The sequence below is a fragment of the Paraburkholderia sp. LEh10 genome, assembly GCF_017814945.1.
GTDB lineage: Bacteria > Pseudomonadota > Gammaproteobacteria > Burkholderiales > Burkholderiaceae > Paraburkholderia.
Genome location: NZ_JAGIPX010000067.1, coordinates 1 through 41,804, shown reverse-complemented (window position 1 = coordinate 41,804; position 41,804 = coordinate 1). Strand labels below are relative to the sequence as shown.

Here is a 41,804-nt window from a genome sequence, read left to right as displayed (position 1 = left end):
GTTTCGTCTCATTGATTTCACTTGGCGATACATACGTCATCAGGTCGGCGTCGCCGACTGTGTTTTGAACATCTTCCTTAAGGGAGCCGAGGATTGTTCCAATATCGGTGAACATCTGCATGATTTCGTCGCGACCCGCAGCGATACCCCATTTGGGAAAGCAGACTTCAGCATGTTCTGCGAAGAGATGACTGATGTCCAATCCTTGATCGACACCCCTCATGTATTGCATAACGATTTCTTTTTTCTCTTCTTTGGTCATCTTGTAATGAGAATTTTCAGCTGCCATTTCCGTCTCCAGAAGATTGATGTCTATGATATTCAGTTTAGACTTATAGAAGCACTTGGTCAGGGACTTCATAAAATCCAAGAGAGCGCCGAGCGGTTCAGAGGAAGGTTGTTTAGCATGCTCATGGTACCGGAACAGTGATGACACGTGCGGGAAGTTTATTGGGACGATGCGTCCAAAAGATTGAACACACTTTTTCTTTCAGACGACTTTTGCTGATGCGATACTTTGGAAACCGGTTCTGTTTTATACATGGAAGCGACATTCTCCTGCCTATATGGCCGTAAGCTCTACTGCGATATACCCCGCAAGGTGAGTTCTCAGCGAAATGGATTATTGCCTGCTGAGTGATATCGATGGGTAGGAGGCGATGGATGTATGTCCTCAAGTGAAGTGGACGATTTAAACCTGATCAAAGAGATAGGCATATGGAAGAGCGACTTGTAAGGCCGTCGGGCAGCTTTGTTCTCGAACAACGGAGTCATCGGGTGGTGTTCGGGCGGCCGATTTCGGACGTACTGACAACCGAGCTGGCTGCACTCGGATTTGAACGGATTTTGTTGGTGACTACTCCAGGGAATGAGACTCTGCTTCAGGGGCTCATCGTACGTAGCATGCCGGGAATTTCCCTGTACACATTTACCGAAGTTGTTCCACATGTTCCGGAGCATGTCGTTGAAAAGGGTATCCGGTTCGCCGAGGAAATCCGGGCTGATGGAATCATAGCGTTCGGGGGAGGTTCTTCTCTTGATACAGCCAAAGCTATCAGCCATAAAATTGGTGTATCGATTCTTGCGATTCCAACCAATTTCTCTGGTTCCGAGGTAACTCCAAACTTCGGTATCAGTTCCGATGGGTTCAAGCGAGGGGTGTTCGACAACGCTGTTCTTCCGCGGACAGTGATCTACGATCCATCTTTGCTTAACACTTTGCCTGATTCAGTCGCCGTATGTAGTGGGATTAACGCAGTCGCGCATGCTGTTGAAGCTATGTATGCGCCGGAGGCAAATCCGCTAACGGTTTCCCTGGCTGAAACGGGCATCCGGAAGATGATTGCTGGTCTGCGAAAGAGAGATAACAAAGAAGCTTGGACAATCGACGCATTCACGGGTTCATGGCTCTGTGGAGAAGTGCTCTCTCAGGTCGGTATGGGATTGCATCACCGGATATGCCATGTGTTAGGGGGATCGTTTGGATTGCCTCATGCAGAGGTACATACCATTGTGCTTCCGTACTCTATAGCGTTCAACTTCGATCACACACCGGTGTTGAAATCGCTGACGGATCTGTTCCCTAATCAAACGCTGTGGGCCGGCATGGCGGCATTTTCGACTAGCCTCGGGGCACCGGCTTCGTTGAAAGATGTCGGCTTCTCGAAGGACGGCATCGAGGAGGCGGTTCAACTTGCGATGCGCGGAGCGATCGCCAATCCCCGTGAAGTTGGGGAGGCGGATATTCGATCAATCATCCAGCAGGCTTTCGCGGGTGAATTGGTGCGGTAAGCGTTCCCGCAAGTACGACGTAGGAGTCGACACCGGGGGGGGGGGGTTACAGCGAGCGGCTTACCGGATGTCGTATTGGGGAGCAATGTTGCTCCCTTTTTTTATGAATTGAAGAGCACTGAAACGGAGCCCACTTCCGCGGCTATCCGGAGGCGGTGCGACAGACCAGGGGCCCCGAGTTCACGAGCCTCGCGCTCGACCAATGGGCGTATGCGAGCGGCGTCACCCTGAAGTTGATTCAAGCCGGCAAGCCGACGCAGAATGCGTACATCGAATCGTTCAACGGCAAGTTCCGCGACGAATGCCTGGCGCGACGTTCATGCACCGTCCAGAGGTGTGGTGCGTGAGCATTTGCTCGCCACACAGTGCCACTTGTCACTCCGGGGCGCGAAGGCACCACTAGAAGTGGGCTCGCCGTCGCTGCCTCCAGCAGGGGCGACCGTTTGCCCTGCGGCTGCGACAGCGAGCGCGACCATTCGCGGTCGCCATCGCGACCGTTGACCGGAACGTAGTTCGGGTCAGACGGCAAGATCAGAAGTAGTGCGTGATACCAGCGAAGAAACCTGACTGACTGTGCCCAGGCAGTGGAGCATCGGGATTTCCGACAGGAAGTGCCTCAAGTCCAAACGTCCCACTGCTGCTATTCCTCGCCGTAGCAAATTCCGTGTAGAAGGAGGTGCGTTTGGACAGGTTGTAGGTACCTCCAAGTGCATACAATGTGGCATTTCCGCTACCTGCATTCGCATTCACGTGATACACCGCTGCTTGGAGTTGGGCTGCAGATGTTGCCTGCCATGTAAGTCCGGCCCAACCCAGGCGGGTAACAGTCGGCGCAGCCGGAACGACCTGACTCGCGTGCGAGGTCTGATAGGCCGCGGACAGTTTCACACTTCCGAGGAAGACATTCGCTCCAATAAAATATTCACGGGAAAACTGATAGACATCGTCGAGTGCGCCGTTCTGCGGGTTGCGAATCTCATCGTAGATACCACGAACCTGAAACAGAGCCGAAGTATAAGTCAGCTGAATTCCGTCACCTCGCCCTTGCGAGGTGGTTCCGTTTCCGTTCCAACTGGTCGCATTCGATAGAGAGTATTGACCGTAGACGTCAAACCCCGCAATGTTTGGGGATTGGTAAGAGATGCTGTTGTTCGTGAAGGGCCAGTTTCGCCCATGTACCAGTGAAGCGGACGACCATACGGTTTGCTTAAACGGGTCAAAGTCCCAAACGTTGTTTGGAATCGCGAACTGACGCCCCGCAAGCAACGTGCCCCACTGCGGGTTGGATGCGCCTATCGTCGCCCAGCGACTAAAGATCTGTGTTGGAAACGTCAATCCGCCATTCTGTGTATTGAAGTCTGATTCCAATCGGAAGGCGATCTTGATACCGCTGCCGATATCTTCGCTACCTCGTATGCCCCAGTAGCTGTTTGCCGCATTGGCGCTGCCCATTTTCCAGCGTGACGTACCTCCTGCGCTGCTTGGAAGTCCTTGAATGTATTCGATATCGGCATTGATTCGACCATACATTGTTACGCTTGTCTGTGCGTGGGAAGTGATCGCCGTGGCCGACAAAAATGCGATCGTGCAAACCTTTTTCATTAACGGTATCTCCTTAACCTATTGGTAAATGCTGCTTTTATGACTGATGCTTTAAGATAAGTTTGTTGGCCAGCTAGCCAATTAGGGATGCGAAGTAGCAGGTCTGGACCGACATCGCCGAATTCGATCGAAGTTATTTAAGAACGCGACGTGGCTGAATAGGTTTTTCGACTTTGACGGATAGTGACAGGACTTAAACGCACTGTCGACGTTGCAGTGTCGGAGTTTCTTGCACGCACATTCCAGAAATTTGGACGGTTGGTGCGATCAGATCCCATCTTGGCCTAGCCACCGTGCCGAGGCGCTGAGAGAACTTTGTGTCACAAGGGGTAGGGTGACGGGTTAATTTGTATCTGTAATGACGAGCATCGGAGATCTTGCCCACCATCTTTGCGCACTGGATAGAAAACCAACGATGCCAAGTATTGGGCGAGATGGCTGGCTCTGATCCATCAAATGCATGGTTTTCACCTACGACAGGACAGTGTGTTCAGAAGCTGCTCTGAATCACTGATGCGATACTCAGTCCAGAATCTTCTAGATATCGATACGTTGACAGGCGGCTTTCGCGGCGAGAGTTGCGTCCGAGCAGGTCATGCGGCGGGCCAAGATCATTGACCAGTATCTTTCGCTCTTTGGTACGGGTCGGCCATACTCTTTAAACCTTAACCGGGCGCCGCGTGCGCCCCGACGGAGCCTTGCGTCGTGCTCAACAACCAATCCTTAACGCAACGCGAATTCGAGATTCCCGACGACGCAACGTTGATGTCGACAACCGACGCGAACGGTTATGTCAAATACGCGAATGCAGCATTCATTCAGGTTAGCGGATTTTCAAGCGAGGAAATCGAGGGGCAGCCGCTCAGTATCGTCAGCCATCCGGACATGCCGAAGGAGGTGTTCGCCGATATGTGGGCGACACTCAAGACAGGGGAACCGTGGACCGCGCTTGTGAAGACTCGGCACAAGAATGGCGACCACTACTGGGTACACGCGAACGCTGTGTCCGTGGTGCGCGATGGTGAGGCGCGGGGCTTTCTCTCGGTGCGTACGAAGCCGTCGCGCGACGAGATTGCTGCGGCCGAGAAATTGTACCGTGTGTTTCGCGAAGGCAGCGCAGGCAAGAGGCATTTTCACAAGGGGATGGTGGTTCGCAAGGGGCTGTTTGGCTTTACGTCGTTGTTGCAGACGATGTCGGTGCGGTGGCGGCTTCACGCAGCACTACTCGTGCTGACGCCGCTCGTGATCGGTGCTGGGTGGACTTGTGGCCTCACAGGCGGCGGGCTCGGAGTGTTCACCGGCATGACCTGTGCGCTCACGGCGGCGGCTGTAGTCTGGCTCGATACACAAATCGCCGGCCCAATGAAGCAGCTACGCAACCAGGCACTGGCCGTCGCGACGGGTGAGAACCGCAGCCGAATGCGGATGAACCGGGTCGACGAGATCGGCATGACGCTGCGTGCGATCAACCAGCTTGGCATGATGTTCAGATGGCTCGTCGACGATGTCAGCGAGCAGGTACTTAACGTGCAACGTGCGAGCAGCGACATTGCGCAAGGCAACAGCGACCTGAGCGTGCGCACCGAGCAGGCAGCCACGAGCGTGCAGGAGACTGCAGCGTCGATGGCGCAGATGACCGCTACCGTGTCGAGTAACGCTGAGGCGGCGGTGTTGGCGAGCCAGCTTTCGATGTTGGCAAGCGACGCGGCCGAGCGTGGCGGGCAGGCAGTGAGCGAGGTCGTCAACACAATGAACGACATCACCGAAAGCTCGCGCAAAATCTCGGACATCATCAGCATGATCGACGGGATCGCATTCCAGACCAACATCCTGGCGCTTAATGCGGCCGTCGAGGCGGCGCGTGCGGGCGATGAGGGGCGCGGCTTCGCCGTCGTCGCGGGCGAGGTGCGGGCGTTGGCGCAGCGTAGTGGGAACGCGGCGAACGAAATCAAGACGCTTATTGGCGCGAGCGTTGAACGAGTGGAATCGGGTGCGCGACTCGTCGCCGATGCAGGTAAGACGATGGAGGACATCGTTGCCCAGGTGAAGCGGGTGTCGGATCTGATCGCCAAAATCAGCTCTTCGACGGCGGAGCAGAGCATGGGTGTCGCGCAAGTGGATCGGGCAGTGGCACATCTCGACAACGTTACACAGCAGAACGCGGCGCTCGTCGAGCAAAACACGGCGGCGTCTGCAAGCCTGAAGCAGCAGGCGACGCGTCTAGTCGATGCGGTGAACGTGTTTCGGTAAGTGTGCTTGTTAGTAAGCGGCAGCTTTAGCAAACCGAATGGAGAATCGTGCAACTGCGGGGCGAGCGTCGGCATTCTGCGCGAGAAAGGACGTACCCATCCCGCGCCGGTTCAGCGCGGTGTCCGCGCCGAGCTGGCGTGCGAGGTCGCCGGTGTCCGGTGTCTCGACCTTGATGACGTCAGCGCCGAGCAATGCGAGCTGATAGCCGGCGAACGGGCCGGCCAGCACGTTGGTCAGATCGAGCACGCTGACGCCGTCAGTAGATTGCTGCTGATGAGGGTCCTAACTAGATCCCGACGGTATTAGCGTTGTACGAATAGAGCCAGTCGTAGCGCTCGGCTATCGGCGCGGCACTCCATTCCCGTTCCAGGTATTGGGCCGCCGAAGCTTCAGTCGCGAGTTCTGGACTGTGGAAGCGCTCGGTGTTGTCCGTCGCGCCACGCACCATCCGGCTTGTGCGTTCGATTCGTGCATGTTCGTAACGCAACAGCGCCGCCGGAATGTCTAACGGCTCCGCACCCGCGAGGCAACGCGCCAGTACCATGCCATCCTCGATGGCGTGGACTGCACCCTGGGCGAGGAACGGCAACGTCACGTGTGCGGCATCGCCGAGCAGCGAAATGCGCGACTGTGTCCATTGCGGGATCGGCTCGCGTTTCATCAGCCCCCACTTCAGCAGATTCGGCGCCAGCTTGATCATGGTTTGCACGTCCTCGTGCCAACCTTTGAAATCGTCGAGGCATTCTTCGACGGTGCCTTGTTCGAAGCTCGCTTGAGCGGTCCAGCGTTTGCCTTCGATCGTGGCAGCGAAATTCATGATTTCGGCACGATGCAGCGGGTAATTGACTGCATGGCCGCCCGGTCCGATCCACGTCGACCCGACGGATTCGCGCATATGCTCGGGCAAACTCGTCATCGGGATCAACGCCCGCCACGTCACCATGCCGGAGAACGCCGCGTCGGTATCGGGCCACAATGCGTTGCGGACGACCGAACGCACACCGTCGGCGCCGATCAACGCGTCCCCCGGGACGCGCTGGCCGTTTTGCAGGATCAAGGTCGCGCTGCTGTCGTTTTGCTCGCAACCGGTCACCACGCTGTCGAGATGAATCGCATCGGCCTTCAGCGCGCGTACGCGATCGGCCAGCGTCTGATGCAGATCCGGCCGGTAAACGGTCAGGTAAGGATAACCATAGCGCTCGATCACGGACTTGCCGAGGCTGAACATGGGCCAGGGCTTGCCCGTGTTCCAGAGTCGAAACTCCTTGCGCGCCGGATCGCAGGAGAGGGACCTCAACTGCTCGAACACGCCGAGCGAGTCGAGCACTGCATTTCCGTTCGGACTGATCTGGATACCCGCGCCGACTTCCCGCAACTCGGGTGCCCGTTCGTAGACGTCGACGTCGATCCCTCGCTGCAGCAACGCGACTGCTGCGGCAAGGCCCCCGATTCCACCACCTGCTATCAAGATACGCATGAATTTTCCCTCGTATTACGTGGCTAGACGGCGGGTTCGACTTCGTCGCGCAAAACGCCCAGGGCGCGCATGATCGGCTCGTCACTGACACGTACGAGATGCGTGTCGCCGTCTACCTTGTGCTGATAAGTGCGCCATGCCGGCATGGCGAACATGTCGCCTTTTTCCCACTGCATTTCCTTGTCGCCGCAGCGCGTCGTACCACGGCCTTCGACAACGGTGAAGATCGCATTGGCAGTGGTGCGGTATCGTTGCGACACGAATCCCGCTCCGATGCGTTGGACGTGGATCGCCGTGCTCTTCATCGCCGGCGCACCCAGTTCGATCTCGCGCTGCGCCATGCCGTTCGCGGGCGCCGCGGCCTTGTCGAGCGCTGCGAGCGACGCCTCCCACCTGAACGCGATCGGCGACTCCGCGACGGTCACGACGTCCTGCTCCAATTTATGGGGATGGCGCTCGAAGAACATCGGCTCGAGCAGGTGGACGAGCGGCACGTCCAGTACGTCCACCCAGAAGCAGTCGTCCGGACCGGCATTCGCATGCGAATGCCAGCACCAGCCTGGCGTCAGGAGAACGTCCCCGGGCCGCATTTCGACCCGCACGCCATCGACCACCGTATAGCTGCCGTGCCCTTCGAGAATGATCCGCAGCGCATTGGGCGTATGCCGGTGAGCGTCCGCGACTTCGCCCGGCCTGATCGACTGATAAGCGCCGACGAGCGTGCGCACTGTCGCATACAGGTTCCCTTCCACGGGGTTCCTTAGCGTCAGGTTGCGACGATCCGCCATTCGGTGATCGACCAGATCGCCGGCACGTTCGAGAATCGGCTTTACTTCGGCATAACGCCAGAGCGTAGGCAAGAAGTTCTCGCGCGGTTCGCTCCACAGTGCAGGCGCCTTGCGATGCCATCCGCCCTCCATGTGGAGGCCGTCTATTGCGGCGTAAAGTTCGTCGAGGTCAGTGAGTTCGTTCATTTTTGTTTGATGATGTCGGGAGTGTAGGGCTGCGCGAACACTTCGGTTGCGCCACCGGTGCCCGTCACGATGTCGACGGTCATTTCGCCGACTCGCTCGATCCGGATTCGCACCTTGTCGCCATCGCTGACTTTCCCGACGCCCGCTGGCGTCCCCGTGGCCACGATGTCTCCGGGATACAACGTCATTACCGCAGACGCCATCTCGATCATGCCGGGAATGTCGAGCACCAGGTCGCGTGTGTTGGCGTGTTGCTTGAGCTCGTCGTTGACCCACAGCTTCATTTCCAGATTGGCCGGGTCGCCGACTTCATCGGCCGTGACGATCCATGGGCCAACGGGGCAGAAGGTGTCGTAAGCCTTGCGAAATACGCGTTCCTCTCGTCCGCGCACGACCATGTCGAGCAAACAGGCGTAGCCGAACACGTACTGCTGCCAGTCGTCGCGCGCAATGTCACGACCCTGCTTGCCGATGACAATCGCAAGCTCAGACTCGTGATGGACCTCGCGAGTGGGTACGTTCGGCAGGACGACGGGTTCGTCGGCGCCGGATAGCGACGAGTTCGGTTTCAGGAAAAATCCCTGATGCGTGGCCCGATAACTGGCCTGCATTTCCCGACCATGGTCGTGATAGTTCACCGGAAAGGCGATGACCTTGTTCGGCCATGGCACCGGCGTGAGTAGCTTCACATCCTTGATCGGCACACGTGGAAGCTGTTTCAGCGCGGCCTCGATGACCGGCTTCAGTCGCCCAAAGTCCGCAATAAGACGCGTAGCGCCAATGGGCGGCCACATGGCCATATCTTCACCGACGGTAGTCGTAACATCGACGATGTAGCGATCGTCGACGACGATACCGAGTTGTCCTTCATTAAAGCGCGCAATTTTCATGGCTGTCGAAAGTAATAAGAAGAAGCGCTAGTGCTTGCCTGGTGCCGCCTGACATGAGTGTGGCTGCCGGTGGTCATGTCGGGCGGCTGGAAATCATGCGCTCTGGCTGGACCGCAGACTGTATTGCCGTTCAGCGGCCTTGAGCCTGGCGTATTTGCTGCCCGCCAACCAGTAGTGAACGGCGGCCCAGAGCAGGATCGGAACGACGCTCAGCAGCGCATACTTGAGGCCCGTGGCACTCGCGGAAGCACACAGCGCGGTGATGTTCGCGGGCACGTCGCCCTGCGTATGGGCACCTGCCGATGCGCCGTGCTTCGCGATCACGCAGAGCTGCGAGAAATCAGGCCGATCGAAGATGCGTTTCGCGAAGAAATCGCTGAGAAAGCCGAGATAGCCGGGGCCGAGACCTTGTCCGACCAGTGCCATGGCGGAGAGCGTCAACGCGGACGCCGTGGCGCGCATACGCGGCTCCAGCAGCGAGAGGATCACCGAAAAGGCCGGTCCGTTCCAGAAGTTCATGCCAACGGCGAAGCCGACCAGAAGCGCCACGCCTGCGGCAGCAACGGGCTGCATGAATGCGATGCCCGACAGCAGTGCCGCTGCGATACATCCAAGCGCGGGAACATAACCATGCCAGGCGGCGTTGCGTTTTCCGAGCCTGTCTGAGAGATAGCCGCTCAGGATGTTGCCCGTGAGACCGCCCACTCCGCCGATGATTCCGAAGGCAAGACCGGCCTGACCGAAATTCATGCCGTAGACGCGTACGAAATAGACGGGCAGAAAGAGGAAGATCGCGGACATGGCGAACATGCCCAGCATGACGGCAAAAAGCATGTTGCGTGATGTGCCGTTGCTCACCATTCTCCGGATTACCTCGGTGAGTCGCGGGACGCTGTCGCCGCTCGCGGTCGAGCCGGCAGCGCCACGTGCCGGTTCCTTGATCGTCAGGAACGCGAGCAGGCCGAGCAGTACCCCCGGGATTCCGACGTAGAAAAACGCGTGCTGCCAACCGTAGTTCTTGATGAGCGGTGCGCCGATGAACGATGCCATCAATACACCGATCGGCACGCCGCCGGCATAGAGTGCGAATATCAATGAGCGCCGCTTGTTTGAAAAATAGTCGGCAAGAAGAGAATAGGCTGCCGGTGCAGAGCCGGCCTCGCCGATGCCCACGCCGGCGCGGAAGGCGAACAGCTGCGCATAGTTCGTCGCGGTTCCGCATCCGATTGTCATCAACGACCAGAGGACGATGGTGACGGATATGATCATCACCCGACTGAAACGCTCGGCGAGCCGCGCGATCGGAATGCCGAGGATGGTATAGAACAGCGCGAACGCCAGGCCGATCAACAAGCCAAGCTGGCCGTCGGTCAGGTGCATTTCCGCTTTCAACGCAGGTGCGGCGATCGACATCAACACGCGATCCATGAAGCTGAACGCGTAGATCAATGTCGTGAGCGACAGCACCCAGATTGCGTAGGGTCTGGAAACGGCCGCACATGAGTTCACGTGCGGGTCGGCAGTGGTTTCGGCGAGATTACGGGGCAACATGGTGTGCTCCAGAGCATCGGCAATTCATTGGGGGAGGGCTGTGCTTCGCGACTTCGACGCCTCCGTTCGGCGGTTCATCGGCGGAGTACGGGCCGTCGTCCTTCAGTTGGTGAAGTCAGGCGCGATACGACAAAGGGCTCTAAAAGAGGTGACGAATTCCCGCCACGACCACCGTCTGATTCGCACCGCTTGAGGGCGCGAGCAGATAGGTGACGGCCGTCGCGTTGGTGGCACGCTGATAATTGGCAAAAACGTAGACGTTCGTACGCTTCGAGAACAGATAGTTCAAGCTGAGCTGCCCCATGTTCCAGTGCGGAGCAGTATTGATTCCGCCGCCATATTGGCCCTTCGTGTAGACATAAGCCGCGCCCAGAGCGATATCAGGCCTGACAGAGTACGAAGCGTTGACATCGAAGTTGTCCAGATGCAGCGACGTGTTGTCGAGATAATCGTACCGGACGTCCGTGATCATTCCGTTCACGCGCACGGCGCCGAAGTTGTACTGCGCGGCGCCGCCGAATTCACGCTGACGGCGCACGCCCGCATTCTTGTTAATCGGGCTGGTATGGAACAACAGGAACGGCGGCCCGACGTAATCGTCAGTGACCGCGCCGTTCGGGTTCGACGTTGGGCCTGGGTAACTGGTGTTCAATCCGGCTATCGCCAGCTTGAACGGCCCGTTTTCGTAGGCAGCGCCGGCGCTAACCGAGCGATTCAAACCCCACTGGCCGGGCGCATTGCTCATCGCGTACATCACCGAGCCGCGCAGGCCGTTCACCGTTGGCGACTGGTACTTGATCGAATTGTTATAGCGGTAGCTGCCGAACACATTGTCGTTATCGCCGATATGTGTTGCAAAGCCCAGCGCTGCAACCGACGCTTCGAAACGGTCGAGATAATCGAAGGGGATGTCGTACTGGCGCCCGAGCGTCACCGTACCCCACGAGTTGCCGCTAAGACCGACGTAGGCTTGGCGTCCGAACATACGCCCACCCTGCTGGAATTTGCCGTTGGTACTGTCGAAGCCGTTTTCGAGCACGAAGATAGCGTTGAGACCGCCTCCCAGATCCTCAGCGCCGCGCAAGCCCCAACGGTTATTCTGCATGGTGCCTGGAATCATCTGGACGGCCGAGTGCCCACCCACGTTGCTTACCCAGGCGACGCCCGTGGAAAGAATGCCATAGAGTGAAACTGAATTCTGCGCGTGCGCAGTCGAGGCGCCCGCGAGCAGGACGGCGAAGGATGCCAATGCTGCGCTCCGGCGCAACCTGGTATTGAGTAGCGTGGTTTTCAAACGTGTCTCCGATGTAGATCTATTTTATAGGGCTATGCAAAGCAAAAGACGGCTTGCCTGGAAGCGGGGGCTGCCATGAAAGGCCAGTTCAAAAACCGCGGAGAGGATGTCACTGGCCTTTGGGCGGGCGCGGTGTTGCTGGGCGCCCTGACTTCGGCGGTTCATCAGCACGCGAGGCCGAATACCTTGCGTGCGTTGTCCTCGAAGATCAGTTGCTTGTCGTTCTCGCTGAGCCAGTCGAACCCTGCAATGGTGGGACGGATGTCATCGAGTGCGCGCCCGGTGGTTTTATCGACCGTGGAGCCGACGCCAGGGCACTCCGAGCCGAAGAGGCAGCGATCGGCGCCTACGGTTTTAATGAGGAGGCGCAGCGCCTCTTCGGAATAAAGCACCGTGTCGTAGTAGAGATTGCGCATCCCATCGAGGAAATTGATGCCGCGACGGCCTGCGCTCGACTGGAAGCGCCCGATCTGATATGGAATCGAGCCGCCGCCGTGCGAGCAGATCACTTTCAGTGACGGGAAGTCGTTGAAGACGTTCGAATGCACGAGTCCGTAGACGGCGATCGATTCTTCATTGACGAAGTGCAGCGTATAGGGAGAGCGTTCCGAATGCGAGCCCGTGGCGTGAATATGCATTGGAATGTCGAGATCGCAGAGCTTTTCGTAAAGCGGATACCAATAGCGATCACCGAGCGGCGGCGCTTCGGTGCCTGTGTTCTCGTACGGGTCCGGGTTGAAGAGCACGCCGCGAAACCCCATCTTTACGCAGCGCTCCAGCTCCGGCAGCGCGTGAACAATCGGCTCGCCCGCCACCTGCGGCAACCCGGCCACGGGCACGAATCTGCCGGGGATCAGTGCAATGGTCCGCGCGATGATGTTGTTGGTCTCTTCCGTGAACCAGTGCACAAGCTTGCCCGGCTTGGCACTGTGCATCATCTGGAAAGGGCGGGGCGAGAGCATCTGCATGTCTGTGCCGACACGGTCGAGCGCTTCCACATGGCCGCATGGGCCCATTTCCCGGCGATTCATCGCCTGGACGATCTGCTCGTCGCTTACTTCGGGCATACGGCGTCCGTGTGCGCCCAAGTGCGAAAGCAGATTGGCTTTGTAGACCCAGAGTTCGGCGGGAGCGCTGACGTGGCCGTGGCAATCGATGATCATGACTGTGTCGTATGGAGAATAGTGTTGTCAGGTGGATTGCGGTTCATTTGTCGCGGCAGTCACTGCCAGACCGCGAACCCGAGGCCGATCCCGGTGCCTGCCGGAGTGCGATAGACCGGGATGTATTGGTCGTACACGCAATCGAGTTCTCCGAGGGCGCCGGCCATTGCGATCCAGTTGCGAATTTCGGACGATCCCGAGCAGAGCGATTCCTGCGGAATACTCGTTAACGTGTCTTTGTCGCGGTTCTTAATGGCGTCGATGATCTTTTGGTCGAACGCCGCTTCGCAGAGGAAGTGGCTCAATCCGCCCGAGGCGACGATCGCCACTTTTGCATCGATAGGGGACGCGGCCAACGCCTCGGCGATACAACCGCCGATGTAATGGCAACGGGCCGAGGTCGGGTTGTTCGGCGGAAAGTATGTGTTGAGGAGCACGGGCAACATCGGAACCTGAAGGTTCTTCATGAGCCGTTGATAGACGAAACCATAGGCATGACCAAACGCACGGCGTTGCGGGTCAGGCACATCGTTGCTGGTCGCGACGTCGACACCGCGAGCGATGAGCCCGCGAATCAGATCGTCGGCGAGCTTCGGCGCGCCGGGGAAGCGGCGAGGCAGATCCATCGCGTAGCCTGCCCAGAACGTCTTGTCGCTCCACGTCAGCTTTGGGTGAGGCAACTCCGTTTCTTTCATGACAATCTCCTCGCCGCGATAGACGGAGATGGCGGGCAGGTTGTCATAGCCGAAGAGTTCATCCTGATCGTCACCGATGACGAGGACGACGTCGGGGCGTGCAGCGTGCAAATAGGCTTCGATGCGGTCCAGGGCGGCTTCGGCTTCGCCAGCGAGCCGGGGAAAGTCGAATGGATCGCTCTCTTCTGCGTACGGCGTACCGCGCTCCATGACGAGTTCGTCATAAGTGAGCTTGCGGCCGTCCAGCATGTAGAGCGCCCGGCTGCGCAGATCGTCTTCAGCGCGCCGCTGCCAGTTGTCGCCGGGCAAATTCAGGATCGGACTGTGCGAAGTGCCGATGCCAAGGGTGATGCAGGCCATATCAGATTTCCCACGTAGAGCCGACCGCGCGGTCCGGCTTCAGAAGTTGTAGAGCTCCAGCGTGCGCTCGCCCGAGCGCAGGCGCTGCATCACTGTGATCTCTTTGGCTTCGCGCGCGGCGGAACTGGACACCGCTTCCTGAACTCGTTCGCGCGGGACGGCCACGACGCCATCGCGGTCGCCGACGATCAGATCGCCCGGCTTGACCACGACGTCGCCAAGTCGCACCGGATGGTTGATCCAGCCGCGCGCCCCCTGGTCCTTGCCGGTGCCGCGAATGCTGAGTCCGGTCGAAAACACCGGGAAACCGAGCGCTTCGAGCTGATCCGCGTCGCGCACGCAGCCGTCGATGACGAGTCCGCCGAGCTCACGTTCGCAGGCGGCGGTGGACATGATCTCTCCCCAGTACCCGAAGTCAGGCTTGCCGCTCACGTGAACGACGAGGACGTCGCCCGGCTCGGCAATGTAGAGCGCGCGATGCAGCCACAGATTGTCGCCACCCGGCGCGTGCACGACGACGGCGGGTCCGCAGATCCGCATGGCGGGCGCGACCGGTTTGATCGAAGAAGGGAGCGCGCCGATGCGCCCGAGCGCCTCGTGCAGCGTCGACGACGGCATTCCCGATGCCTGTGCGACGAGGTGTGCTTCCGGACGCTCGATCGATGTGCGGACGGTCGGGAATTGTCCCGGCGCGCAGATGAAGGATGCGCTCATGATTCCTCGCGCGTTTGCAGTTGATGGTAGCGATGCGCGTCTCTTGCGTCGCGCAGGCTCATGCCCGCGCGTACAGCCGCACGAATGGCGTTTTCCGCGGCTTCGATGCTCTCGGCCACGTCGAGCACGCGCGCCTCGTGTTCTCGCGGAATCACGACGACGCCATCCGCGTCGCCGCGCACGAGATCGCCAGGCGCGACACGCGCGCCGCCGATATTGACGGGAACCTGAGTCGCTTCGACTTGCACGCGGTCCTTGCCGGTACGCATGTAGTTGCCGCGGCTATACACGGGATAGCCGAGCTCGCGGCAGAGCGCGACGTCACGATTGACGCCGTCGATGAGCGTGCCCGCGAGTCCGCGCCGATGGGCGACTTCCGTCAGAATGTCACCCCACACTGTCGCATCATCGCGGCCGCCGTTATCGAGGACGATGACGGCGTCGTCCGGCACCGTATCGATATAGTCGCCAACGGTGCCCGCCGGTTTGCCTGCCGGGCCGTAGCGAAGCGTCCACGCGCGGCCGGCCATGCGAAAATCGGGGGAACTGGGTTTGATGCGATGGCACTGGCCGTTGATCCCGCATCGATCGAGTGCATCGCTCAGCGTCGCCGTATCCAGCTTGCTGGCGCGCTGTACATTAGTGTCACTCATGATTCATCCTTGTATTGCGTCGCCGACGAGCATGTGCTCGTAGTCTTTGCCCATTACCTCGGTGACGGCGCGCCCCGCCAGCAGGTCCTTTGTCATGGCCGCTTCCCGCGCGGCGATCTGCTCCGCCACTGCAATGATCTCGGCCGCCCTGGCCGCAGGCAGGAACACAACCGCGCTGCTGTCGGCGATGACTAGATCGCCGGCCTGCACGACCACACCGCCCACGCAGACTGGCGCGTTGACCGAGTCTTCCTCGACCCGTCCGCGAGCGGTTCGTGCCGTGAGGGCACTGCAGAACACCGGCAGGTTGTATTCGCGTGCTTCCTCAATGTCACGCACGGGGCCATCCGCCACGACACCCGCGATACCCTTGAGAGACGCCGCGAGCGAAAGGATGCCGCCCCAGCAGCCTGCGTCGATGCCGGTGCGCTGTTCGACAACGATGATGTCGCCGGAGTTGGCGAGTTCGATTGCCGTGGTGCCGAGGTGGCGGACAGGCGTGTCGCGGCGCACCGCTTCGCCTGCGCGCACGAGCCGGCAGGTCACGGCCGTGCCGGCAATCTTCAGATTCGAGGCTCGCCGCGGCAAATTGGTCGTGACTTGTCCGGCAATGCCCAGACGATCGAGCGCATCTGAGACAGCGCATGTATCAAGCCGCTTCAGGCGTTGTATGAGATCGTTTTTCATAGCAGTGCGCGCCACTCAGCTTCGTTGTTGAATACGCCCGAAATCGGGCCAGTGCTGAGATAGTCGATCTCTTCATGGCGTGCGAGCGTCGGCACGGATTTGTTCATGAATTCGCGCACAGCCTTCAAAAGACAGCGCCTCACTGCCAGAATCGCACCGTCCCCGGCACCGAGATATTCCTTCGATCGATCCACGATCGGACCCATGCTGACCATGACGGCGAAGTCCTCCGTGCCCAGCATCTGCGTAAAGCCGGTAAAGTGTCCTTGCTTCATGGCCTCGCGATCCTGCCCCCAGTTGTCCTCGGGCGGACCTGGCGGCAAAGGCGGCCACGAATCGGGGTCCTCATACGCGTGCGTCTTGTTGGGCACCAGCTTCTCGTTGACCCGATAGGTGATCTGCCAGTAGTAGATGTTCTCGTCGTCGATTGGCACCGAGAAGAAGATGCTGCCGCCCTGGATGTCGGACTGATTGGGCGAAACAATGCCGAACCACGGCATGACGAACGAGTTCGTGCGAACGTACGCTCGCCCGTCCTTGAGCCCACGTACGGCCGCATAGCGGAAGCCGAATGGCTTTTGCGCAATGTGATACACGGGCGCCATGTTTTCCGACGAGAATTCGATGTCGCCGAAGCCCACGAGCCAGCTCTGGTGAAGCACGCCGAGATGGGCGGAGTCCATCGTGGTCTCCACGCCCTGCAGCCAGTTGGAGTTGACCTTCTGCCGGAATACGACGAAGTTTTCGCGCGGCAGACCGACGAGCGGCAGCTCAGGGAATTTCGGTGGCGTGTCGCCTTCGCCCAGCCACACCCAGACAATGCCGCCCTCCTCACGCACCGGATAGTGCTTGAGCGGTACGTGCTTGCAGTACTCCGCTTCATTGTTCGGCTGTGTCGGCACAGCCACCGTCACGCCGTCGACGTTGAACTTCCAGCCGTGAAAAATGCAGCGCAGTGCGTTGTCTTCGTTGCGCCCCAACGCGAGCGAAGCGCGCCGATGCGGGCAGGCTTCATCGAAGAATCCGACCTTGCCATTGGTTGCACGAAAGGCGACGTATTGCTCTCCGAACAGTTGCACTCGCATTGGTTTGCCGTCGGCTTCCAGCTTGTCCGACAAGGCCGCCGGAATCCACCAGTTTTGCTTGAGCATCTGCCCCATCGGCGCGCCATTGCTGACGCGTGTCAGTAGCTCGTTGTCTTCTTTAGATAGCATTTCGGTGTCCTTATAACGTGGCTCGCTTAACCAGATATCCAGAAGAGTAAAGTTCGTCAGGTTGCCGAGGGGGCAGACTGGTTGCGGCGGCCGTCGAAGAATTCGGCAATCCGTTTTGCCGCATCCGTGTTGGCGGACCGGGTCATCGCCGTGATCATGGTTTCGGCGAACAGTCCCTCGCCGACTGGCATCTCCGAGATCCGGTTGATGCCGTTGATGATTGCGTAGTTGGTGGCCGCCGCGTTGCCGGCGATGCGCTGCGCCAGCTCGCGCGCCTTTGCAAGGCCGGCACCATCGTCGACGACATAGTGCGCAAGCCCGATCTGGTGCGCGTCGTTCACATTGAGCACGCTGCCCGTGAGCATCATTTCGGTTACTCGTGAGGCGCCGATGAGCCGCGGAATCCGCACGGAGCCGCTGCCGCCGAGGAAAATGCCGCGCTGGCCTTCGGGCAACTGAAAGAACGCCGATCGTTCGACGACGCGAACGTGCGTCGCCGCGGCAAGCTCGAAGCCGCCGCCGATCACGCCGCCCTTCAGAACGCTGATGACGGGAAGCTCACCATACTGGATCAGGTCGAAGGTACGGTGCCATGCCCGCGAGCGACGCATGCCTGCGAGCACATCGGGGCTGCGCTTGCTCATGAGCTCGAAAAGGTCGAGGCCTGCGCAGAAGTGCTCGCCCTCGCCATGGAGAATGACGGCACGCGCGCCCTCCAGTCCATCGGAGAACACGGAGGCGAGTTCTGCAAGTAGCGCGTCGTTAATGGCGTTGCGCTTGTCAGCACGATTCAGTTTGACGAGCGCGATCTCATCTTCGCGTTGGATCTCGATCAGCCGCTCGACTGCGTTGGAAATATCGGTGGTCATGGATCTTTGTTTTAAAAAATCTCTTCAGGACACTACGCTTCGATTGTCACGACGTTAGCGTCGGGTTTGTCCGCGTATAGCGCCGCGACTGCGCTCGCCCGCCGCGCGAGCACGGCCCGCTGGTTGATATAACCCTTGTCGGTGATCTCACCGCCATCGCTCGACGGCGGTTCGCTCAACAGCATCACACGGCGTATGCGCATGCTGCTACCGGTGTGACGTCCGTTGTGGCGCAGCAGCGCTTCGCGCAGCGCGTCGTGAAATGGCGCGTGGCAGCAAAGCGCCTGCGCGTCGCCCAAGCCGAAACGTTCCTGACATGCGTCCGGGTTCGGCCATGCGAGAAGCGCCACATAAGGCAGATCGGCGCCCGCGACGACCACGTCGCGCAGCAGCGGGGCGGTGCTGCTGATCACCTCGACGCGCAGTGTGCCGACACGCACGAAGATGCCCGACTGAAGTTTGAATTCTTCAGCGACGCGACCGGCAAAGGCGAGCCCTTCCTCGGGCTTTGTCCGATCCACGAAGGTCACGGCATCGCCCAGACGGTAATAACCTTCGTCGTCGAAGGCGAGGCGCGTCAGCTCCGGTTGTTGCAAATAGCCCGTCATGACAGAGGCGGCACGCGCGCGGATTTCATAGCGTTCTTCGTCGAGCGGCACCAGCTTCAGTTCGACGCCAGGCTGCGGAAGGCCAACCAACCCGGCTTGTTCCGTGGGCCAATGCACCACTGTGGTGGCGGCGCACGTCTCGGTCGAGCCATAGCTGGCCACGAACGGAATGCGGTGCCCAAGGTGGCGAACGGCCTGGATTTGCAGACGTTCGTAGAGACTGTCGGGTAGCTTGGCGCCGGACGACGTAAGGCGGCGCAGGCGCCGGAAAAACTGCTGACCGAGCGTCTCGTCCGCTTCCAGCGCATCCGCAAGCATCGCGTAGCCTGCGGGCACGCTGCTGAAGCGGGTCGGCGAAACCTCCTTGAGGTTGCGCAGCGTCTTCGCGAACTCGCCGGGCACGGGGCGTCCGTCGTCGATGTACATCGTCCCGCCATCGTGCAGGATGCTGTTGAAGATCGCTGTGCCGCCGGCCACGTGACTCCACGGCAGCCATTCGAGCAGCACGGATTCCGGAGCGACGGGATCATGGCCCACAGTCTGCGCGTGCATGGCCATCGATACGCAAAGCATGCGCTGCGTGACGGGCACGGCCTTGGGCTCGCCCGTCGAGCCCGATGTGAAGAGGTACTTGGCGACCGTATCGTGCGTAATGGTGTCGATCGACGCCTGCACCTGCGGGCCCACTGGCGTGGCGAGAACCGCGTGCCACGCCGTGGCGTCGATGTCATCCGCCGGATCGTCGACGTAAATGACGCGCGCGTCACGCGAATCGACGGCCTGCAGCGCCGCGCGGAACTGGCTCGCGCTCTGCACGAAGATCACTGCGGGCTTGATCAAGGCGACCATCGCCTTGAGCTTGGCGAAATCGGTGCTCAGCAGCGAATAGGCGGGGGTCACGGGCACATAGGGAATGTGCGCCTGCATGGCGGCGAGTTCGATGACCGCGTGTTCCAGCGTGTTGCCGCTCAGCACCATCACGCTGCGTCCGTCGAGACGTTGTGAGAGCAACCATTGGGTCGCTGCGTCGACCTGGCGGGCGGCCTCGCCGTAGCTGAGCGTGCGCCAGTCGCCGGTTTGCGGGCAGCGCTGTTTCAGCCATGGCCGCTCGGGACGTTCCAGCGCACGACGCCTCAGCACGGCCGGCAGATGCGGCTCGACTGGACCGAGCGGCACCTTGCTGCGCATAAGGACTGCGCCGTCGTCTCGCTCGACGACCTCGAGGTTGCGCTCGAAGAAGGGGAGATTGATGAATGGGAACTGGGCAATCATGTTCAAGAAAGCATCTCAGAGATCGAGCAACAGCACGACCAGGTCATGTAGTAAGGGTACCTTATATAGATTTCGGAGCTTAATCCACATAGTACAAACCCTATTGCCGCATTTTTTGGAATTCCTTCGCGACGCGTGATATAAGGTAGCCTTACTATAGCAGATGTATCGCACCTCAAAGCGCGAATACGCCGGTTCCCGCACTGGCTCGATGTCGCGCGCCAACCACGGAGGGACCCTTCACCATGAGTATTCAAGGCGCCGCATATATAGCGGGGATCTACGAACATCCTGTTCGCCGGGCCGAGGGCCTGTCGACCGCCCAGATGCATGCGGACGTCGCACTCGGCGCACTCGAAGACGCTGGATTGTCGCCTGACGACGTCGACGGCTATTTTTGCGGCGCCGACGCGCCCGGGCTCGGAGCGCTCACGATGGCCGAATACATCGGCCTGCGCAATCTGCGTCATGTCGACACCACGGAATCGGGCGGCTCGGCCTACCTGTTGCACGTCGCGCACGCCGTGGAGGCAATCGCGGCCGGGCATTGCAATGTGGCGCTGATCACGATGGCAGATCGTCCGCTCGCGGCGGGAGCGGGCACGAAACTCGCGGGAGTCGATCGCGAAACGATGCCGAACCTGCCGTTCCAGGCCGCAGTGCCGCCGCATCCGATGTATGGGTACGCGATGGTGGCGCGGCGTCATATGCATGAGTTCGGCACGACGCCTGAGCAACTCGCCTGGGTCCGCGTCGCGGCCTCGCATCATGCTCAGCACAACCCGAACGCCGTCCACCGTGAAGTCGTGTCGGTGCGGGATGTGCTCGACTCGCCGCTCGTCGCCGATCCGCTGCACCGTCTCGATTGTTGTGTCGTGACGGACGGCGGTGGCGCGGTGGTCGTCACGCGCCCGGAAATCGCGAAGCGACTGGCGCGCCCCAAGGTCAAGGTCATCGGGACAGGCACGGCGGTGAAACACCCCGATGGCGGACGTATCGATCTGCTGACCTCGGCCGGCGCACGTTCCGGAGCGGGCGCGTTTGCCGAGGCTGGCATCAGCCCGGCGGACATCGGCTATGCGTCGTTGTACGACAGCTTCACGATTACGGTGATCGTGCAGCTCGAAGATCTCGGGTTCTGCGCCAAGGGGAAGGGCGGGTGGTTCGTCGCCGACGGCAACCTGATCGCAGGCGAGGGCCGCCTGCCGTTCAACACGGATGGCGGCGGCTTGTGCAACAACCACCCGGGCAACAAAGGCGGAATGACGAAGATCCTCGAAGCCGTGCGGCAATGCCGAGGCGAAGCGCATCCGGCCGTTCAGGTGGCGCGCCGCGAGTTCGTGCTGGCGCACGGCACGGGCGGCAATCTGGCTGGCACGCACGCGGCGGGCACCTTAATTCTGCAAGCGGAGTAAAGCACATGAAACCGAATCGGGGATTTCCTCCGGCACCCGTAGTGTTTCCCGGCGACGAACCTTTCTGGGAGGCGGCTCGCTCAGGAGTCCTTCAAGCGAAGCATTGCAGTGCCTGCGATACGCTGCACTACTACCCGAGAATGCATTGCCCGTTTTGCGGCAGCCGGGAATTGTCGTGGCGGCGTTTGTCGGGGCGCGGCACGATCTATTCGTATTCGATCGTCGATCGTAGCCCCCGGCCGACGGCGCCGGCCATTATCGAAACGGAAGAAGGGCTGCGTCTGAATTCCGTGATCCTCGACGCGGACGTCAACTCGCTGAACATAGGCGACCCGGTGACGCTGCATTTCGTGCCGACGCACGACGGGCAGCACGTGCCCGCCTTCACCACACCTCGCGCCGAGGCTGCGAGGGCGTATTCGCAAGCGGCACGCGCGGAGCTGAAAGCGCAGGCGCTACGCAGCGAGCGTGTGTTCCGTCGCGCCGTGGTGATCGGCGCCGGCAACATGGGCGTCGGCATTGCAATGGCCGTGTTGGCCGGTGGCCTTTCGGTGCACCTGATCGACCAGTCGGAAGCGTCGCTTGCCGTCGCGATGGAGCGGGTCCGCGACTCGTACGGGCGCGATGTAGAGCGCGAGCGTCTTGCCTCACACGAGCGTGACGCCCGGCTCGCGCGCTTGACGTGCGGTCAGGACATGGCGGAGATCGCAAGCGCCGACGTGGTAATCGAAGCCGTATGGGAAGACCTGGCGCTCAAGCAGCAACTCTTCGCGCAGATCGATCGACACGCGGCGCCCGAAGCGTTGCTTGCGACCAATACGTCCACTCTCGACATCAACCTGATTGCGGCCGCGACGCAACGTCCGCATTCCGTCGTCGGGCTTCATTTCTTCAATCCCGCGAATGTGATGCGACTCATCGAGGTGGTCCGCACATCGTCGACATCGATTGAGACACTGGATGCCGCGCGGAATCTCGCCTCGTCGATCGGCAAGGTCGCGATCGTGGTTGGTGTGTGTGACGGTTTCGCGGGTAATCGCATGATGATCGCCCGCGAGCGCCAGGCCGCCCGTCTGCTCCTCGAAGGTGCGCTGCCTGACCAGATCGACCGTGTGCTGCGCAAGCTCGGCCTGCCAATGGGAACGTTCGAGCTGCAGGACATGGCGGGCGGTATCGAACTGACTTTCCGCGCGCGCCAGCGGGCAGGGCAGAAAGACTGGCTCATCGAGCAGTTGCATGCGCGCGGCCGTACCGGGCAGCGCGCCGGGCGCGGCTATTACCGCTATGAGCCTGGAAAGCGGCGGCCGCTCGTTGACCCGGAGGTGACGGCGTTGATCGAGGAAGCTTCGCGCGTCGAGGGCATGGAGCGACGTGCGCTTTCGGACGAAGAAGTTCACGACCGCCTGATCCTGCTGATGATCAACGAGGGCGCAAAACTGCTCGCCGAAGGCATCGTCGAGCGTGCCAGCGACATCGATCTCATCTGGCAGCTCGGCTATGGGTGGCCGGACTGGAAAGGCGGCCCCATGTACTACGCCGACATGCTCGAACTGCAATCCGTCGTTACGAAACTCGCCGCGCTTCGCGCTCGCCATGGCGACCTGTTCCGGCCGGCGGAGCTGCTTGTGCAGCTCGCCGAGGCTTCGGAACGCATCTCCAACGTCAGAACATCACGCTAACCATGCCGACTTATCGCGCGCCGGTCAAAGACTGGCTCTTCATCCTTCACGACTTCCTGCGGGTGGAGGAACACAAACAGTTGCCCGGCTTCGCCGAGCTCACTCCCGATCTGACTTCGGCCATCCTCGAAGCCGCCGCTCAATTTCACGAGGAGGTGCTGCATCCGCTTAATCAACCCGGCGACACCCAGGGCGCCCAGTTTCACGATGGACAGGTTCGCACGCCCACCGGCTTCAAGGCCGCATGGGATGCGTATCGCGAAGCGGGCTGGCACCGACTGAGCCTTGCCGAAGCGCTGGGCGGGGCCGGACTGCCGCCCGTCATGTCGGTGCCAATGTCGGAGATGCGGGCATCGACTGGCCAATCGTTCTCGATGTACAGCAGTTTTTGTGCGCCGGCGGCCAGCATGCTGGCCGCGCTTGCGCCGGAATGGATCAGGCGTCATGTCGTGCCGCGCCTCTCGGACGGCGACTGGACGGCGACGATGTGCATGACGGAACCGCAGGCGGGCACAGATCTGCGCCAGATCTCCACACGCGCAACATGCCAGCCCGACGGGACGTGGCGAATCACCGGGCGCAAGATTTTCATATCCGGTGGCGATCACGACCTGGCTGACAACATTGTTCACATCGTGCTGGCCAAGGTGCCCGACGCGGAAGGACGCGTACCTTCCGACCTTTCGTCGGTGCATGTCTTTATGGTGCCCAAGCGGATCATCGATCCGCACACCGGCGAGCTGGGCAAGCGCAACAGCGTCTATGCACGCTCCATCGAGCACAAGATGGGTATCGAGGGCAGCGCGACCTGTGCACTCGATTTCGAAGGTGCGGTGGCGTGGCGCATTGGCGAGACGGGCGGCCGCGGCACGGCGGCCAACATGGCGCCGATGTTCCACCTGATGAACTACGCCCGCGTGGGTACAGCCGTGTCCGGGGTCGGTTACGCAGAAATTGCACGGCAGAACGCGGCGGATTATGCGCGCGAACGGCGCTCGGGGCGTGCCGGCCCGAAGCTGCGCGACCCGGTCAAAGTGGCGGACCCGATCATCGCGCATGCCGACGTGCGGCGGCTGTTGCTCGAAGCGCGCTCTTTCGCCGAGGGCGCGCGCGCTGGCGCCATGCGAGCGGCGATGTGGCAGTCGATTGCCCAGTCGGCACCCGACGCGGAGGAGCGACAGGCAGCCGCCGACATGCTCGACGTCCTGACTCCCGTGATGAAAGCATTCTTTACCGACCGCGGCTTCGATGCCGCAGTCGCGTGCCAGCAGGTGCTCGGCGGACACGGTTACATCAAGGATTACGGCATCGAACAGTTCGTGCGTAATGCCAGAGTCGGTCAGCTTTACGAAGGCGCAAACGGAATTCAGGCCACTGACCTTGTACACCGCAAGCTGTTCTCGCACGAAGGTCGCCCATGGAAACACTTTGCGCGAGCGGTCTCCCATTTCATCGAACGTCACTGCGATCAAGTGGAACTCAAGCCATATACGGTGCCGCTGGACGATGGGCTGCAACGCCTGAGCAAGTCCATCGCATGGCTAAATTCAGACGGCTTCGCGAACTACGGTCATGCCGACGCTGCTTCATACGACGTTCTCACCGCTATGGGTATCTTGTACGTCGGCTGGACCTGGAGTGAAATCGCCGCGGTAGTACTCGACGGCACGAGATGTCGATACGTCGACGAGACCACACGCTTGACCAAGCTCGCATTGGCAAAGGTGTGGATGCAGAGACAATTGCCGCTGCTCGAAGCTATTTGTCGTCGCATCGAATGCGGCAACGACAGCCTTCTTTCCATGCCCGACGACTGGATCTGATAACGCGGTCCATATGCGTTCGCGAACCCCGCATGTTGCGTGCCGAACATGCGGGGTTCGCGTCCCGCGCACCGCGCGAGCCTGGCGATAGCAGAGCGGTCCGACCAAACGCGCAACGGGCTGCAATCAGCGAAGCTGGTTGCACACTAGTCGCCGGGCCGATGATTTTGTCTACCCTATGAATGGATCAGATATTTTATGAGCGAACTACCGCTGACCAATGTCCGCGTCAAATCGATGACCTTGCTGGCGGACAGCGTCGTTGGCGTCGTGCTGGAAGCGCTGGACGGACGCGACTTGCCCGCCGCGGACGCTGGGTCGCATATCGATGTCACCCTGAACGGGAAGCTCTCGCGCAGCTACTCCGTCGTACGCTGGGACGGCACGCCGAAACGCTATGAAATAGCAGTCGCAAAGGACGCCAGCAGCCGTGGCGGGTCGCGGCACATTCACGAAACGCTGCGTGTCGGGGACATTTTGCAGATTGGCGTGCCTCGCAATTTGTTTCCGCTGGTAGAGGACGCGAACCTGAGTGTACTGATCGCTGGCGGCATTGGTATTACGCCGCTCTGGTCTATGGTGCAACGTCTCGAAACATTGGGACGCTCGTGGGTGCTGCACTACGCTGCGCGTGACCACGGCCGCGCGGCCTATCTATCGGATATCGAACGATTTTCTAAGGCTTCGCCTAATGGCGAACTCCACGCTTATTTCGACAACGAACCTGGCGGGCAACGATTGGATATGGCAGCCGTGCTTCGCGAAACGCCGAGCAACGCACACGTGTACTGCTGCGGCCCCCGGTCGATGCTTGACGCATTCGAGGCGGCAACTGAGGGCCGGCCCGCGCAAACGGTACATCTGGAGCGGTTCGCGCCTGCGCAACAAGAGGGTGTCAGTCGGGAGTTCACGGTTGTGTTGGCGAAATCAGGTCAGTCATTTGAAGTTCCGCCTGACCACTCGGTTCTCGACGTACTGCTCGAAAATGGCATCGATGTGCCGTTTGGCTGCATGCAAGGGGCCTGCGGTCTCTGCGAAACGCGCGTCCTCGGCGGGACGCCGGATCATCGAGACAGCCTGTTGTCCACCGAATCTCGAAGTGCCGGAAAAAGCATGCTCATCTGCTGCTCGCGCAGCACGACACCTGTTTTGACGTTGGATGCGTAAAAATAGGCGCCGTTTAGAAAGGCAGAAGACGGACCGACGGAGTGCTGCGCGTGGACACCGTCAATCTGGCGCATCGTTAGATGGAAGGCGTTGTTGAGTCAATCTCCTTGGCCAGCTTTCCGAGTTGTGCGCTGCGTACCCGGCTCATCAGGATGCGCAGGCTCGCCAAGTCTTCACCGCTGAGGCAACTGAAGAAGTCACGTTCGGCTTCGTCGATTTTCGATTCGCACCGGATGAGAACCTTACGTCCAGCAGCGGTCGACGAAATCAGCATGGTGCGCTTGTTGAGCTGGGTCGATTGCCGTTCGACGAGTTTTTTAGCCTCAAGCGCCCGAATGAACTCGCCCATCGACTGCGCTGTCATCATCGTTTTGCGCGCCAGATCGGCCGACGATATCGGCTCGTGGTGCGCAATCAGGTTGAGGACCATGTATTGACCGGCTGTAATGTCGATAGCCAGCAGACATTCGTCGAGTCTACGACGAATCAATTGCTCGACTTGCTGGATATAGAAGAAGGTGCGAGCGCTAACGGACATCGGATTCCCACGTGTTGTCTTGCCGCTCGGGCTCAGTCCGAGCGTTGGATGTGGTGAGTATACCGTCGTTTCGGTCCACGATACCGAGCATGGAAAACTATTGAACTCTGGGATAGCCAGTCGCCTTTCAATGATGGAGGAATTGTTGGATTTAGCAAAACATATCCGGCAAAGCGCTGCGAACGCGGCCAATGCCGAGGATGCGGACATCTGGAGATGGTTTGGTTGCCTGGTGGAGGAACGACGCATTCGGTGGTGTTTTGCCGATGGTAGCTGGTTGGTCAGTGTCGACCACCGTCACGTCGCGACAGATGAAACCTTCGATCACGCAATTCGGACCGCCAGACGGCGCAGTCGAGGCGCCGACGAAAAGTCGAACGTGAGTTGACACACGTCTGCGCGGGGACGGACTCGCGAGAGGAACGCCCTGGAGAGCGCGTCCTTGCTAGAGGCTTCAATGACCGGGCGTTGGCGCGTCCAATGCGTCAAGAGCGTATCAACGGTGATAAATGGAGATGTACGATGAGTTTTCGCGACGCTTCCTTGAGATCCCTGGTGGAAAAATGGCTAGGCGCCGAGTTAGCTGCATGCGCGCGGGTGACGCGGTTTAGCCACACACGGCGCAAGCAGTGGCGATATGTGTGCGTCCAGGCAAGAGGTTCATCAAGGAACTTCGACTTGGTTTTCTTTAAGCACGACGACGGCTCGTGGTGTGTATTTCCGCCCGATAGCAGACGCCTGACAATGGACTTCTCGAAGATCGACGAGGGTCTGGCCGAAGCTCTGGCAGGCCGTTGAAATACCTCCCGCGCACGTCATCGGCGCGGAAGGGGTAAACGCTGAGACGAGATCAATTTACGCTGCCCGCTTCGTTGTTCATGAAATGCGCCGAGATGCAATTCCGATCGATGTCCAACGCTTGAGCGGGCGCGCATGCCTTGTTGGATCAGACCATCGCCTGACTCGCAGCCGACGCGCGGTTACGCAGCCAGTTAATGCTTGCGAAAAGCAGCACAGCGAATACGATCAGCATGGTCGCCACGGCCAGAATCGACGGATCGATGGAATCCCGGATGCCGCTCCACATCTGCCGCGGAACGGTCTTTTGATCCGGGCCACCAATGAAGAGAATCACGATGACTTCGTCGAAGGAGGTGGCGAAGGCGAAGACGCTTCCCGTCGCGACCGCGGGTGTGATCAACGGAAGCGTGACCCGCCTGAACGTGACCCACGGTGGCGCGCCCAGCCCGGACGCTGCGCGCAGCAGGCTCTGATCGAAAGACAATAACGAAGCGCTCACGGTGATGACGACAAACGGCGTGCCGAGCGCGGCATGCGCAAGGACGACACCGGGGTAGGAATTCACGAGCCCCAGTGGCGCGAAGACGAGATAGAAGCCCGCGGCGACCACGACGATCGGCACGACCATCGGGGAGATGATGATTGGCATGACGATCGCGCGTAGTGGAAACTGCGTTCGCGACAGGCCGAGCGCCGCCAGCGTCCCGAGACAGGTTGCGATCAACGTGGACGCTGCGCCAATGGCGACACTGTTGAGCAGCGCACGTTGCCAGTCCGCACTCGTGAGGGCTTGTTCATACCAGCGCAGCGAAAACCCCTGCAGTGGATATGAGAAATACGAGCCGGAGTTGAACGATAGCGGAATGATCGCGAGAATCGGCGCAACCAGAAAGAACAGAACGAGCGCGGAATGCAATCGCACCCATCGGCATGCGACGCGCTCCGTCCGTACCGTATTGCGTTTGTCTTGCATGATTGTTCCCTTGGGCTACGTGCCTCAACCGAACCGTAAACGGTCGATGCCAACGACGCGGTTGAAGATGAAATAAAAGACCGCCGTAAAGATCACGAGATAGGCCGACAGCGCGCCCGCAAGTCCCCAGTTGAGCTGCGTGTTCGTCTGATCCGCGATGAGTTGGCTGATCATCTCGTCGCCCGCGCCGCCGAGCAGCGCGGGTGTGATGTAGTAGCCGAGCGCCAGCACAAACACCAGGAAGCATCCTGCCCCGACCCCCGGCAAAGTCTGGGGAATATAGACCCTCACGAAAGCCGTGAAGGGATGAGCGCCCAGAGACTTCGCCGCGCGCAGATACACGGGCGAGACGCTCTTCATCACCGAGTAGATCGCGAGAATCATGTAAGGCAAAAGCACGTGCGTCATGCCGATCAATACACCCGTGCGATTGAAAACGAGCGGCACCGGATGTGTCACGATGCCGAGACTCATCAGCAGGCTGTTGACGACGCCGCCCGGTTGCAGAAGCACATACCACGCCGTCGTACGCACCAGCAGCGAGGTCCAGAACGGCACGATGACCAGCAGCATCAGCCGGTTGCTGCTTTTATCGGGCAGATTCGCGAGCAACCAGGCCACTGGATAACCCAGCAGCAAGCAGAGCACGGTCACCGTGAAGCTGATCGAGATCGTGCGCACGAACGCCTCGCGATAGACCGCGGTGTTCGCCGGCAACGAAGCGATCGAACCTTGCGGCGTTACTCTCGCGTCTACGGCATTCAAGAGATAGTCGGGCGTCGGCGACGCGGCGGCGCGCTTCAACAGGCGCCAGGTTTCCGGCGAGTTCCAGCGTTCGTCGATCTCGATCAGCGCCGGCTTCCAGGCGGGTGGCGTATCGCTGCGAATGCCGCGTGCCGTCTTCATCAGCAGGCTGCGGAATTCCGGTTGCGCGAAGTTCATGCGCTTCGCGACGGTGCCGAGTTGTCCGCTTTGCTGCGCGTCCTTGATTCCGGATGCGAGCAGCGCGAACGTATGCTCATCAGGCACGCCTTGGCCGTCCCAGGCATCGAGTGCGCGGGAAAGCGCTGGCATGCTGTCGGGCACTTCGCGGTTCTGTACGCTGTGGGCGAGCAACAGCGCGATCGGCGCAATAAAGGTCGAAAGTAGAAACACGATCAGGGGAAGCGCCAGCATCAGCGCTCGAAGCGATGCACGGCGTTGTGCCTTTTGATAGGACACGCGGCCTTCAGCTCTCGTCGGAGAGCCCGGGGCCGGAGCATGGGCCGTTACGGGTGTATCGGTAGTCGCGGTCACAGCGGGCTCTCTTTCGATAGAAGTGTTACTGCGTCAGCCAAACCTGGAAGCGCTTGTTGATTGCGTCAGCGTTATCCGCCCAGAAGGTCGGATTGATCTGGATCGCACGCTTGAAGTTATCCGGCGCGGTCGGCAGATCGGCCAGTCGCTGCTTGTCGACGAGCGGGATGGCATCCTTGCGCGGCGGTGCATAGGCGATGTACTTCGAAAGGTCGGCATAGGCTTTCGGCTGCGATGCGGAGACGATGAACTTCGCTGCCGCGTCGGCGTGCTTCGCTCCCGTCGGGATGGCCCACCATTCATAGTCATATACCTGCGCATCCCAGACGATCTTAAAGGGCTTGTTGTCCTTCTTCGAAGCATCGTCGATTCGGCCGTTGTAGGCCTGCGTCATCACGACGGCGCCATCGGCGAGCAGTTGCGGAGCTTGCGCGCCCGACTCCCACCACACGATGTCCTTTTTGATCGTGTCGAGCTTCTTGAATGCGCGGTCAACACCCGCTGGCGTCACGAGCACCTTGTACACGTCTTTCGGATCGACGCCGTCGGCGATCAGTGCCCATTCCATCGACCCCTTCGGTGACTTGCGCAGCCCGCGCTTGCCAGGGAATTTCTGTAAGTCGAAGAAATCGTTGATGGTGCTCGGCGCAGTCTTCAGCTTGCTCGCGTCGTAGGCGTAGACCGTGGACCACACCATGCTCGCGACCGCGCAATCGCTGATGGATCCGGGAATGAAGTCGCCCGTATTGCCGAGACTCTTCTTGTCGAACTTCTTGAGCAGCCCTTCGTCACATGCCCTGATGGCATCGTTGCTCTCGAGATCCATGAGATCCCATGTCGTGTTCTTCGCCTGCTCCATCGCTGAAAGTTTCGCGAGACCGCCGTCATACGATTCGAGCGAGAAGTTGACTCCCGTCGCGTGCGTGAACGGCTCGAAATAGGCTTTCTTCGCCGCGGCCTCATAGGCGCCGCCAAAGGTGACGACGTTGAGCGTTTCCGCGGCCTGCGCCGAAGCCGCGGCGAAGGCGAGGACGGCAAGTGCCGTGCATTGTGCTTTGATGTGAGTGCGCATATCAGTTGGCTCCTGCGGCTGCGGCCGAGATGATGGAAGGTGAGGGCGATGCGGGGGTAGGAACTACGGGCGCGCTGCGGGGCACGCTCGCAGCGAGAATCTTGCAGTCGTCGTGGCGCCAGGCCACCTCGATGGTGTCGGCAGCCGAAGGCAAGGCGTGGCGGTGGGTGTTGGGAACCTTCGCGACGAGCGAGTCGCGCGAGCCGAGCGTCAGATGCACCCGATGATGATCGCCGCAATACACAAGTTCCTGCACCCTGGCGCGCACGACATTGCTCTGCGCATCGGCCTGCGTGCCCTCGGCACTGGGGATATGCGCACGCTCGGGGCGCAACGCGAGCATCGCTTCGTCTCCTTCGCTCAGCCCTTGTTCGCATCGGCCGCGAATGATGCTGCCATCGGAGAGCGCCAATGTCGCCCAGTTGTGCTGCACCGTCATCACGCGTCCCCGCAGGCCGTTGTTCTCGCCCACGAAGTTGGCGACGAAGGCATTGCTGGCGTTTTCATAGAGCTCGGTGGGCGTCGCGGCCTGCTGGATCCGGCCGTCGGAAAAGACCGCGACCCGGTCGGACATGGTCAGGGCTTCAGCCTGATCGTGCGTTACGTAGACGATGGTGAGCGACAGCTCGCGATGCAGCCGCATGATCTCGTACTGCATGGTTTCCCGCAGACGCTTGTCGAGCGCGCCGAGTGGCTCGTCCATAAGGACAACGCTTGGTTCGAACACGAGTGCGCGCGCAAGCGCGACGCGCTGCTGTTGTCCGCCCGAGAGCTGCGCAGGACGCCGGTTCGCCAGATGCGGCAACTCGATCATCTCCAGCGCGCGCTTCACACGCGCTTTCTGGTCTGCGCGACTCACATGTCGCACGGACAAAGGAAACGCGACGTTCTCGGCAATCGTGAGATGCGGAAACAGCGCGTAGTTCTGAAAGACCATGCCGATATCGCGCTGGTGCGGTGGCTTGTCGTCGAGGCGCCTGCCGTCGAGACGTATCTCGCCTTGCGTGGGCGACTCGAAGCCGGCGAGCATCATGAGCGTGGTCGTCTTGCCTGAGCCCGACGGACCAAGTAGCGACAGGAACTCGCCCTTTCGCACATCAAGGTTCAAATCATCGACGACGTAATTCGCGCCGTCGTACGACTTGCTTACGCCTGAGAACGAAATGAAGGATGGGTTTGACATCGTGATAGCGTCCTGTCAAGAGTGCTTCGATTAGCGCGCAGTGAGCTTCGACGCGAGGTAACGAGCGAAGTCATAGTTCGGGCGTTCGAGGGGGCTCAGATGCCCCGGCTTTGCAAGCGGGGCATGAACGCCGCGAAACACCGCTTCCACGCCGCGCTTATCTTCCGCATTCACTTCGTCGAGCAATGCCTTGAGCGTGGCCATATGCGCGTTGGCCTCGGGATCGGCTATAAAGTCGGGTGCAAGCCCGCCGCCGAAGCGGATATGCACCTTGTCGACGCCGCGTGGCTGCAACACGAGATACCAGAAGTAACCGGGTGTGAGAGTGACGAGATGCGTCGGATAAATCGCGAGCAATGCGGTGGTCTTGCGCCAGTGTCCGGTCAAGCGGTGGTTGTCCGGATGGGCATTGCCGATGGGGAGCGACGCTTCCTTCGTGATCCAGTGGTAATTGAACGCGGAATAACCCGGCGGGCATTCCATCTCTTCGAGTCTGGAATGCGGACCGACCGTTGCCCGGTGCAGCATCGGTAGGTGATAGCTTTCCATGAAATTCTCGGCGAGTATCTTCCAGTTGGTATCCCAGACGTGTTCTTCATAAAAGGTCTCGATGTAGTCGGTCATGGCGTACGCATCTATCAGCTCGCTCAGTTGCGCGAGCTGCTGATGAACCGGACGGGCATCCTGATCGAGTGTCACGTAGATCCAGCCTTGCCACTCCTCGCAGCGAATCGTCGGCAGCTTGTAGCTTTCCGTGCAGAAACCTGCCTGCTGGTTCATCAGCGGCGCGCCCTTGAGCGCGCCGTCGAGTCCGTAGTTCCAGGCGTGATACGGACAGATGATGCGCCGTATGTTCCCTCGACCTTCGAGCAGAACAGACATCCGATGCAGGCACACATTCGACATTGCGCAGAGCCCCATACTCTCATCGCGCACGACGACGATCGGTTGAGCCGCGATGCTCGCGGTCAGGTAGTCGCCAGGCGCCTTGAGCGCGCTCGCGCGACCCACGCATTGCCACTCTTTCGCAAAGATCGCCTGCTCTTCGAGAGACAGGAACTCGGACGACACGTACACACCAGGAGGCATCGAGCGCGCGTCGCTGAATGGTCGCTCGCAGCCTGCCACAAGCTCGTCGACCAAAGCGTGGACTGCCGTTTGCCTGGTGGGGTTCTCCATGAGACTCTCCTAAAGAGTGCGTTCGCGCTACGGGGTCCGCGATTCCATCGCCTCGAATGAAGGTTAATCTACCAAGCCAAAATGCTAGTCAAAATATTGTTTTTGGATGCCAAAAGAAGGATTTAGCTATGCAGGGCGCGCGAAGCCCGTCCGCTATGGTTGCCGGTTATGCGTCGAGCCTCAGGCGGCGTATATAGCTTTCGCTAAAGGCAGAGAATCGGGACACCAGTTGCCGCGGCTTCATCGTTTTCGATTGGGCGATTCCGAGCGTCGTCGCGTTGACGTTGTCCCTGAAATGCTTGATCACGAACTGGCTACCGTCGACTGTTTGCGTCGAATTCAGCGGGAAGTTCAGGATGCTGTATCCCAGCCCGTTCGCAACCATCCCACGCACGACTTCCGGTTGCGAAGAACGAAAAGCGGGAACAGGCCGGGCCCCGACGACATCGAAGAGCGCGGCGAAGTACTCCCGGCTGTGCGGCAGATCCAGCATCACGTACGGCTCGTCTATCAGATCCTGTAACGACACCTTTCGCGCGCGCGCCAATCTGTGCGTCGCAGGCAGTATCGCGTACGGCGGCAACGAGAGTAGCGGCGTAAAGGCGATGTCCTCGGACAGATCGAGACTGTAGGTGAGCACGATGTCGAGCGAACCGTCGTGCAGGCCGTTCAATAGCTCATCCTGATGCGCCTCGGTGGTGCGAAAGCTGATTCCATCGTGCTCGCTCGTAAAACGGCTGATCAATCCTGGCATCAGGGGCGGCGCCAGAGAGACGAGACAGCCGAGCGCGATCGATCCCGTCATGCCGCCGTCCATTTCGGTGGCGGTCATCTGGAATTCCTCGGCGATCTTCAGTAGATTGCGCGCCTGTCCGAGCAGATCGCGCCCCGCCTGAGTCAGCGATAGGCCGCTTGCATGATGCCGGATGAACAACTGCACGCCGAACGAGATCTCAAGGTCGGCCAGCGCGGTCGAGATGGACGGCTGGGAAATGTGCAGGCGTCTCGCAGCAGCCGTAAAAGACAGTACTTCCGCGGTCACTACAAAGTATCGCAACTGACGCAGCGAGTAACGCAGCGGCTGATTTTCCATGGGTTTTGCTCCCGGGTCGACATGGTCAGATGGATCGCATTGTGAGGTGATCAAAAATGACTGCATAGCTGAATCCGATGCTCTGCAATTGTTTAATATATTTTTCGGATTCTAAAAGCGGGCGTAGATTGCTATCCGAAAGATCGACACCGTGCCTGAAGGCTACACGTTGCCGACGGGAACAACCGAACTCCGCTTCTTCGAAGGACTCAACCATGACAGTCGAAGTAAAGGCAACAGACACGCTCGTTGTGGGTGCCGGGCAAGCAGGCGTCGCCATGAGCGAACACCTGACCAAGCTCGACATCCCGCATATCGTGCTCGAACGCGATCGCATCGCCGAGCGCTGGCGCACCGGTCGGTGGGACTCGCTGGTTGCCAACGGACCGGCATGGCACGACCGGTTTCCGAATCTCGAATTCGCTGATGTGAATCCTGATGGCTTTGCGGGTAAGGAACAGGTCGCCGACTACTTTGTCGCCTATGCAAAAAAGTTCGACGCACCGATTCGCACCGGCGTCGAAGTGAAGAAGGTCGTGCGCAATGTCGGACGGCCCGGTTTCACCGTCGATACGTCCGAAGGAACAATCGAAGCGAACCGCGTAGTGGTTGCGACGGGGCCGTTCCAGCGCCCCGTCATTCCGCCGATCGCGCCGAAAAGTATGGCGCTGACGCAGATTCATTCCGCCGACTACCGCAATCCGCAGCAATTGCCCGAAGGCGGTGTGCTGGTGGTCGGCGCGGGATCGTCGGGCGTGCAGATCGCCGATGAATTGCAGCGAGCGGGTCGGCGCGTGTATTTGTCGGTCGGCGCGCACGATCGTCCGCCGCGCGGCTATCGTGGACGCGACTTCTGCTGGTGGCTCGGCGTGCTCGGCGAATGGGACGCGGAAGTGATGAAGCCCGGCCGCGAGCACGTGACGATCGCGGTGAGTGGCGCGCGCGGCGGCCATACGGTCGACTTCAGGCGTCTCGCGCATCAGGGCATCACGCTCGTCGGCCTGACGAAATCGTTCGACGATACCGTCGTCACGTTCGAGGCCGATCTCGCCGAGAACATTCGTCGCGGCGACGAGAACTATCTGTCGCTACTCGACGCTGCTGACGCTTATGTCGAACGCAACGGGCTCGATCTTCCCGAAGAACCGGAAGCGCGCATCATTCCCGCTGATCCGGACTGCATGAAGCATCCTTTTCATGAGCTTGATCTGGCGAAGGAAGGCGTGGCGTCGATCATCTGGGCGACGGGCTATGCCGTCGATTTCACCTGGCTGCAAGTCGATGCATTCGACGAAACGGGCAAGCCGAAACATCAGCGCGGCGTTGCGAAGGAGCCAGGCATCTATTTCCTCGGCTTGCCGTGGCTGTCGCGCCGTGGCTCCTCGTTCATCTGGGGCGTGTGGCACGATGCGAAGCACATCGCCGATCACATCACCACACAGCGTAAGTACCACGCTTACTACGACGAGCCGCATCGTCATGTGGAAGAGAAGCGCGTGGAAAGCGTTGAGAGCGCGCCCGGCGCATCGCGCATTCACACGGTGAGCGAGATGGGCGTCAACTGATTTCCAACTTAATCAGCATCAAGGTACTTCGATGAGCCAACCCACGCATACCCGTATCCGCATGTTCAACACGAAGGATACGTACCCCAATCAATCGCTCGACAACGATCTTTGCCAGGCCGTGCGCGCAGGCAATACCGTGTATGTGCGCGGTCAGATCGGCACGGACTTCGACGGCAAGCTCGTCGGGCTGGGTGATCCGCGCGCGCAGGCCGAGCAGGCGATGAAGAACGTCAAGCAGTTGCTCGAAGAGGCCGGCAGCGACCTCTCGCACATCGTCAAGACGACGACTTATCTCACCGACGTGCGCTTTCGCGAGCCGGTGTATCGCGAAGTCGGCAAGTGGCTGAAGGGCGTGTTTCCGATTTCGACGGGGCTTACCGTCGTCGCGCTGGGTCAACCTGAGTGGCTGATGGAAATCGACGTGATAGCCGTCATTCCCGATGGATGGACACCCGCTCAGGCCTAAAAGACATAATGGGAGGGCAAATGACTTTCTCGATCGTCGGACGTTGTGAAGAAACCGGACAGCTTGGCATCGCGATCAGTTCATCGAGCATCGCGGTGGGCGCACGTTGTCCGTGGGTGCGCGCGGGAGTCGGCGTGGTCGCGACGCAGAACGTCACGCTGCCCGCGCTCGGTCCGCAGATTCTCGACCTTATGGAGCGCGCGAAGCTCGGTGCCTCCGCGGCGCTGGATCGCGCGCTGGGCGAGAGCGAATGGAGCGAGTATCGGCAGGTGACAGTGGTCGATGCGCAGGGGCGCACCGCGTTCCTCAGCGGCAAGCAGGCGCTCGGCACGTATCACGCGGTCGCGGGCAAGCAATGCGTCGCGGCGGGCAACATGCTCGCGGGCACTCACGTAATCGACGCGATGATTCCCGCGTTCGAGAATGCGCCGGGTCATCTCGCAGATCGTTTGCTCGCGGCGATGCATGCGGCGATTGGGGCGGGCGGCGAAGCGGGACCGGTGCATTCGGCGGCGCTGAAGATCGCGGGAGAGCAGAGCTGGCCGCTCGTCGATCTGCGCGTCGACTGGTCGGATGACGATCCTATCGCCAAGCTGGTCGGTCTCTGGCAGGCGTACAGGCCGCAAATGCAGGACTATGTGACCCGTGCATTGAACCCGACCGCCGCGCCGAGTTACGGAGTGCCGGGTGATGAGTGAGATGACGAGCCGCGATCTGCTCGAACGGCTGATCGGCTTCGCGACGGTCAGCCGCGATTCGAATCTGGACCTGATCGAGTTCATCCGTGATTACCTCGCGCAACTCGACGTCGAGTGCGAGTTGTTCTACAACGCGGAGCGCACCAAGGCCAACTTGTTCGCGACCATTGGGCCGCGCGATCGTGGCGGCATCGTGCTGTCGGGTCATACGGATGTCGTGCCCGTCGACGGACAAGCGTGGAGCGTCGATCCGTTCAAGCTAAGCGAAAAGGAAGGGCGGCTCTACGGACGTGGCACAGCCGATATGAAGGGCTATCTCGCATCGGTGTTGGCCGCAGTGCCGCTGTTCGTCGAGAGCGAACCGCAGATCCCGGTGCATCTCGCGTTCTCTTTCGATGAAGAAGTCGGATGCCAGGGCGTGCGGCCGATGCTCGCGGAGTTGGAAAAGCGGACGCACAAACCTTTGTTGTGTCTGATCGGGGAGCCGACCGGATTGAAACCGGTGCTCGGCCATAAGGGCAAACTCGCAATGCGCTGTCAGGTGATAGGCGCGCCTTGCCATTCCGCGTACGCGCCCTACGGTGTCAACGCCATTCAGTACGCGGCGCGCCTGATCAGTCGTCTGGAAGAAATCGGCGAGCGCCTGGCGCAACCCGAGCATCACGACGAGCGTTTCGACCCGCCGTATTCGACCGTGCAAACGGGTGTCATTAAGGGCGGTCGCGCGCTCAATATCGTGCCGGCGGAATGCGAATTCGATTTCGAGGTACGCGCGCTGCCGGGCTTCGACGCGAACGAGGTTGCCGAGGATTTGCAGGCATACGCGCAAGCCGAATTGCTGCCGAGGATGCGCGCTGTGCAATCCGATGTAGACATCCTTCTTGAACCGCTATCCGAATATCCGGGACTCGCGACCCCACCTGACAGCGAGACAGCTCGAATTCTGGCGATGCTTTGCGGCTCTGAAGAGTTCGGTACGGTCGCGTTCGGAACTGAAGGGGGACTGTTCGAGCACGCCGGCATTCCGACCGTCGTTTGCGGCCCGGGAAGCATGGATCAAGGGCACAAACCTGACGAATACGTGACGATCGAGCAGCTTCACGGCTGCGATTCGATGATGGAGCGCATCGCGAGGTACGCCGCTGGACCGGATGGCCAGTGAGACACAGCGCTTTCGCGCCCGCTGATGGGCCGTCTTGCGAATCATGCCCAAGTACGTTCGTTTGTCCACCATTAGCTCGCTACAAGGCAAACTAAGGCCGAGATGCGACCAGGAGACTAGTTCATGTCCACATTCGCCAATGTCACAACGAACAATTCGCAACACGATGATGAGTTACTTAACACGCTTTCGTCGTTAGTATCGACTCGGGAACGTGCTGTCTTTTCCATGCCGGGGGCCTTCTACACCTCGGAGAGCTTCGCCAGGCTGGAGAAGGATCGAGTTTTTCGAAGTGGCTGGGCATGCGTGGGGCATGTAGGCGAAATTCCCAACAATGGCGATTACTTCACCACGGAAATGATCGGTGAACCACTTCTCGTGCAGCGTACCTCGCAGGGAGAAGTTCGCGTTCTTTCGAATGTTTGCAGGCATCGGGGCAACCTTGTCGCGACCGGTCACGGCAATGCTCACGCGCACGTCTGCGGATATCACGCGTGGAGCTACGACCTCGATGGAAAATTCAAGCGCGCACCGCTCATGCAGGAGGTCAAGGCGCTCGATGCGGCCAAGTGTGCGTTGCCCACTATTGCGACGACAGTCTGGCAAAACTTCATTTTTGTCAATCTGGATGGTACCGCTGCGCCGCTGAAGCAATCCCTTGAACCGCTTGAACCGCTGGTTCGCAATTACCATCACGAAGAACAGGAACTCTATTACACACGCGAAGAAGTGTGGCAAACCAACTGGAAATGCCTTGCCGAGAATTTCATGGAAGGCTATCACCTGAACGCAACGCACCCAACCACACTCCGTCCGCGCTCGCCGAGTGAGCTTAGTGAGCACGTTACTGGCAACGGCTACTTCTCGGCGTATAGATCTCACTACACGCCTGAATCACCCCAGCGCGAACCGTTTCACCCCGATCTGACTGAAGCAGAGCGCCGGCATAGCCTTATTTTCAGTGTCTTTCCGAATCTGGTCGTCACGTATATGCCTCATCAGACCATCTACCTCCTCCTCCGGCCGGCGTCCACAGGCAGTGTGGCAATCCGCTGGGGTATCGCCGGTTACGAGAAGTCGCCGAGCGAGGAAAACCTGAAAGAATATGTCGCGTTCGCCGATGCGTTCAATGCCGAAGACAAGGTGAAGCTGGAGAGACTGCAGATAGGCCTGAGTTCCAGCTTTTACGCACCAGGCCCCCTCGCACCGGAAGACCTTGAGGGCACCTTGCGCGATTTTTATGGCTACATCGCACATCGTATCTGCATCTGAAAGTGAAAATATGTATCCCGCCACCCTCAATGTCGTAGTCGACAAACTGACGCTCGAAGCAAGTGACACGCTGAGCATTGAACTGCGTCCTGCTGATTCCGATAGCCTGCCAATGTTCGATGCTGGCGCACACATCTGCCTGGATCTGCCTAACGGGATCGTGCGCAGTTACTCGCTCGTGAATTCATCGGATGACGTCCAACGCTACGTGCTCGGCGTGCTACGCGCGCGCGAAAGCCGGGGCGGCTCCGCATTCATTCACGAACAGTTGCGTGTCGGAGACCATCTGACCATTACGCCTCCACGCAACAACTTTCCGCTGGATGAGACCGGCGATCAGTTCGTCCTCATTGCAGGCGGCATCGGTATCACGGCGATCTACAGCATGGCGCAGCGGCTCGTGTCACTCGGCAAGCGCGTCAAGATGCTTTACTGCTGCCGTTCACGAAAACATGCCGCGTGGCTTCGCCCGATCCAGGCACTTGGCATTCCGCTCACACTGCATTTCGATGCTGAAAAGCACGGTCCGCGAGATCTGGACGCATTCATTGCTGGACACGGCGCCGACACGCGCTACTACTGTTGCGGCCCATCACCGATGTTGAGCGCATTCGAGCAGGCATGCGCGAAACATGGCTATCGCCACGCCCATATTGAGCGATTTTCCGCCACTCCCGTCGGCCCCGAAGCCGAGGCCGTGCCCGGTTATGACGTTCAGCTTGCGCGGAGTGGGAAAACGATCCATGTGGAACCGGGCACCCGTCTACTCGATGCACTCGCTGCGGCCGGTGTCGACGCTCCGTTCAACTGCCAACAGGGATTTTGCGGCACCTGCGAGATGACCGTCCTTGAAGGCGAAATCGATCATCGGGACAGTGTCCTGAGCGAGGCCGAACGAAAGAGCGGCAAGTCGATGATGGTATGTGTCTCCGGTTGCAAACGGGGTCGTCTGGTTCTCGATTGCTGAGTCGTAGGCCTGTAGAGAGCGGCAAGCAGGAAGTCTCGCTGAACAATACATGGAATCAACGCCCTCAGTGGGTGATGCGGAAGAGGCGGACCCTCACGGTCCGACTGCATGAAAGTGCCTGGAGGGAAGATATCGAGGTCTTAACAGGCTAACCGAAGGGTCCGAAATGAAGTATCTGACGGTCGGGGTGGACATCGCGAAGAACGTCCTTCCAGTTTCACTGGGTGGATGCCCCGCACGACTGAGATTGTGAGCAAGCAACTGAAGCACGCCCGCGTTACTGGCGGTGATCCTTCAGCCGTGCAAGAAGCGGCTTGCAACAATGTTGCAGAGCGAGCCGACCGTGGTGGGTGCCGAACGACTGGTCGCGTCCTCGGGACAACCAAGGAGGGGCGCTACTCGAGACGGCCAGTGGGCAGGCATTGTACGGCCTTAGAAGTTCACGCCTGATCTGAGAGGCAGACGCCTTCGGCTTGCGTGCGCCCGTTCAGGAAGCAACTCATTGTCGGTATAGTCGGGTGGAGTATTTAAATATGCTACCAGCAGTATCAATAAATCGATGCAACGATGCCTCATTCTCCCGAAGAAAAGAAGCGAGTCCTGACCTGCGTGCGCAGAGTTCGTGGCCAACTGGATGCTCTTGAGCGCGCCCTTGAGCAAGGTGAGGTCGGTCGGAATTGGTGGATGCACGATCGCCGCGGGAAGTTATTTGAATCACAGATCGGTTGAACAAAGTGGCTTTTGACGTCTGAATCGGACCAAAGTGGAAGTTATTTGGGTCATCTTCTTGAAGCCAATCGAGCTTCCTCTACAGTATCGGTGCCGCTCGCAGTTGAACAACCATGCAATCGAGACAGAAGCCGACCCCATTCCCTCGATTGGGCAATGACTTTTCCTCGCCCTCATCTGCCAGCGACTGTGCCGATTGGTGGTCGGTATCGCGGACTACTTGTCGGTGGACTTGCCGTAGTACTGAACGAGGTAGTTCACGATGATCTCCGCGTCTTCATTAGGTATCGGGGCACCGAATACGTTGATCATCTTGGCAACTGATGCGCTCCAACCGGCCTTGTTCAGAAAAGGCGAGTTCATCTGGATATAGTCGAGGCTGTGGCAGGCGGCACACTGCATCGCCTTGTCTTTGCCAGACCCTTCTTTCAGCATGACCTTCGATTCCTGCGCCGCTGTCGAATCGATAAGAATGAGCCCAAGGGACAATGCGGTAGCAACCATTTGCGTGAGCGTGTTCATATCACCTCCACGTACAAGCGCTGGATCACGTTGTGGTGATAGCCTGCAGGATTGTGAATCAGACGCTCGACCTGTGTTTCCCCCGAGCGGCTGGTGGCACGCGCCATTACCACCATCGAACCGCGCTCGCGCGCCGG

35 protein-coding genes and 4 pseudogenes are annotated in these 41,804 nt (G+C 59.9%); 15 read left to right on the top strand and 24 right to left on the bottom strand.

The genetic code is table 11. The annotated features are described in order from the left end of the window. Positions 1–289, bottom strand: a pseudogene (locus tag J8I87_RS35670) (nuclear transport factor 2 family protein); the annotation flags it as partial. A gap of 428 nt (positions 290–717) precedes the next feature. Between J8I87_RS35670 and J8I87_RS35665 the strand changes: the two are divergent. Next, the gene (locus J8I87_RS35665) at positions 718–1,791 is read left to right on the top strand and encodes an iron-containing alcohol dehydrogenase (protein WP_209937014.1); all 1,074 of its coding nucleotides are present in this window, start codon (positions 718–720) and stop codon (positions 1,789–1,791) included. A gap of 128 nt (positions 1,792–1,919) precedes the next feature. Next, positions 1,920–2,099 (top strand): annotated as a pseudogene (locus J8I87_RS35660) (integrase core domain-containing protein); the annotation flags it as partial. 223 nt (positions 2,100–2,322) lie between these two features. Here J8I87_RS35660 and J8I87_RS35655 read toward each other — a convergent pair. Continuing rightward, positions 2,323–3,393, bottom strand: a complete 1,071-nt coding sequence (locus J8I87_RS35655) for a porin (protein WP_209937013.1) — start codon at positions 3,391–3,393, stop codon at positions 2,323–2,325. A gap of 705 nt (positions 3,394–4,098) precedes the next feature. On the opposite strand from J8I87_RS35655, the gene J8I87_RS35650 reads away from it, so the two are divergent. Next, entirely contained in the window at positions 4,099–5,643 is a 1,545-nt protein-coding gene (locus tag J8I87_RS35650; RefSeq protein WP_209937012.1) for a PAS domain-containing methyl-accepting chemotaxis protein, read from the top strand. 72 nt (positions 5,644–5,715) lie between these two features. Here the strand turns inward: J8I87_RS35650 and J8I87_RS35645 are convergent. From J8I87_RS35645 to J8I87_RS35580, 14 genes and pseudogenes are all read right to left on the bottom strand, one after another. Further along, a pseudogene (locus J8I87_RS35645) lies at positions 5,716–5,889 on the bottom strand (CoA transferase); the annotation flags it as partial. Between the two features lie 40 nt (positions 5,890–5,929). Next, complete coding sequence (locus J8I87_RS35640) at positions 5,930–7,120, bottom strand: FAD-dependent monooxygenase (protein ID WP_209937011.1); 1,191 nt, start codon at positions 7,118–7,120, stop codon at positions 5,930–5,932. Positions 7,121–7,143: 23 nt separating this feature from the next. Further along, positions 7,144–8,094 carry a cupin domain-containing protein gene (locus J8I87_RS35635; RefSeq protein ID WP_209937010.1) on the bottom strand — a complete coding sequence of 317 codons (951 nt, stop codon included), beginning with the start codon at positions 8,092–8,094 and terminating at the stop codon, positions 7,144–7,146. After that, positions 8,091–8,984: a fumarylacetoacetate hydrolase family protein gene (locus J8I87_RS35630; RefSeq protein WP_245254393.1), complete on the bottom strand. Its 894-nt coding sequence runs from the start codon at positions 8,982–8,984 to the stop codon at positions 8,091–8,093. Before J8I87_RS35630 ends, J8I87_RS35635 begins: the two co-directional genes overlap by 4 nt. A 93-nt stretch (positions 8,985–9,077) precedes the next feature. Next, entirely contained in the window at positions 9,078–10,451 is a 1,374-nt protein-coding gene (locus tag J8I87_RS35625; RefSeq protein WP_209937008.1) for a spinster family MFS transporter, read from the bottom strand. A 223-nt stretch (positions 10,452–10,674) separates the two neighbouring features. Further along, entirely contained in the window at positions 10,675–11,784 is a 1,110-nt protein-coding gene (locus J8I87_RS35620; protein WP_245254392.1) for a porin, read from the bottom strand. Between the two features lie 209 nt (positions 11,785–11,993). Continuing rightward, positions 11,994–12,992, bottom strand: coding sequence for an amidohydrolase family protein (locus J8I87_RS35615; RefSeq protein ID WP_209937006.1), 999 nt, complete (start codon positions 12,990–12,992; stop codon positions 11,994–11,996). 59 nt (positions 12,993–13,051) lie between these two features. After that, entirely contained in the window at positions 13,052–14,047 is a 996-nt protein-coding gene (locus J8I87_RS35610; RefSeq protein WP_209937005.1) for a protocatechuate 3,4-dioxygenase, read from the bottom strand. A gap of 39 nt (positions 14,048–14,086) precedes the next feature. Then, complete coding sequence (locus J8I87_RS35605; protein ID WP_209937004.1) at positions 14,087–14,761, bottom strand: 4-carboxy-4-hydroxy-2-oxoadipate aldolase/oxaloacetate decarboxylase; 675 nt, start codon at positions 14,759–14,761, stop codon at positions 14,087–14,089. Beyond that, positions 14,758–15,414 (bottom strand): RraA family protein, encoded by a 657-nt coding sequence (locus J8I87_RS35600; protein WP_209937003.1) that lies wholly within the window; start codon positions 15,412–15,414, stop codon positions 14,758–14,760. The genes J8I87_RS35605 and J8I87_RS35600 overlap by 4 nt, the downstream gene beginning before the upstream one ends. A gap of 3 nt (positions 15,415–15,417) precedes the next feature. Further along, entirely contained in the window at positions 15,418–16,101 is a 684-nt protein-coding gene (locus tag J8I87_RS35595) for an RraA family protein (protein ID WP_209937001.1), read from the bottom strand. After that, entirely contained in the window at positions 16,098–17,315 is a 1,218-nt protein-coding gene (locus J8I87_RS35590; protein ID WP_245254391.1) for a Rieske 2Fe-2S domain-containing protein, read from the bottom strand. Before J8I87_RS35590 ends, J8I87_RS35595 begins: the two co-directional genes overlap by 4 nt. Before the next feature lie 56 nt (positions 17,316–17,371). After that, positions 17,372–18,184: a crotonase/enoyl-CoA hydratase family protein gene (locus tag J8I87_RS35585; protein ID WP_209937000.1), complete on the bottom strand. Its 813-nt coding sequence runs from the start codon at positions 18,182–18,184 to the stop codon at positions 17,372–17,374. Positions 18,185–18,216: 32 nt separating this feature from the next. Beyond that, positions 18,217–20,064: an AMP-binding protein gene (locus J8I87_RS35580; RefSeq protein ID WP_209937018.1), complete on the bottom strand. Its 1,848-nt coding sequence runs from the start codon at positions 20,062–20,064 to the stop codon at positions 18,217–18,219. Between the two features lie 245 nt (positions 20,065–20,309). On the opposite strand from J8I87_RS35580, the gene J8I87_RS35575 reads away from it, so the two are divergent. The 4 genes from J8I87_RS35575 to J8I87_RS35560 all read left to right on the top strand — a co-directional run bounded on the left by J8I87_RS35575 (position 20,310) and on the right by J8I87_RS35560 (position 26,148). Beyond that, entirely contained in the window at positions 20,310–21,479 is a 1,170-nt protein-coding gene (locus J8I87_RS35575; RefSeq protein ID WP_209936999.1) for a thiolase domain-containing protein, read from the top strand. Between the two features lie 5 nt (positions 21,480–21,484). Further along, a complete protein-coding gene (locus J8I87_RS35570; RefSeq protein ID WP_209936998.1) occupies positions 21,485–23,158 on the top strand; it encodes a 3-hydroxyacyl-CoA dehydrogenase NAD-binding domain-containing protein in 1,674 nt (557 codons plus the stop codon). Positions 23,159–23,160: 2 nt separating this feature from the next. After that, complete coding sequence (locus J8I87_RS35565; RefSeq protein ID WP_209936997.1) at positions 23,161–24,981, top strand: acyl-CoA dehydrogenase C-terminal domain-containing protein; 1,821 nt, start codon at positions 23,161–23,163, stop codon at positions 24,979–24,981. 198 nt (positions 24,982–25,179) lie between these two features. Further along, positions 25,180–26,148 carry a PDR/VanB family oxidoreductase gene (locus tag J8I87_RS35560; RefSeq protein ID WP_209936996.1) on the top strand — a complete coding sequence of 323 codons (969 nt, stop codon included), beginning with the start codon at positions 25,180–25,182 and terminating at the stop codon, positions 26,146–26,148. A 76-nt stretch (positions 26,149–26,224) separates the two neighbouring features. On the opposite strand, the gene J8I87_RS35555 is transcribed toward J8I87_RS35560, so the two are convergent. Beyond that, a complete protein-coding gene (locus J8I87_RS35555; RefSeq protein ID WP_209936994.1) occupies positions 26,225–26,896 on the bottom strand; it encodes a MarR family winged helix-turn-helix transcriptional regulator in 672 nt (223 codons plus the stop codon). A 312-nt stretch (positions 26,897–27,208) separates the two neighbouring features. Between J8I87_RS35555 and J8I87_RS35550 the strand changes: the two genes are divergently transcribed. Next, positions 27,209–27,484: a hypothetical protein gene (locus J8I87_RS35550; RefSeq protein WP_209936993.1), complete on the top strand. Its 276-nt coding sequence runs from the start codon at positions 27,209–27,211 to the stop codon at positions 27,482–27,484. Positions 27,485–27,632: 148 nt separating this feature from the next. On the opposite strand, the gene J8I87_RS35545 is transcribed toward J8I87_RS35550, so the two are convergent. From J8I87_RS35545 to J8I87_RS35520, 6 genes are all read right to left on the bottom strand, one after another. Beyond that, the gene (locus J8I87_RS35545; RefSeq protein ID WP_209936992.1) at positions 27,633–28,460 is read right to left on the bottom strand and encodes an ABC transporter permease; all 828 of its coding nucleotides are present in this window, start codon (positions 28,458–28,460) and stop codon (positions 27,633–27,635) included. Positions 28,461–28,484: 24 nt separating this feature from the next. Beyond that, positions 28,485–29,636: an ABC transporter permease gene (locus J8I87_RS35540; RefSeq protein WP_245254390.1), complete on the bottom strand. Its 1,152-nt coding sequence runs from the start codon at positions 29,634–29,636 to the stop codon at positions 28,485–28,487. Positions 29,637–29,781: 145 nt separating this feature from the next. After that, positions 29,782–30,828, bottom strand: a complete 1,047-nt coding sequence (locus J8I87_RS35535; RefSeq protein WP_209936990.1) for a polyamine ABC transporter substrate-binding protein — start codon at positions 30,826–30,828, stop codon at positions 29,782–29,784. A gap of 1 nt (position 30,829) precedes the next feature. Continuing rightward, entirely contained in the window at positions 30,830–32,011 is a 1,182-nt protein-coding gene (locus J8I87_RS35530; protein WP_209936989.1) for an ABC transporter ATP-binding protein, read from the bottom strand. A 30-nt stretch (positions 32,012–32,041) separates the two neighbouring features. Beyond that, positions 32,042–33,190 (bottom strand): SRPBCC family protein, encoded by a 1,149-nt coding sequence (locus J8I87_RS35525; protein WP_209936988.1) that lies wholly within the window; start codon positions 33,188–33,190, stop codon positions 32,042–32,044. Between the two features lie 166 nt (positions 33,191–33,356). Continuing rightward, positions 33,357–34,283 carry a LysR family transcriptional regulator gene (locus J8I87_RS35520; RefSeq protein ID WP_209936986.1) on the bottom strand — a complete coding sequence of 309 codons (927 nt, stop codon included), beginning with the start codon at positions 34,281–34,283 and terminating at the stop codon, positions 33,357–33,359. Between the two features lie 215 nt (positions 34,284–34,498). Here J8I87_RS35520 and J8I87_RS35515 point away from each other — a divergent pair, with 215 nt between their 5' ends. The 7 genes and pseudogenes from J8I87_RS35515 to J8I87_RS35485 all read left to right on the top strand — a co-directional run. Continuing rightward, positions 34,499–35,848, top strand: coding sequence for a flavin-containing monooxygenase (locus tag J8I87_RS35515; protein WP_209936985.1), 1,350 nt, complete (start codon positions 34,499–34,501; stop codon positions 35,846–35,848). A 31-nt stretch (positions 35,849–35,879) separates the two neighbouring features. Next, positions 35,880–36,317 carry a RidA family protein gene (locus J8I87_RS35510; RefSeq protein ID WP_209936984.1) on the top strand — a complete coding sequence of 146 codons (438 nt, stop codon included), beginning with the start codon at positions 35,880–35,882 and terminating at the stop codon, positions 36,315–36,317. A gap of 20 nt (positions 36,318–36,337) precedes the next feature. Further along, positions 36,338–37,015 (top strand): DUF1028 domain-containing protein, encoded by a 678-nt coding sequence (locus J8I87_RS35505; protein WP_209936983.1) that lies wholly within the window; start codon positions 36,338–36,340, stop codon positions 37,013–37,015. Next, complete coding sequence (gene argE, locus J8I87_RS35500) at positions 37,008–38,177, top strand: acetylornithine deacetylase (RefSeq protein WP_209936982.1); 1,170 nt, start codon at positions 37,008–37,010, stop codon at positions 38,175–38,177. Before J8I87_RS35505 ends, argE begins: the two co-directional genes overlap by 8 nt. A gap of 123 nt (positions 38,178–38,300) precedes the next feature. Further along, the gene (locus tag J8I87_RS35495; RefSeq protein ID WP_209936980.1) at positions 38,301–39,449 is read left to right on the top strand and encodes an aromatic ring-hydroxylating oxygenase subunit alpha; all 1,149 of its coding nucleotides are present in this window, start codon (positions 38,301–38,303) and stop codon (positions 39,447–39,449) included. Positions 39,450–39,459: 10 nt separating this feature from the next. Then, positions 39,460–40,416 (top strand): PDR/VanB family oxidoreductase, encoded by a 957-nt coding sequence (locus tag J8I87_RS35490; RefSeq protein WP_209937017.1) that lies wholly within the window; start codon positions 39,460–39,462, stop codon positions 40,414–40,416. A gap of 567 nt (positions 40,417–40,983) precedes the next feature. Further along, positions 40,984–41,079 (top strand): annotated as a pseudogene (locus tag J8I87_RS35485) (regulator); the annotation flags it as partial. Positions 41,080–41,361: 282 nt separating this feature from the next. Here J8I87_RS35485 and J8I87_RS35480 read toward each other — a convergent pair. Beyond that, positions 41,362–41,667, bottom strand: coding sequence for a cytochrome c (locus tag J8I87_RS35480; RefSeq protein ID WP_245254389.1), 306 nt, complete (start codon positions 41,665–41,667; stop codon positions 41,362–41,364). Positions 41,668–41,804: the final 137 nt, after the last annotated feature.

Coding starts and splice junctions, on each gene's coding strand:
- J8I87_RS35665 (WP_209937014.1), top strand. CDS start 718: ATGGAAGAGCGACTTGTAAGGCCGTCGGGCAGCTTTGTTCTCGAACAA.
- J8I87_RS35655 (WP_209937013.1), bottom strand. CDS start 3,393: ATGAAAAAGGTTTGCACGATCGCATTTTTGTCGGCCACGGCGATCACT.
- J8I87_RS35640 (WP_209937011.1), bottom strand. CDS start 7,120: ATGCGTATCTTGATAGCAGGTGGTGGAATCGGGGGCCTTGCCGCAGCA.
- J8I87_RS35635 (WP_209937010.1), bottom strand. CDS start 8,094: ATGAACGAACTCACTGACCTCGACGAACTTTACGCCGCAATAGACGGC.
- J8I87_RS35630 (WP_245254393.1), bottom strand. CDS start 8,984: ATGAAAATTGCGCGCTTTAATGAAGGACAACTCGGTATCGTCGTCGAC.
- J8I87_RS35615 (WP_209937006.1), bottom strand. CDS start 12,992: ATGATCATCGATTGCCACGGCCACGTCAGCGCTCCCGCCGAACTCTGG.
- J8I87_RS35610 (WP_209937005.1), bottom strand. CDS start 14,047: ATGGCCTGCATCACCCTTGGCATCGGCACTTCGCACAGTCCGATCCTG.
- J8I87_RS35605 (WP_209937004.1), bottom strand. CDS start 14,761: ATGAGCGCATCCTTCATCTGCGCGCCGGGACAATTCCCGACCGTCCGC.
- J8I87_RS35600 (WP_209937003.1), bottom strand. CDS start 15,414: ATGAGTGACACTAATGTACAGCGCGCCAGCAAGCTGGATACGGCGACG.
- J8I87_RS35595 (WP_209937001.1), bottom strand. CDS start 16,101: ATGAAAAACGATCTCATACAACGCCTGAAGCGGCTTGATACATGCGCT.
- J8I87_RS35590 (WP_245254391.1), bottom strand. CDS start 17,315: ATGCTATCTAAAGAAGACAACGAGCTACTGACACGCGTCAGCAATGGC.
- J8I87_RS35585 (WP_209937000.1), bottom strand. CDS start 18,184: ATGACCACCGATATTTCCAACGCAGTCGAGCGGCTGATCGAGATCCAA.
- J8I87_RS35580 (WP_209937018.1), bottom strand. CDS start 20,064: ATGATTGCCCAGTTCCCATTCATCAATCTCCCCTTCTTCGAGCGCAAC.
- J8I87_RS35575 (WP_209936999.1), top strand. CDS start 20,310: ATGAGTATTCAAGGCGCCGCATATATAGCGGGGATCTACGAACATCCT.
- J8I87_RS35570 (WP_209936998.1), top strand. CDS start 21,485: ATGAAACCGAATCGGGGATTTCCTCCGGCACCCGTAGTGTTTCCCGGC.
- J8I87_RS35565 (WP_209936997.1), top strand. CDS start 23,161: ATGCCGACTTATCGCGCGCCGGTCAAAGACTGGCTCTTCATCCTTCAC.
- J8I87_RS35560 (WP_209936996.1), top strand. CDS start 25,180: ATGAGCGAACTACCGCTGACCAATGTCCGCGTCAAATCGATGACCTTG.
- J8I87_RS35555 (WP_209936994.1), bottom strand. CDS start 26,896: ATGTCCGCATCCTCGGCATTGGCCGCGTTCGCAGCGCTTTGCCGGATA.
- J8I87_RS35550 (WP_209936993.1), top strand. CDS start 27,209: ATGAGTTTTCGCGACGCTTCCTTGAGATCCCTGGTGGAAAAATGGCTA.
- J8I87_RS35545 (WP_209936992.1), bottom strand. CDS start 28,460: ATGCAAGACAAACGCAATACGGTACGGACGGAGCGCGTCGCATGCCGA.
- J8I87_RS35540 (WP_245254390.1), bottom strand. CDS start 29,636: ATGCTGGCGCTTCCCCTGATCGTGTTTCTACTTTCGACCTTTATTGCG.
- J8I87_RS35535 (WP_209936990.1), bottom strand. CDS start 30,828: ATGCGCACTCACATCAAAGCACAATGCACGGCACTTGCCGTCCTCGCC.
- J8I87_RS35530 (WP_209936989.1), bottom strand. CDS start 32,011: ATGTCAAACCCATCCTTCATTTCGTTCTCAGGCGTAAGCAAGTCGTAC.
- J8I87_RS35525 (WP_209936988.1), bottom strand. CDS start 33,190: ATGGAGAACCCCACCAGGCAAACGGCAGTCCACGCTTTGGTCGACGAG.
- J8I87_RS35520 (WP_209936986.1), bottom strand. CDS start 34,283: ATGGAAAATCAGCCGCTGCGTTACTCGCTGCGTCAGTTGCGATACTTT.
- J8I87_RS35515 (WP_209936985.1), top strand. CDS start 34,499: ATGACAGTCGAAGTAAAGGCAACAGACACGCTCGTTGTGGGTGCCGGG.
- J8I87_RS35510 (WP_209936984.1), top strand. CDS start 35,880: ATGAGCCAACCCACGCATACCCGTATCCGCATGTTCAACACGAAGGAT.
- J8I87_RS35505 (WP_209936983.1), top strand. CDS start 36,338: ATGACTTTCTCGATCGTCGGACGTTGTGAAGAAACCGGACAGCTTGGC.
- argE (WP_209936982.1), top strand. CDS start 37,008: ATGAGTGAGATGACGAGCCGCGATCTGCTCGAACGGCTGATCGGCTTC.
- J8I87_RS35495 (WP_209936980.1), top strand. CDS start 38,301: ATGTCCACATTCGCCAATGTCACAACGAACAATTCGCAACACGATGAT.
- J8I87_RS35490 (WP_209937017.1), top strand. CDS start 39,460: ATGTATCCCGCCACCCTCAATGTCGTAGTCGACAAACTGACGCTCGAA.
- J8I87_RS35480 (WP_245254389.1), bottom strand. CDS start 41,667: ATGAACACGCTCACGCAAATGGTTGCTACCGCATTGTCCCTTGGGCTC.